Origin of the sequence: Nocardioides limicola (assembly GCF_016827675.1) — a bacterium.
Classification (GTDB): domain Bacteria; phylum Actinomycetota; class Actinomycetes; order Propionibacteriales; family Nocardioidaceae; genus Nocardioides; species Nocardioides limicola.
This window is the reverse complement of record NZ_JAERJA010000013.1, coordinates 1-56200: the sequence shown is the minus strand read 5'-3', so window position 1 is coordinate 56200 and position 56200 is coordinate 1. Positions and strand designations below refer to the sequence as shown.

Annotated in this window: 52 protein-coding genes, 1 tRNA gene, 1 pseudogene and 1 riboswitch (1 of these 55 cut by a window edge); of the genes and pseudogenes, 23 read left to right on the top strand and 31 right to left on the bottom strand. The window is 70.3% G+C overall.

Going from position 1 to position 56200, the window contains the following annotated elements:
* Nucleotides 1–176, bottom strand: the start of a protein-coding gene (locus JKG67_RS16845; protein WP_238998615.1) for a helix-turn-helix domain-containing protein. It extends 1198 nt beyond the left edge of the window; only the first 176 of its 1374 coding nucleotides appear in the window; it begins with the start codon at nucleotides 174–176; its stop codon lies off the left edge, out of view.
* Between the two features lie 82 nt (nucleotides 177–258).
* Here JKG67_RS16845 and JKG67_RS16840 point away from each other — a divergent pair, with 82 nt between their 5' ends.
* On the top strand, nucleotides 259–825 hold the full coding sequence (locus tag JKG67_RS16840; RefSeq protein WP_203338511.1) for a hypothetical protein: 567 nt from the start codon (nucleotides 259–261) through the stop codon (nucleotides 823–825).
* 61 nt (nucleotides 826–886) lie between these two features.
* Here JKG67_RS16840 and JKG67_RS16835 read toward each other — a convergent pair whose 3' ends face one another.
* The 4 genes from JKG67_RS16835 to JKG67_RS16820 are packed head-to-tail and all read right to left on the bottom strand — an operon-like array spanning nucleotide 887 to nucleotide 4577.
* Nucleotides 887–2029 carry an XdhC family protein gene (locus JKG67_RS16835; RefSeq protein WP_203338510.1) on the bottom strand — a complete coding sequence of 381 codons (1143 nt, stop codon included), beginning with the start codon at nucleotides 2027–2029 and terminating at the stop codon, nucleotides 887–889.
* On the bottom strand, nucleotides 2022–3113 hold the full coding sequence (locus tag JKG67_RS16830; RefSeq protein ID WP_203338509.1) for a vWA domain-containing protein: 1092 nt from the start codon (nucleotides 3111–3113) through the stop codon (nucleotides 2022–2024). The genes JKG67_RS16835 and JKG67_RS16830 overlap by 8 nt, the downstream gene beginning before the upstream one ends.
* Nucleotides 3110–3979, bottom strand: coding sequence for an AAA family ATPase (locus tag JKG67_RS16825; RefSeq protein ID WP_203338508.1), 870 nt, complete (start codon nucleotides 3977–3979; stop codon nucleotides 3110–3112). Before JKG67_RS16825 ends, JKG67_RS16830 begins: the two co-directional genes overlap by 4 nt.
* Before the next feature lie 40 nt (nucleotides 3980–4019).
* Nucleotides 4020–4577: a nucleotidyltransferase family protein gene (locus JKG67_RS16820; protein ID WP_203338507.1), complete on the bottom strand. Its 558-nt coding sequence runs from the start codon at nucleotides 4575–4577 to the stop codon at nucleotides 4020–4022.
* A gap of 170 nt (nucleotides 4578–4747) precedes the next feature.
* On the opposite strand from JKG67_RS16820, the gene JKG67_RS16815 reads away from it, so the two are divergent.
* Nucleotides 4748–6346, top strand: coding sequence for a S8 family serine peptidase (locus JKG67_RS16815; protein ID WP_203338506.1), 1599 nt, complete (start codon nucleotides 4748–4750; stop codon nucleotides 6344–6346).
* A gap of 103 nt (nucleotides 6347–6449) precedes the next feature.
* Here JKG67_RS16815 and groL read toward each other — a convergent pair whose 3' ends face one another.
* Nucleotides 6450–8072, bottom strand: coding sequence for a chaperonin GroEL (gene groL, locus JKG67_RS16810; RefSeq protein WP_203338505.1), 1623 nt, complete (start codon nucleotides 8070–8072; stop codon nucleotides 6450–6452).
* A 233-nt stretch (nucleotides 8073–8305) separates the two neighbouring features.
* Complete coding sequence (locus JKG67_RS19140) at nucleotides 8306–9127, bottom strand: ATP-grasp domain-containing protein (protein WP_203338504.1); 822 nt, start codon at nucleotides 9125–9127, stop codon at nucleotides 8306–8308.
* Between the two features lie 141 nt (nucleotides 9128–9268).
* Here JKG67_RS19140 and JKG67_RS16800 point away from each other — a divergent pair, with 141 nt between their 5' ends.
* Together JKG67_RS16800 and JKG67_RS16795 are read left to right on the top strand one after the other, a co-directional pair.
* Nucleotides 9269–10795, top strand: coding sequence for an HD domain-containing phosphohydrolase (locus tag JKG67_RS16800; protein WP_203338503.1), 1527 nt, complete (start codon nucleotides 9269–9271; stop codon nucleotides 10793–10795).
* Nucleotides 10796–10839: 44 nt separating this feature from the next.
* A complete protein-coding gene (locus tag JKG67_RS16795) occupies nucleotides 10840–12000 on the top strand; it encodes an MFS transporter (protein WP_203338502.1) in 1161 nt (386 codons plus the stop codon).
* A gap of 3 nt (nucleotides 12001–12003) precedes the next feature.
* On the opposite strand, the gene JKG67_RS16790 is transcribed toward JKG67_RS16795, so the two are convergent.
* A complete protein-coding gene (locus tag JKG67_RS16790; RefSeq protein ID WP_203338501.1) occupies nucleotides 12004–12834 on the bottom strand; it encodes an SGNH/GDSL hydrolase family protein in 831 nt (276 codons plus the stop codon).
* Between the two features lie 149 nt (nucleotides 12835–12983).
* Between JKG67_RS16790 and JKG67_RS16785 the strand changes: the two genes are divergently transcribed.
* Together JKG67_RS16785 and JKG67_RS16780 are read left to right on the top strand one after the other, a co-directional pair.
* A complete protein-coding gene (locus JKG67_RS16785) occupies nucleotides 12984–14168 on the top strand; it encodes a DUF2157 domain-containing protein (protein WP_203338500.1) in 1185 nt (394 codons plus the stop codon).
* On the top strand, nucleotides 14165–14665 hold the full coding sequence (locus JKG67_RS16780; protein WP_203338499.1) for a GDYXXLXY domain-containing protein: 501 nt from the start codon (nucleotides 14165–14167) through the stop codon (nucleotides 14663–14665). The genes JKG67_RS16785 and JKG67_RS16780 overlap by 4 nt, the downstream gene beginning before the upstream one ends.
* Before the next feature lie 36 nt (nucleotides 14666–14701).
* Here JKG67_RS16780 and JKG67_RS18670 read toward each other — a convergent pair whose 3' ends face one another.
* Genes JKG67_RS18670 through thrC form a run of 3 tightly spaced genes read right to left on the bottom strand, consistent with a single transcriptional unit; the run spans nucleotide 14702 to nucleotide 16744 of the window.
* Nucleotides 14702–15163, bottom strand: a complete 462-nt coding sequence (locus JKG67_RS18670) for an OsmC family protein (RefSeq protein WP_203338498.1) — start codon at nucleotides 15161–15163, stop codon at nucleotides 14702–14704.
* Between the two features lie 7 nt (nucleotides 15164–15170).
* Entirely contained in the window at nucleotides 15171–15449 is a 279-nt protein-coding gene (locus JKG67_RS16770; RefSeq protein WP_203338497.1) for a MoaD/ThiS family protein, read from the bottom strand.
* A 26-nt stretch (nucleotides 15450–15475) separates the two neighbouring features.
* Nucleotides 15476–16744, bottom strand: coding sequence for a threonine synthase (thrC, locus tag JKG67_RS16765; protein ID WP_203338496.1), 1269 nt, complete (start codon nucleotides 16742–16744; stop codon nucleotides 15476–15478).
* Nucleotides 16745–16754: 10 nt separating this feature from the next.
* A riboswitch (SAM riboswitch) is annotated at nucleotides 16755–16885 on the bottom strand.
* A gap of 73 nt (nucleotides 16886–16958) precedes the next feature.
* Between thrC and JKG67_RS16760 the strand changes: the two genes are divergently transcribed.
* Entirely contained in the window at nucleotides 16959–17516 is a 558-nt protein-coding gene (locus JKG67_RS16760) for an LOG family protein (protein WP_203338495.1), read from the top strand.
* Here JKG67_RS16760 and otsB read toward each other — a convergent pair.
* Genes otsB through JKG67_RS16745 form a run of 3 tightly spaced genes read right to left on the bottom strand, consistent with a single transcriptional unit; the run spans nucleotide 17497 to nucleotide 19204 of the window.
* On the bottom strand, nucleotides 17497–18330 hold the full coding sequence (gene otsB, locus JKG67_RS16755; RefSeq protein WP_203338494.1) for a trehalose-phosphatase: 834 nt from the start codon (nucleotides 18328–18330) through the stop codon (nucleotides 17497–17499). The genes JKG67_RS16760 and otsB overlap by 20 nt on opposite strands.
* 28 nt (nucleotides 18331–18358) lie before the next feature.
* Nucleotides 18359–18895 carry a LytR C-terminal domain-containing protein gene (locus JKG67_RS16750; protein WP_203338493.1) on the bottom strand — a complete coding sequence of 179 codons (537 nt, stop codon included), beginning with the start codon at nucleotides 18893–18895 and terminating at the stop codon, nucleotides 18359–18361.
* Nucleotides 18896–18910: 15 nt separating this feature from the next.
* On the bottom strand, nucleotides 18911–19204 hold the full coding sequence (locus tag JKG67_RS16745) for a DUF3263 domain-containing protein (RefSeq protein WP_203338492.1): 294 nt from the start codon (nucleotides 19202–19204) through the stop codon (nucleotides 18911–18913).
* A gap of 134 nt (nucleotides 19205–19338) precedes the next feature.
* On the opposite strand from JKG67_RS16745, the gene JKG67_RS16740 reads away from it, so the two are divergent.
* The 3 genes from JKG67_RS16740 to JKG67_RS16730 all read left to right on the top strand — a co-directional run bounded on the left by JKG67_RS16740 (nucleotide 19339) and on the right by JKG67_RS16730 (nucleotide 23500).
* Entirely contained in the window at nucleotides 19339–20751 is a 1413-nt protein-coding gene (locus tag JKG67_RS16740; RefSeq protein WP_203338585.1) for an alpha,alpha-trehalose-phosphate synthase (UDP-forming), read from the top strand.
* Nucleotides 20752–20838: 87 nt separating this feature from the next.
* Nucleotides 20839–22278 (top strand): CAP domain-containing protein, encoded by a 1440-nt coding sequence (locus tag JKG67_RS19135; RefSeq protein WP_203338491.1) that lies wholly within the window; start codon nucleotides 20839–20841, stop codon nucleotides 22276–22278.
* Nucleotides 22279–22312: 34 nt separating this feature from the next.
* Nucleotides 22313–23500 (top strand): polyhydroxyalkanoate synthase family protein, encoded by a 1188-nt coding sequence (locus JKG67_RS16730; RefSeq protein WP_238998614.1) that lies wholly within the window; start codon nucleotides 22313–22315, stop codon nucleotides 23498–23500.
* 10 nt (nucleotides 23501–23510) lie between these two features.
* Here JKG67_RS16730 and JKG67_RS16725 read toward each other — a convergent pair whose 3' ends face one another.
* Nucleotides 23511–24197: a uracil-DNA glycosylase gene (locus JKG67_RS16725; protein WP_203338490.1), complete on the bottom strand. Its 687-nt coding sequence runs from the start codon at nucleotides 24195–24197 to the stop codon at nucleotides 23511–23513.
* A 74-nt stretch (nucleotides 24198–24271) separates the two neighbouring features.
* Here JKG67_RS16725 and JKG67_RS16720 point away from each other — a divergent pair, with 74 nt between their 5' ends.
* On the top strand, nucleotides 24272–25057 hold the full coding sequence (locus JKG67_RS16720) for a dioxygenase family protein (protein ID WP_203338489.1): 786 nt from the start codon (nucleotides 24272–24274) through the stop codon (nucleotides 25055–25057).
* 8 nt (nucleotides 25058–25065) lie between these two features.
* Here the strand turns inward: JKG67_RS16720 and JKG67_RS16715 are convergent, their stop codons facing one another.
* Nucleotides 25066–26688 carry a GMC family oxidoreductase gene (locus JKG67_RS16715; protein WP_203338488.1) on the bottom strand — a complete coding sequence of 541 codons (1623 nt, stop codon included), beginning with the start codon at nucleotides 26686–26688 and terminating at the stop codon, nucleotides 25066–25068.
* A 122-nt stretch (nucleotides 26689–26810) separates the two neighbouring features.
* Between JKG67_RS16715 and pdxY the strand changes: the two genes are divergently transcribed.
* The 4 genes from pdxY to JKG67_RS16695 all read left to right on the top strand — a co-directional run bounded on the left by pdxY (nucleotide 26811) and on the right by JKG67_RS16695 (nucleotide 31153).
* Entirely contained in the window at nucleotides 26811–27671 is an 861-nt protein-coding gene (gene pdxY / locus JKG67_RS16710; protein WP_203338487.1) for a pyridoxal kinase, read from the top strand.
* 98 nt (nucleotides 27672–27769) lie between these two features.
* Nucleotides 27770–28744, top strand: coding sequence for an AurF N-oxygenase family protein (locus JKG67_RS16705; RefSeq protein WP_203338486.1), 975 nt, complete (start codon nucleotides 27770–27772; stop codon nucleotides 28742–28744).
* 1 nt (nucleotide 28745) lies between these two features.
* Nucleotides 28746–30410 (top strand): FAD-dependent oxidoreductase, encoded by a 1665-nt coding sequence (locus JKG67_RS16700; protein ID WP_203338485.1) that lies wholly within the window; start codon nucleotides 28746–28748, stop codon nucleotides 30408–30410.
* Entirely contained in the window at nucleotides 30407–31153 is a 747-nt protein-coding gene (locus JKG67_RS16695; protein ID WP_203338484.1) for a TetR/AcrR family transcriptional regulator, read from the top strand. The genes JKG67_RS16700 and JKG67_RS16695 overlap by 4 nt, the downstream gene beginning before the upstream one ends.
* A gap of 12 nt (nucleotides 31154–31165) precedes the next feature.
* Here JKG67_RS16695 and JKG67_RS16690 read toward each other — a convergent pair whose 3' ends face one another.
* Entirely contained in the window at nucleotides 31166–31600 is a 435-nt protein-coding gene (locus tag JKG67_RS16690; protein ID WP_203338483.1) for a VOC family protein, read from the bottom strand.
* 403 nt (nucleotides 31601–32003) lie between these two features.
* Here JKG67_RS16690 and JKG67_RS16685 point away from each other — a divergent pair, with 403 nt between their 5' ends.
* The 3 genes from JKG67_RS16685 (at nucleotide 32004) to JKG67_RS16675 (ending at nucleotide 35688) form a co-directional block, all read left to right on the top strand.
* Nucleotides 32004–33089 (top strand): Fic family protein, encoded by a 1086-nt coding sequence (locus tag JKG67_RS16685; protein ID WP_203338482.1) that lies wholly within the window; start codon nucleotides 32004–32006, stop codon nucleotides 33087–33089.
* A 119-nt stretch (nucleotides 33090–33208) separates the two neighbouring features.
* Nucleotides 33209–34852 (top strand): LuxR family transcriptional regulator, encoded by a 1644-nt coding sequence (locus tag JKG67_RS16680; protein WP_203338481.1) that lies wholly within the window; start codon nucleotides 33209–33211, stop codon nucleotides 34850–34852.
* A gap of 200 nt (nucleotides 34853–35052) precedes the next feature.
* On the top strand, nucleotides 35053–35688 hold the full coding sequence (locus JKG67_RS16675) for a class I SAM-dependent methyltransferase (protein WP_203338480.1): 636 nt from the start codon (nucleotides 35053–35055) through the stop codon (nucleotides 35686–35688).
* Nucleotides 35689–35862: 174 nt separating this feature from the next.
* On the opposite strand, the gene JKG67_RS16670 is transcribed toward JKG67_RS16675, so the two are convergent.
* Together JKG67_RS16670 and JKG67_RS16665 are read right to left on the bottom strand one after the other, a co-directional pair.
* Nucleotides 35863–36270, bottom strand: coding sequence for a VOC family protein (locus JKG67_RS16670; protein WP_203338479.1), 408 nt, complete (start codon nucleotides 36268–36270; stop codon nucleotides 35863–35865).
* An 81-nt stretch (nucleotides 36271–36351) separates the two neighbouring features.
* Nucleotides 36352–36424 (bottom strand) — tRNA-Thr (locus tag JKG67_RS16665).
* Between the two features lie 50 nt (nucleotides 36425–36474).
* Between JKG67_RS16665 and JKG67_RS16660 the strand changes: the two genes are divergently transcribed.
* A complete protein-coding gene (locus JKG67_RS16660; RefSeq protein ID WP_203338478.1) occupies nucleotides 36475–37674 on the top strand; it encodes a DUF4032 domain-containing protein in 1200 nt (399 codons plus the stop codon).
* Between the two features lie 7 nt (nucleotides 37675–37681).
* On the opposite strand, the gene JKG67_RS16655 is transcribed toward JKG67_RS16660, so the two are convergent.
* The 11 genes from JKG67_RS16655 to cysS all read right to left on the bottom strand — a co-directional run bounded on the left by JKG67_RS16655 (nucleotide 37682) and on the right by cysS (nucleotide 50811).
* Entirely contained in the window at nucleotides 37682–38236 is a 555-nt protein-coding gene (locus JKG67_RS16655) for a hypothetical protein (protein WP_203338477.1), read from the bottom strand.
* Between the two features lie 12 nt (nucleotides 38237–38248).
* On the bottom strand, nucleotides 38249–39907 hold the full coding sequence (locus JKG67_RS16650; RefSeq protein ID WP_203338476.1) for a choice-of-anchor P family protein: 1659 nt from the start codon (nucleotides 39905–39907) through the stop codon (nucleotides 38249–38251).
* Nucleotides 39904–40611 (bottom strand): ABC transporter ATP-binding protein, encoded by a 708-nt coding sequence (locus JKG67_RS16645; protein ID WP_203338475.1) that lies wholly within the window; start codon nucleotides 40609–40611, stop codon nucleotides 39904–39906. The genes JKG67_RS16650 and JKG67_RS16645 overlap by 4 nt, the downstream gene beginning before the upstream one ends.
* A gap of 2 nt (nucleotides 40612–40613) precedes the next feature.
* Entirely contained in the window at nucleotides 40614–41468 is an 855-nt protein-coding gene (locus JKG67_RS16640) for an ABC transporter ATP-binding protein (RefSeq protein ID WP_203338474.1), read from the bottom strand.
* Entirely contained in the window at nucleotides 41465–43411 is a 1947-nt protein-coding gene (locus JKG67_RS16635) for an ABC transporter permease (RefSeq protein ID WP_203338473.1), read from the bottom strand. Before JKG67_RS16635 ends, JKG67_RS16640 begins: the two co-directional genes overlap by 4 nt.
* A complete protein-coding gene (locus JKG67_RS16630; protein ID WP_203338472.1) occupies nucleotides 43411–44949 on the bottom strand; it encodes an ABC transporter substrate-binding protein in 1539 nt (512 codons plus the stop codon). The genes JKG67_RS16635 and JKG67_RS16630 overlap by 1 nt, the downstream gene beginning before the upstream one ends.
* Nucleotides 44950–45193: 244 nt before the next feature.
* The gene (locus tag JKG67_RS16625) at nucleotides 45194–46042 is read right to left on the bottom strand and encodes an LLM class F420-dependent oxidoreductase (RefSeq protein ID WP_203338471.1); all 849 of its coding nucleotides are present in this window, start codon (nucleotides 46040–46042) and stop codon (nucleotides 45194–45196) included.
* A gap of 40 nt (nucleotides 46043–46082) precedes the next feature.
* A complete protein-coding gene (locus tag JKG67_RS16620) occupies nucleotides 46083–46616 on the bottom strand; it encodes a DinB family protein (protein WP_238998613.1) in 534 nt (177 codons plus the stop codon).
* A gap of 83 nt (nucleotides 46617–46699) precedes the next feature.
* Nucleotides 46700–48385, bottom strand: coding sequence for a metallophosphoesterase (locus JKG67_RS16615; RefSeq protein WP_238998612.1), 1686 nt, complete (start codon nucleotides 48383–48385; stop codon nucleotides 46700–46702).
* An 81-nt stretch (nucleotides 48386–48466) separates the two neighbouring features.
* A complete protein-coding gene (gene rlmB / locus JKG67_RS16610) occupies nucleotides 48467–49408 on the bottom strand; it encodes a 23S rRNA (guanosine(2251)-2'-O)-methyltransferase RlmB (RefSeq protein ID WP_203338469.1) in 942 nt (313 codons plus the stop codon).
* Nucleotides 49408–50811: a cysteine--tRNA ligase gene (gene cysS / locus JKG67_RS16605; protein WP_203338468.1), complete on the bottom strand. Its 1404-nt coding sequence runs from the start codon at nucleotides 50809–50811 to the stop codon at nucleotides 49408–49410. The genes rlmB and cysS overlap by 1 nt, the downstream gene beginning before the upstream one ends.
* Nucleotides 50812–50933: 122 nt before the next feature.
* Here cysS and JKG67_RS16600 point away from each other — a divergent pair, with 122 nt between their 5' ends.
* Nucleotides 50934–52208, top strand: a complete 1275-nt coding sequence (locus JKG67_RS16600; protein ID WP_203338467.1) for a C39 family peptidase — start codon at nucleotides 50934–50936, stop codon at nucleotides 52206–52208.
* Here JKG67_RS16600 and JKG67_RS16595 read toward each other — a convergent pair whose 3' ends face one another.
* A complete protein-coding gene (locus JKG67_RS16595; RefSeq protein WP_307816613.1) occupies nucleotides 52209–53789 on the bottom strand; it encodes a molybdopterin-dependent oxidoreductase in 1581 nt (526 codons plus the stop codon). It abuts the gene before it with no gap.
* Between the two features lie 56 nt (nucleotides 53790–53845).
* Between JKG67_RS16595 and ispF the strand changes: the two genes are divergently transcribed.
* The 3 genes and pseudogenes from ispF to JKG67_RS16580 all read left to right on the top strand — a co-directional run.
* The gene (ispF, locus tag JKG67_RS16590) at nucleotides 53846–54322 is read left to right on the top strand and encodes a 2-C-methyl-D-erythritol 2,4-cyclodiphosphate synthase (RefSeq protein WP_307816612.1); all 477 of its coding nucleotides are present in this window, start codon (nucleotides 53846–53848) and stop codon (nucleotides 54320–54322) included.
* Nucleotides 54323–54381: 59 nt separating this feature from the next.
* Complete coding sequence (locus JKG67_RS16585) at nucleotides 54382–55275, top strand: alpha/beta fold hydrolase (protein ID WP_203338464.1); 894 nt, start codon at nucleotides 54382–54384, stop codon at nucleotides 55273–55275.
* Between the two features lie 523 nt (nucleotides 55276–55798).
* Nucleotides 55799–56200, top strand: a pseudogene (locus JKG67_RS16580) (hypothetical protein); the annotation flags it as partial.

The following is a 56200-nucleotide window of genomic DNA, read 5'->3' as shown; positions in this document are numbered from 1 at the left end:
ACGGTCTCCCCCCGGCGCGCATCGAGATCGTGGGCCACCGCAGTGCTCCTTGGTCCGTCCCCGGCCACGGTAGCAAAGCCCGGGGAGCAGGTCACTGCTCGCCGCTCGGGACTAAAGTCCCGACGACTGATTACGTCCTCCCCGGGCACTGCCTTGGTGGCGTGGTGCAGACTCATGGCTGAACGTGAGCGCTGTTCACGTTGTCGCCAGGGCCGGGGGGCTCTGGCGGCAATCACAACATCATGGGGAGACCTCTGCATGAGGACACGGGGAAGAATCGCACAATGGGGGGCGGCCGGAGCGCTGACGATCGCAGTGGCGATCGTCGCGTCTCCCGCGCCTGCCGCCGCGCCGGTCGAGACGATCGAGTTCAGCGTGGACAGCCTCCACGACTGGGAGTCCGACGGCCTGCCGCAGTTCGACCCGACCCGAGGCACCCTGTTGGGCGCCGAGGTCACCGTCGAGGTGGAGATGGTCGCCGAGGGCGAGACGGACCCGGACGACGGGCTGCTCGCCGGGGGCCTCTACATCGAACGCTGGTCGGAGTCGATCACCGACCCGGCGGGGTTGGCCGACTTCGTGGGCACCGGTTCGGTCACCTTCGACCTGGCCGGGCCCGACGCCGTGGCCGGTTTCGTGCCCAGCGGGCAGGGCCTCGCCACGGTGGTGTACTCCTACGTCCCCGCGGCGGTGGCCGGTCAGGTGAACGCGCAGGCAGCGGTGCTGCCCAGCACCGGCGGCCCGGGGGTGGGCCTGTTGGTGGCGGCCCTCCTGCTGCTGGTCGCCGGGACGGCGATCGTGGGACGGGTCCGCCCGGTCGACTGAGGCGGTCGACTGCGCCCGATCACTGCGCCCGATCACTGCGTCGGATCACTGCGCCCGATCACTATGCCGGATCACCATGCCGGGGCGCGGCCGCGTCGCGGTGGATCCGGCCCTCGGTGACCGCCAACGGCTCCCCGCTGCCGCCCCACCGTGCCGCGATGATCTCGGCGGCAATGCTGACCGCCGTCTCCTCCGGGGTACGGGCGCCGAGGTCGAGGCCGATCGGGCTGTGCAGCCTGGCCAGTTCGGTGCCGTCGAGGCCCGCCTCGCGCAGTCGCGCCAACCGGTCCAGATGGGTACGCCGTGACCCCATCGCGCCGACGTAGGCCAGTTCGGGCATCCGCAGCGCCAACTCGAGCACGGGTACGTCGAACTTCGGGTCGTGGGTGAGCACCGTGACCACGGTCCGGGAGTCGATCCGCCCGGCCTCGTGTTCGGCCGCCAAGTAGCGATGCGGCCAGTCCACGACCACCTCGTCGGCGTCGGGGAACCGGCTCGCGGTGGCGAACACGGGACGGGCGTCGCAGACCGTGACCCGGTGGCCGAGGAAGCCTCCCACCCGGGCCACCGCAGCCGCGAAGTCGATGGCACCGAAGACGAGCAGCCGGGGACGGGGCTGGTGCGCCCAGACGAACACTCGCATCCCCTCGCCCCGCCGCTGCCCGTCCACACCGTATTCAAGGGTGGCGTGGTGACCGGCCTCGAGGAGTCCCCGCGCATCGTCACCGACGGCGGCATCGATCCGGGGCGACCCGAGCGACCCGCTGCTGCCCTGAGGCCGGATGATCATCCGCCGCCCCAGGTGGTCGGGGTGTTCCACGACGACGGCGACCGCCACCGGTCGGCCGGCCTCGATGTCTGCGGCGATGTCGCCCAACTCGGGGAAGGTCTCGGCGTTCACCGGCTCCACGAAGACGTCGAGGATCCCGCCACAGGTCAGCCCGACGGCGAACGCGGACTCGTCGGAGACGCCGTACCGCTGCAGCACCGGAGTGCTGCTGGCCACGACGTCGCGGGCGAGTTCATAGACGGCGCCCTCGACGCAGCCACCCGAGACCGAGCCGACCACCGAGCCGTCGGGGCCGACCAGCATCGAGGCGCCGGCGGGCCGAGGAGCAGACTCGAAGGTGGCCACGACGGTGCCGACCCCGACGGTCTCCCCCGCCTCCCACCAGGTCAGCAGGTCGGCAAGCACCTCACGCATCCGCGATCACCCCCAGCAGGTCGGTGTAGGTGGCCAGCGTATGTCCGGCCAGGAAGTCGTCCACGTGCGGCAGCACCGCCCGGATGCCGCCCTGGACAGGTTCGTATCCGGGCTTGCCGCGGTGCGGGTTCACCCAGATCACTCGGTGGGCGAGCCGATGCAGCCGGGCCATCTGCTCACGCAGCTGCGCCGGGTCACCTCGCTCCCACCCGTCGCTGACGATCAGCACCACCGCCCCGCGCGCCATCCCCCGCCGGCCCCACCGGTCCATGAAGGCACGCAGCGTCTCACCCAACCGGGTGCCGCCGGACCAGTCCGGGACGGTGTCGCCGGCGGCCAGCAGCGCCTGCTCGGGGTCCCGGGTCCGCATCGCCCGGGTGAGGTGGGTGACCCGGGTGCCCAGCGTGAAGGTCTCCACCCCGGTGGTCGAGCCGGTCGCGGCCGTCAGCCGGTGCGCGAGCCGGAGCAGCGCATCGGCGTACCCGCTCATCGACCCGGAGACGTCCAGCAGCAGCACCACCCGCCGTGGCCGGGTGCCGGCTCGGCGTCGATGGATCCGGGCCGGCTCGCCCAGGTGCCGCAGCGAGGCGCGCAACGTCCGGGAGGCGTCGATCTGGCCGCGGCGGTGCGAGACGTGCCGGGCGGTGGATCGGCGCGGCAGCCTGACCGGGAGTCCGCCGAAGAGTCGGGCCAGGCGCTGGCGCTCGGCGGGGGTCAGGTCGGCGATGTCGCGATGCCGGAGCACCTCGGTGGCACTCGCCGACGCACGCAGGGCGGCCGCCTCACCCGGCTCCCCCGCCTCGGTGTCCTCGGCCAGATCCAGCGGCGTACGCCGAGTGGCCGGGCGAGTGGCCCGGCGCCCCGGTTCGTCGGCGGCGAACCAGGCGTCGAAGACCAGGTCGTGGCGGGCCAGGTCCTCCGGTGAGGAACAGAGAGTGGCCCGTCCCGCGGCCCTCGTCCCGGCCGACGTGCCGGCGCCGAGACAGGCGACCGCGGCCAGGTAGGACTGGGCACGGTCCTGGGTCACCGGCACACCGGCCGCCCGCAGCGCCCGGGTGAAGCCCAGCAGCACGTCGACGCTCATCCCAGCATCCGTCGGATCGCCTCGTCGACCTTGTCGGTGTCCTCGCGGTACTTGACCAGGGCCCCGAGGGTGACCGCGGCGGTGTCCAGGTCGAGTTCGACTGCGCCGAGGCGGTGCAGGGCCCGGGCCCAGTCGAGGGTCTCTGCGACTCCGGGGGGCTTCTGCAGGTCGTCGATGGTCCGCAGTTGTTGCACCACCTCGACCACCTGCCGGGCCAGGGTCTCGGCCACCTCGGGGGCACGGGAGGCGACGATGGCGACCTCGCGGGCCAGGTCCGGGTGGTCGATCCAGTGGTAGAGGCAGCGACGCTTCAGCGCGTCGTGGAGTTCTCGGGTGCGGTTCGAGGTGAGCACCACCACAGGGGGCTCGGCCGCTTTCACGGTGCCGAACTCGGGGATGGTGACGCCCCAGGTGGAGAGCACCTCGAGCAGGAACGCCTCGAACTCGTCGTCGGCCCGGTCGATCTCGTCGACCAGCAGCACTGCGGGGCTCTGCTGCAGGGCGGCGAGCACCGGTCGGGCGAGCAGGAACCGTTCGTCGTAGAGCCCCTTCTCGGCCTCCTCGACGCTCTGCTCGGCGCTGACCGCCTCCAGGGCGCGCAGGTGCAGGATCTGCCGTGGGAAGTCCCAGTCGTAGAGCGCCTGGGTGGCGTCGATGCCCTCGTAGCACTGCAGCCGGATCAGCGGCAGGTCAAGCGCCTCGGCGACCGCCTCGGCGAGCGCGGTCTTGCCGGTGCCGGGCTCACCCTCGAGGAGCAGCGGCCGGCCCATCTCGAGGGCCAGGAAGAGCACCGTGGCCAGGTCGTCGTCGGCCAGGTAGCCGGTCGCCCGCAGTCGTCGGGTCAACTCCCCCACGCGGTCATCCATGACCCCACGGTAGGGGCGGAGGCGTTGGCTTGTGGTTGGTTCAGCGGCTGTCCACGTCACGGCCGGTGGCCAGGTCCGCGCAGTCCACCTCTTCGACCAGCCGCTCATCCAGCCAGTCCCGCGCACCGCGGTCACCGGACAGGGACTCGGCCAGGTCCCCCCAGTGCGCCCGGCCGATGAGCACCGGGTGACCTGGCTCGCTGCCGAAGACGGCCCGGCGGACGGTCTGCTCGTCGGTGACGCCGTCGGTGAGCACCCGGCGTACCACCGCGGCTGTGACGTCGGGCAGGTCGACCAGGTGGATGGCCACCACCTCGGCGTCGGTATCGCCCAGCGCGGCCAACCCCCAGGACAGCGAGGCCGACATCCCTCGGCGCCAATCGGTGCACTCCACCACCTGGACGTTCTCGGGGACCAATGCGCGGGCTGCCACCGCACCGGCTCCGAGTACGACGGTCACCTCGGCGCAGCCACCGTCGGCCAACGCGGCGACGGCCCGCGGCAACCAGGGGCCGGCCTCGTCGGCGACCAGCGCCTTCGGGGTGCCCATCCGGGCACCACGGCCGGCCGCGAGCAGCAGGCCGGCGACACGGGACATGGGGCCAGCATGACCGATCCCGGACGGCTGCCCGGCACCGCCTCGCCCAGGTCAGCACGGTGGCACCGAGACCGAACGCAAAGGCTCCGCCGATCCGGCTGACAGGCCGGTGTCACCGGCGTACCGTGAATCGGGGGCAAGCGACCGTTTGTGAGAGCAGGGGAACGGGCATGCGACACACATTCTCCCTCACCGCACTGGTGGTGCTGATCGCCGGACTGCTGGCCGGTCCTGCCGGGGCGGCGTCGCCGCCCGGGGACCCGGAGGTGGTGCCGGGGAGCTGGATCGTCACCCTGGCGCCGTCCGAGGATCCACGTCGGGCCGCGCCGGAGCTGGCCCGCCGGCACGGAGGCCAGGTCGGGCACGTCTACAGCAACGTGCTCAACGGCTTCTCCTTCCGCGGCAATGCCCGCGCCGCGCAGGCGCTGGCCCGCAACCCTCGGGTGCAGGCCGTGGCCGCCGACCGACCGGTGCACGCGACCGCCCAGACCGACCCGACCGGCATCCGCCGGATCGGCACCCTCGCCGCGCTGGCCGAGGGCCACGACGGTGCGGGTGTCCGGGTCGCGATCCTGGACACCGGGATCGCCGACCATCCCGACCTGCGTATCGATCGCGCCGCCGGGAAGTCGTGCATCAGCGGCGAGACCACGCAGGACGGGAACAGCCATGGCACCCATGTGGCGGGCTCGGTGGCGGCCGTCGACAATGACCTCGGGGTCCGCGGCGTGGCCTCCGGGGCGACCGTGGTGCCGGTCAAGGTGCTCAGCAACAGCGGCAGCGGCAGTTGGGCCTCAGTGATCTGCGGTGTGGACCATGTCACCGCCCAGGGCTTCGGTGTCGCCAACATGAGTCTGGGTGGCTCGGGCAGCGCCGGGCCGGCCTGCGGCCGACCGGACACCGACCCGCTGCGCCAGGCCATCTGTGACTCGGTGGCGGCCGGCAGTGCCTACACGGTGGCCGCGGGCAACGAGGGTGCCAACGCCGGCAGCAGTGTCCCTGCAGCCTTCCCGGAGGTGATCACGGTCTCCGCGCTGGCGGACTTCGACGGCGCTTCGGGTGGCACCGGCGGCTGCGCCAGCTTCCCGGGTCTGGGCCGGATGTGCGACGACACCTTCGCGAAGTTCAGCAACTACGGGGCGGCGGTCGACGTGATCGCGCCCGGCGTCTCGATCAACTCCACGGTGCTCAACAACGGCTACGGCACCAAGTCGGGCACCAGCATGGCCGCCCCGCATGTGGCCGGGGTGGTGGCCTTGATGATCGCCGCGGATCCGACGCTCACCCCGGCCCAGATCCGGAGCCTGCTGCAGGTCACCGGCGAGTGCCCCGACACCACGGTGAACAGCAGCGGCGGCACCTGCGCCGGCCAGGGAGCCTGGTCGGGCGACCGCGACGGCATCCCCGAGCCGCTGGTGAACGCGGCCCGTGCCGCCGCGGCGGCCGCCGGCAACGGCGGTGGCGGCGGCGGTGGTGGTGGCACCGACCCGGAGCCCGAGCCCGACCCGGACCCGGAGCCGGACCCGCTCAACCTGGGCGTGACGGCGTACAAGGTCAAGGGCGTCAAACACGCCGACCTGACCTGGAGCGGCGCCGGCACGGCTCAGGTGCAGGTCCTGCGTGACGGAGCGCCGATCGCCACCGTGCCGAACACGGGCTCCTACACCCACGATTCCGGAGGTCGTGGCGGGGGCAGCCACAGCTATCAGATCTGCGAAGTGGGCAGCGACCCGCCGGTCTGTTCAGCCGTGGTCACGGTCAGCCACTGACGCGGTGTCGCCCGCCGGGTGCGGGCGGGGACGCAGAAGGGCCCCGCACGAGGCGGGGCCCTTCCGTGGTTCAGCGGTGGCTGGACTCAGTCGCTGCGTGCGATCAGAAGTCCATGCCGCCCATGTCGCCGCCACCGGGCATGGCCGGAGCGGCCTCCGGCTTGTCGGCCACGACGACCTCGGTGGTGAGGAACAGCGCAGCGATCGACGCGGCGTTCTGCAGCGCCGAGCGCGTCACCTTGGCCGGGTCGATGATGCCCTCGGCCACCATGTCGACGTACTCGCCGGTGGCCGCGTTGAGGCCGTGGCCCGGGGTCAGGTTGCGCACCTTCTCCGCGACGACGCCGCCCTCGAGGCCGGCGTTGATGGCGATCTGCTTCAGTGGAGCCGAGGTGGCCAGCTGCACGATCGCCGCACCGGTGGCCTCGTCGCCCTCCAGGTCGAGCTTGGCGAACGCCCCGGCCGCAGCCTGGACCAGCGCCACGCCGCCACCGGCGACGATGCCCTCCTCAACGGCAGCCTTCGCGTTGCGGACGGCGTCCTCGATGCGGTGCTTGCGCTCCTTGAGCTCGACCTCGGTGGCCGCGCCGACCTTGATCACTGCCACGCCGCCGGCCAGCTTGGCCAGGCGCTCCTGCAGCTTCTCGCGGTCGTAGTCGGAGTCGCTCTTCTCGATCTCGGCACGGATCTGGTTCACCCGGCCGTCGATCTGGCCCTGGTCACCGGCACCCTCGACGATGGTGGTCTCGTCCTTGGTGATGACGACCTTGCGGGCCTGGCCGAGCAGCTCCAGTCCAGCGGTCTCCAGCTTGAGGCCGACCTCTTCGGAGATGACCTGGCCACCGGTCAGGATCGCGATGTCCTGCAACATGGCCTTGCGGCGGTCACCGAAGCCGGGGGCCTTGACGGCGACCGACTTGAAGGTGCCCTTGATCTTGTTGACGACCAGGGTGGACAGCGCCTCACCGTCGACGTCCTCGGCGATGATGACCAGCGGCTTGCCGGACTGGATGACCTTCTCCAGCAGCGGCAGCAGGTCCTTGACTCCGGAGATCTTGGAGTTGGCGATCAGGATGTAGGGGTCCTCCAGGACCGTCTCCATCCGCTCGGGGTCGGTGACGAAGTAGGCCGAGATGTAGCCCTTGTCGAACCGCATACCCTCGGTCAGCTCGAGGTCCAGCCCGAAGGTGTTGGACTCCTCGACGGTGATGACGCCTTCCTTGCCGACCTTGTCCATCGCCTCGGCGATGATCTCGCCGACGGTGGAGTCGGCCGCGGAGATGCTCGCGGTGGACGCGATCTGCTCCTTGGTCTCGACGTCCTTGGCCATGCCGAGCAGCTGCTCGGAGACGGCCTCGACGGCCGCCTCGATGCCCCGCTTGAGGCCCATCGGGTTGGCACCGGCGGCCACGTTGCGCAGGCCCTCACGGACCATCGCCTGGGCCAGCACGGTGGCGGTGGTGGTGCCGTCGCCGGCGACGTCGTCGGTCTTCTTGGCGACCTCCTTGACGAGCTCGGCGCCGATCTTCTCGAACGGCTCCTCCAGCTCGATCTCCTTGGCGATGCTCACACCATCGTTGGTGATGGTGGGGGCTCCCCACTTCTTCTCAAGGACGACGTTGCGTCCCTTGGGACCGAGCGTGACCTTCACGGCGTCGGCGAGGGTGTTCATCCCTCGCTCGAGGCCGCGGCGCGCTTCCTCGTTGAATGCAATCAGCTTTGACATGACTTGAGTGCGAATCCCATCCGACTAAACGATTCGTGGTCGGCTCGGAGTGTTGCCCGCGACGGACGACCCGGCTGGCCCGACGGTCCCTTCCCGCCGGCGCTGAGGGCCTCAACCCACCGATCCGCGTTGTCACTCTCATGGCGAGAGTGCCAACACATGTTTAGCACTCGGACCCCGAGAGTGCAAGCACGGGGGCCGGTTTCCCGCTGTGCGGGCGGGCCTCAGGGCGGTCAGCGACCGAGGCGAGCGGCGACCAGATCGACGTACGGCTCCGCGTTGCCGGGCATCGCGTCGAGATAGAGACCCGGTTCGGTCGCCTCGATCTCGCTGACGACCCAGGCTCCGTCGTGGTGCAGCATGTCGATCCGGGCGTAGTCCAACGGCTCCCCGGTGAGCGACCCGGCGGCCTGCCAGGCCTGCCTCGCCAACGCGTGTTGCGCCTCGTCGACGGAGTGGATGGTGACGGTGGCGCCCCGCTCCTCGTGGGCCCGGATCTCACCGGCCGCAGGCACCTTGCGGACCGCGCTGACCACCGCGCCGTCGATCACGAAGACCGAGACCTCACCGAGGGTCCGGATCGACTCGACCAGCGGTTGGGCGAGCGTGGGGACGACCACCGGGTCACCGTCGGCCCGATCCGCGATCAGCACCCCTCGCCCACCGGCGCCGACCCGCGGCTTGAGCACCGCTGTGCCGAAGGCGGTGACCGCTGCTGCCACGTCGTCGACCAGCAGGGTCGGCACCACCGGCAGGTCACCGAGCCGAGTCAGGTAGGCCTTGTCGACGTTCCACGCGAAGACGCCCGACCCGTTCAGGATCGGGGTGGCTCGCTCGACGTCCCTCGCCCAGGCGAGGAACTCCTCCGGCCGTTCGGTGTAGTCCCAGGTGGACCGGACCGCGACCAGGTCCGCCGCCGCCCAGTCGACGGCGGCATCGTCCCAGGCCACCCAGGCGGCCTCGATGCCGCGCTCCTTGAGCGTCACGTCGAGGGCGGCGGCACCGGGCTCACCGGCAGGCAGGTCACGGCAGGTCACCAGGAGTACGTCGGGCACCGGACCAGCCTAGGCGGGCGCTGCCGCGGCCTCGATGTGGGTTCGTAGTCACCTGCTGACTGCGATCCCACATCTAGCCTCATGCCAGGCACCTGCACGGAAGGGATGACGCGACCGCAGCAGCCGTGTCAGGCTCAGAGGATGATGCGGCTGCTGGGCCTCCTCGGCGGACTCTCCACCGCCCTCGATCTGGGCACCGGGGCACCGATGGAGGAGTCGCTGCGCCGCTGCGTGATGGCGACACGGCTGGGCCGGGCCGCCGGCCTCCCCGACGAGGTGGTCGCAGACGCTCTCTACGCGGCACTGCTCGAGCACCTCGGCTGCACGGCGTACACGCATGAGTTGGCGGCCGCCCTCGGTGACGACATCAGCGCGGTGCGCGCCAGCTTCCTCAGCGATCCGTCGTCACCGGTGGCGATGCTGCGCACCATGATCCCGATGGTCGCCGAGGCCAGCGGACACAGCCGGACCAGGGTCCTGGCCGCCGCCCTCAGATCCGGCAACCGCATCGACGCGGAGGGGCCGGCCGCCACCTGCGAGGTCGCCCGGAACGCAGCGGCCCGACTCGGGCTCCCCGCCTCGGTCCAGGAGGCACTCGGGCACACCACGGCGATGTGGGACGGCTCCTCGCACCCCCCGGTGTCCGGTGACGCGATCCCGCTGCTGGCCCGGCTCGGACAGGTCGCGTCGGTGGCGACCATGTTCACCCTGGCCGCCGGCCCGGCGTACGCCGTGGCGGAGGTACGCCGACGCGAGGGCACGCAGCTCGACCCCGCCCTGGCGTTGCTGGTGACCGAGGAACTACTCACCGACATCGCCGACCTGGACCCCTGCGAGGAGGTGCTGGCCCTGGAGCCGGACCCGGTCCGGCGGGTCAGCCACGACGAACTCCCCGACGTGGCCCGCACCTTCGGGGACCTGGTCGACCTGAAGAGCCCCTGGCTGCACGGCCACTCGACCGCAGTCGGGGACCTCGCGGCGTCCGCCGGCGCGTGCCTGGCGATGGCGCCGGAGGAGCAGCAGGCGCTGCGGGTGGCCGGCTACCTGCACGACCTCGGCCGGATCGGGGTGTCCAGCCGGATCTGGGACCAGTCCCGGGCACTGACCACCAGTGAACGTGCCCAAGTGGAACTGCACCCCTGGCACACCGAGCAGATCCTGGGCCGGGTGCCGGAACTGCGTGACATCGCCGCACTGGCGGTGGCCCACCACGAACGGCTCGACGGGAGCGGCTACCACCGGCGGGCGGTCGCCGCCCAGTTGCCGACCGGGGCCCGGGTGCTGGCGGCCGCGGACCGCTACCGCTGTCTGGTCGAGGAGCGTCCACACCGCCCGGCGGTGACCGCGGAGCGGGCTGCGGCGGCGGTCACCGCCGAGGCCCGGGCTGGGGCACTGGACGCCGATGCGGTGGCCGCAGTGCTCGAGGCGGCCGGTCACCTGCGCCGCTCCCGGCGACCCCGCCCCGGGGGGCTGACCGAGCGCCAGGTCGACGTGCTCCGGCTGCTGGCCGCCGGCCGCTCCAACCGTCAGATCGCCGCCGACCTGGTGATCTCGCCGCGCACCGCGGAGCACCATGTGCAGGACCTGTACGCCCGGATCGGGGTCTCCACCCGGGCCGGGGCGGCCGTCTTCGCGATGGAGCACGGTCTGCTGCTCAAATCTGGGTAGATCTGCCCATTCGCGCACCCCTCCGGCCGGCGCACGCTGGCCCCATGGCGACCACGACGACTCCTGACAGCCGGGACAGGCTCTTCACCCGGGGATTCATTCTGCTCACCCTCGGTGAGCTGGCCTACCTGACCACGGACGGGATGGCGATCTTCTTGATTCCGGTGTACGCCGCCGGGCCACTGGAGGCGGGCCAGGCGGGCGCCGGACTGGCCTTCGGCGCCTTCGCGCTCTCCGCGTTGGCCCTGCGTCCCTGGGTGGGGCGCTTCGCCGACACCCGAGGGCGGCGGCCGCTGCTGATCGGTGGGGCGCTGGTGGCAGCACTGGCACTGGCATTGACCGCGCAGGCGACCGACCTCGCCTCCCTGGTCGCACTGCGGCTGCTGGCCGGGGTGGGTGAGGCGGCTGTCTTCACCGCGATCTTCGCCGCCATCGCCGACCTGGCGCCGCCGAGCCGGATGGGCGAGGCGTTGAGCTACAACTCCCTGGCCCTCTACCTGGGCCTGGCTGCCGGCCCGCCGATCGCCGAACTGATGGTCAGCCACGCCGGCTTCGCGGCGGCGTGGTACCTGGCCGCCGGTCTCGCCGTCGCGGCCGCCGCCACCTTCGTGTTCGTGCCGGAGAGCCGCGTCCTGGACGAGTCCGTGGAGCGGCACCCGCTGATCCACCGGCCCTCACTCCCGGTCGCGCTGGGCTTCCTGGCCTCGATCGTCGCGATGGGCGGCTTCCTGGCCTTCGTGGCCCTGCACGCCGACGACCTGGGCATGACGCGGACCAGCCTGCCGTTGTTCCTCTACGGCATCACGGTCGTGGTCGGCCGGGTGACGATGGCGAAGCTGGTCGACCGGGTGCCGCCGTTGCGGCTGGCGGCCGTGGCCCTGGTGGCGATGGCCGTCGGGCTCACCGTCGCCGCCACTGCGCCGTCACCGGGGTGGTTGCTGCTCGGCGTACTCGTCCTCGCCATCGGTGTCACCTTCAGCACCCCGGCGTTCTTCGCCGCGATCTTCGCCACCGCCGGCCCGTCCGAGCGGGGCGCAGCCTCGGCGATGGCCAGCGCCGCCCTGGACCTGGGCCTCGGAGCCGGCCCGATCCTGCTGGGCTACGTCGCCGGCGCAGCGGGGATCGGGTGGGCGTTCGGGGTCGCTGCCGGGGTGGCGCTGGCCGGGGCCGGCTGGACGCTCACCCGACGGCTCTCCCCCCGGTGAGTCTCACGGGGCGTGGTGACCGAAGGGCAGCCGCTCGGCCAACCCCAGTGCCGCCAGCACCGACGGCGCCATCGCCTTGGCGATCCGTTTGTAGCCCATCCCCGAGGGATGGAACCGGTCCAGGCTGAACATCTCGTCCGGGTTGGTGATGAAGAACGGTCCGGCCACCTGAGCCAGTGACACTGCTCGGGCGCCCATCGCCAGCACCGCCTCACGCTGGGCGCTCGCCAACTGACGCGAGGCCCGAGCCCCCAGCGCGCGCAGCGGCTGCGGCACCGGTCGCAACGCACCGAGGTCGGGGCAGGTGCCCACCACCACCTCGACGCCACGCTCCTGCAGCCACCTCACCGCCTCCTGCAGGTGCAGCACCGACTCGGCGACCGGCACCCGATGGGTGACGTCGTTGCCGCCGACCACGATGACGGCCACATCGGGCCGGTACGACGCGGGCAGAGACGCCAGTTGCTCGGCCACCATGCTGGACTCCGCACCCACCCGGGCCACGGTCCGCAGCCGCACCGGTCGCTGGGCGGCCTTGGCCACCTCCCGGGCCAGCCGGACCCCGAGGGTGTCCTTGGGTCGGTCGGCACCGAGCCCGGCGGCCACCGAGTCGCCGACCATCAGCAGATCGATCCGGGTGCCGGCGTACCGCTTCCGGACGGTGCCGTCGGCGTCCGGCGCCTGCTCACCCAGCGGCTTGCCGATCGCCCGTCGGGTGATCGCCGCCTGCCGCTGCAGCAGGCCCTGGGCGCCGAGCGTCATCCCGAGCCCCAACCCCACCGCGATCCCGACAGCCAGGCTGCCGGCCCGCATCCGCTTCGTGATCCGTCCCATCGACCCCGTTCAACCAGATCAACTCGAACGTCACCACAACACCAGGGAGGCGCCGGCTGAACACCTCCGGTCCGTTCCGGCGAGACTCGCCGACGAAATGAGTACCCAAGACCATGCCGGCACCGGGCCCGATGCCCCACTCTGGTCCCATGACCACACCTGTGATCGACGTACCGCCGGGCCGGCTGGCCTGGCTGGACGCACAACTGACCGCCTGGCAGGCGTCCGGACTGGTGGAGGCAAGCCAGGCCCAAGCGATCCGCGCGCAGTACACCGCCTCCCGGCGGTTCTCGCTCGGTCGCCTCGCCCTCTACCTCGGGGGCACGTTCATCGGGATCGGGGTGCTGTGGCTGATCGCCGCCAACCTCGACCAGATCCCGCCGGGTGTCCGGTTCACCGCCATCACCCTCATCTGGCTGACCACGATGGTCGGCGCCGAGGCACTGGCGGCCCGCCACCACGACGAACCCTCACCCCTGGTCGGCGCCATCCGCGGCCTGGCCGCGATCGCCTTCGGTGGTGTGATCATGCAGGCCGCGCAGTCGCTGCAGGTGCCGGCCTGGGAGCCGCTGCTGGTCGGACTGTGGGGGCTCGGCGCGCTGATCCACGCCTACGCGATGCGGGCGGTGGCGCCACTGGTTATCGGCCTCGTTCTGTCCTCGGTGTGGATGATCTGGCAGTACGGCGAGGAGTCCGAGGTCGCCGGCGTGGTGACGGCCCTGATCACGATCGGCGTCGCCGGCTCGGCGTTGGCGCTGTTGCACCGGTTCTGGGACCGGCTGACTCCCGGCTTCGTCACCTCGTGGCGTCTCCTCGGCGCCCTCGGCCTGCTGGCCGGGGTGTTCATCGCGGCGCTGCCGATCGACGGGTCGCTGAGTCTGCCGTGGACCGGTTGGCTGCTGCCGGTCGCTGCCGCGGCGCTGCTGGTCGCCGCGATCGCGGTCGCTGGCAGGGCACATCCATGGGAGGCCCCGGTGCCGGCAGCGGCAGCGGTGCTGGCCGGCGTACTGCTCGCCTGGGAGACCACCCGGGACCCGTGGTCGGGGGTGACGGCCGGCGACTGGCTGCACGCGCTGGTCGCGGTCGGCGGCTACCTGCTGCTGGCCACCGGGATCGCCGCCTGGGGTGTGTTGCATGACCACCCGGCGCTGACCTGGGTGGCCGTCGCCGGTCTGGTGGTGTTCACGATCGTGCAGAGCTTCACGGTCTTCGCGGCCGTCATCGAGGGCGCCTGGCTCTTCGTGGTGCTCGGGCTGATCCTGCTCGGCACCGGCTGGTTGGTCGATCGGGGTCGGCGACGACTCGTCGCAGTGATGGAAGGGGATGCGGCATGAGTACGACAGTGATCGCCGGACGCAGGCTGGTGGTGTTGGCGGTGGTGCTCTTCGTCCAGTTCGCGCTGGTGGGGGTCGCCGTGCAGGATCGGCTCTCGGCGCGGGTGCTCGGGGATGAGTACCTGCTCCGGGTCGAGCCGGTCGATCCGTGGGATCCCTTCCGGGGCGCCTACGTCGACCTCGGGTACCCGGACCTGAGCAGCGACCAGGGGGCCTCGCGGGTGCCCGGCGACCGGGGTGCCGTCTTCATCCCGCTGACGGCGCAGGGCTCCGTGCTGGTCGGCGGCCCCGGCACCCGGACCCGGCCCAGCGAGGGGCTCTACCTGCGCTGTGACGACCGGGACTGGCGACTGCGGTGCGGCATCGAGAGCCTCTTCCTGCCGCCCGACAAGGCCCTGGCCACCGAGCGAGCGGTCTGGGAGAGCGACCAGGTGGCGCGGATCAAGCTCGACAGCCGCGGCAATGCCGCGCTGCTGGGGGTCGAGCCGGCGCCGTGAGCCTGGCATGGTGAAGCCGGTCACCGAGGTCGGGGGCTACCCGACCTCGGTGACCGGCTCGACGTGCACCTCGAAGTTGACCGACGCGGCGATGAAGCAGTTGTGGTGGGCCTCGGCGTGGATCCGGGTGGCCACCTCGATCTGATCGGGGTCGGTGATCCGCACCCGGGGCCGCAGCAGCACCGAGGTGAAGTGGCCACCCTGACCGGCCTGGGCCATCGTGCCCACCGGTGAGTCGGCGTACGCCGTGACGACCACGCCGTGGTTGACCGCCGAGTGCAGGTAGGAGAGCAGGTGGCACTGCGCCAGCGCACCCACCAGCAGCTCCTCGGGGTTCCACCGGTCCGCGTCGCCCCGGAAAGTGGGGTCGGCCGAGCCGGCCAGGTCGGCCTTGCCGGCGGCACTGAGCAGCACCTGGCGACCGTAGTCGCGGTAGCCGGTGGTCCCGGAGCCGCGGTTGCCCTGCCAGGTGAGGTCGAGGGTGTAGCGGTGGTCCACCGTCGGTTCAGGCGCCGCCGGCGACCGCGGGGATCACCGAGATCTGGGTGCCGGCCGGGGTCGGCGTGTCCAGGTTCTGCAGGAAGCGGACATCGTCGTTGCCGACGTACACGTTGACGAAGCGCCGCAGGTCGCCGTTGTCGTCGAGGATCCGGCCCTTGATCCCGGCGAAGCTGGCGTCCAGGTCGTCCAGCACCGCTGCCAGGGTGTCACCGGTCGCGGTGACCTCGGACTCCCCGCCGGTGTACGTGCGCAAGATGGTGGGGATGCGGACGGAAACGCTCACTGCTCTGCTCCTAGGTTCGTGGTTGCTCAGATGATGCCGGACGACCGGAAGGAGTCGTACGTCGGCTCGATGGTGGCGGCGGCGCCGACCCGGTCGGAGATGGCGTCCAGGGTCTTCAGTCCGTGGCCGGTGTTGATCACCACGGTCTCCAGGTTCGGGTCCAGTTGGCCGGTCTCGACGAGCTTCTTCAGGACGCCGACGGTGGTGCCGCCAGCGGTCTCGGTGAAGATGCCTTCGGTGCGGGCCAGCAGCACGATCGCCTCGCGCACCTGCTCGTCGCTGATGTCTTCGACGGTGCCGCCGGTACGCCGGCAGATGTCGAGCACATAGATCCCGTCGGCGGGGTTGCCGATCGCCAGGCTCTTGGCGATGGTGTCCGGCTTCACCGGCCGGATCACCTGGTGGCCCTCCTTGAACGCGACCGAGACCGGCGAGCAGCCGGTCGCCTGGGCGCCGAACACCGTGTAGGGCTTCTCCTCGACGAGGCCGAGCTTGATCAGTTCCTGGAAGGCCTTGTCGACCTTGGTCAGCTGGGAGCCGGAGGCCACCGGGATCACGATCTGGTCGGGCAACCGCCAGCCCAGCTGCTCGGCGATCTCGTAGCCGAGCGTCTTGGAGCCCTCGGCGTAGTAGGGCCGGACGTTGACGTTGACGAAGGCCCAGCCGTCCTCCTCGCCGGCGATCTCGGAGGCGAGCTTGTTGACGTCGTCGTAGTTGCCGTTCACGGCCACCAGCGAGTCGGTGTAGATGGCGGAGTTGACCTGCTTGGGCTGCTCGAGGTTGGCGGGGATGAAGACCACGGTCTTGATGCCGGCCCGGGCGCCGGCGGCGGCGACGGCGTTGGCCAGGTTGCCGGTGGAGGGGCAGGCGAAGACCTTGGCATCGAACTCGCGGGCCGCGCTCAGCGCGCAGGCCACCACCCGGTCCTTGAACGAGTTGGTCGGGTTGGTGGAGTCGTCCTTGACCCAGAGGTTGGTGATGCCCAACTCGGCGCCGAGGTTGTGGGCCTTGAGCAGCCGGGTGAAGCCGGGCTCCATGTTCGGCGAGTCCACGATGTCGGAGGGCACCGGCAGCAGCGTCTTGTAGCGCCAGATGTTGGCCGGACCGGCCTCGATCTCCTCGCGGGTGATGGCCGGGAAGTCGTAGGCGATCTCCAGCGGCCCGAAGCACTCCGTACAGGCGTAGTGGGGGCCCAGCGGGATCTGGTGGCCGCATTCGCGACAGGCGAGTCCGGTGGCGTGCCCGAAAGCACCCTCGCGGAGCCCGGACGTTGGTTCGGTGATCACAGCGCTCATGAAGTCCTCCTTCTCATCTACCCCGCGGCTGCGGGACGGAATTAGCACCGTTTCCACGACTGTGACTCGGGTGAGCACAGGAGGATCGTGGCGGTTGCCGGGACTTCGTCGGGCCGTTCCCTCAGTCCCTCTCGATGAGCTGCGCTCAGCCTACGCGGGTGTCTCACGATGCGCACATCGCGTCCGCCGATTGAGATCGACTAGCCTGCCGCAGGTGATCTCCCGCCTTGCCGTCTTCCTGGGATCCCGCGACGGCGCCCACCCCCGTTGGCGCCAGCTCGCCTATGACACCGGAGCCGGGCTTGCCCGTCGCGACATCGAGCTCGTGTACGGCGGCGGGGGCAGTGGTCTGATGGGCGCACTGTCCCAGGGGGTGATCGACCACGGTGGCCGGGTGATCGGGGTGATCCCGGCGTTCATGGTCGATCGTGAATGGGGTCGGGTCGGCGACGAGCCCGGAGTGACCACGCACGTGGTCGAGACCATGCACGAGCGCAAGGCGCTGATGACCGAGCTGGCGGATGCGTTCCTGGTGCTGCCGGGCGGCCTCGGCACCCTGGAGGAGCTCTTCGAGGTGTGGACCTGGCACACCCTCGACCTGCACGCCAAGGCGTTGGGGCTGCTCGATCCTGCCGGCTTCTGGGACCACCTGGTGACCCTGCTCGGGCAGTTGGCCGGACATGGATTCATGAACGCCGAGACGGTCGAGGCGCTGGTGGTCGAGCGCGATCTGGACGCGGCGTTGGCCGGCCTCACGACGCGTCTGCGGTGAGCTGACGCAGCAGCTCCAGCACTCCCTCGGGGCCGGGCACCACCACGTCGGCCCGCTCGGCGAGCGCGCTCTCCTCCTCCGAGGCCGAGCAGACCAGCAGCGTGGCGAGCCCCGAGTCGGCCAACTCCTCGACCGCATCGAAGGCCTCGACATCACCCAGGTCGTCGCCGGCGAAGAGGAAGCCGCCGGCCTGGATCCGCGCGGCCAACTGGTGCACCGCGATGCCCTTGTGCATCCCGGCCGAGCGGACCTCGATCACGTTCCGGCCCGGCTCCAGCATCAGGTCGTGCCGGGTGGCCAGCGCCCGGAGTCGCGGCAACAGCGCCCGGAAGGCGGTCTCCGGGTCGTCCAGTCGACGGGTGTGCACCGCCACCGCCAGTCCCTTCTCCTCCACGAACGCATCCTGGACACCGGCCGCACGCAACTCCCGGGGCAGGTCGCGCTGGAAGGAGGCGAGCCCGTGCGGGGGGAGCGGGGTGCGCACGTAGGGCTGCGACGACGACCACCGCTCGTTGCCGTACTGGCCGAAGACGTGGAGTTCGTGCCCCCGGGCCGCGATCTCCTCGCCGACCTCGTCCAGGCCCCCCAGTGCCACCGCCTGTCGGGCGGGGCGACCGGTGATCACCGCAACGGCGCCGACCACGTCGGCGAGGTCGACCAGCACTCGGTGCGCCTCGGGGTGGATGTGCGCGGCTTCGGGGTCGGCCACGATGGGGGCCAGGGTGCCGTCGAAGTCGAGTCCGACCACCGTCCGGGCGGCGACGGCGACGACCTCGTCGTACCTGCTGCGCGCCTCAGCCGAGGTGAACTCCATGGGTCCACCCCATCACACCGTGCCTGACTCAGGCGAAGTCGGCCGTGAGGATGACTGTGAGCCGATCCATCCGCATCGGGTCCACTGCCGGCATCACCCGGGAGATACCGAGGTCGTTGGCGAGCGCCTCGGCCTCCTTGGCCATCCCCTGGGGGTGGTAGACGGTGGCCGCGGGGATGGTGCCGTACCAGTTGTCGGAGCCGACCACCTGCCAGCCGATCCCGGTCAGCGTGTCGGAGGTGCGACCGGCCAGCCCGGCGATGCCGGAGTTGTTGTAGACCTCCACCAGCACCTCACCGCGCTGCACCGCCTGCGCGGCCTCACGCTGCTGCCGGCGACGCTCCTGGCGACGCTCGCGCCTGGCCTCGGCTTCGGCCTCCGCTTCCGCGGCGGCATCCTCGGTGGACTCAGGCGCGGCGGCCTGGACGATCTGCTCGGGTTCACCGGTGTCCCAGGTGACCCCGAAGGCGAGGGCGGCCATCGCCACCGCGATGATGCTGAGCATCACCACGGGTGAGTTGAGGGCCACTCCTTGTTGGTCTCGCCGCCGGCGGGGGAAGTGCATGGCAGCGGGCTCCTCTCAGGCGTCGAAGCCGAGTCGGCGGGCAGAGCGTTGCCGCTGGCGGGCGGCACGCAGGCGGCGCAGGCGGCGCACCAGCAGCGGGTCCGCTGCCAATGACTCCGGCTTGTCGATGAGCGCGTTGAGCACCTGGTAATAGCGGGTCGAGGACATGTCGAACTGGTCCCGGATCGCTTGCTCCTTGGCCCCGGCGTACTTCCACCACTGGCGCTCGAAGGCGAGGATCTCGGTGTCCCTCTCGGACAGTTCGCGGCATTCGCCGATCTCGTGCGTGCTGCTCAGGGCGACGTCCATCGCTTCCCTCGTTCCCATGACAACTACCTGGACCCCCATCCTAGGCACTGAACCACACCGTTGTCATTCGCCCCGCCGGATCGAACCGAACTGCCCGGTCAGGGACCCTCCCCGGGTGGGCGGCTACCGCTAGGCTGCCTGATGTGATCAGCGCCGACCTCGTCGTCCTGGCCAACCGGCTGCCGGTTGACCAGGTCACCGAGGCGGACGGCAGCACCACCTGGCGGACCTCACCGGGCGGTCTGGTCGCCGCGCTGGAGCCGGTGATCCGGGAGCAGCGTGGGGCCTGGATCGGCTGGCCCGGGAACGCCGACGCCGACATCGACCCGTTCATGCTCAACGGGATGCAACTGGTCCCGATCACTCTCACCGCCTGTGAGGTGGAGGAGTTCTACGAGGGCTTCTCCAACGCCAGCCTGTGGCCGCTCTACCACGACCTGGTCGCCAAACCGGAGTTCCACCGGGAGTGGTGGGACGCCTACGTGCGGGTGAACCGCCGGTTCGCGGAGCGGGCGGCGATGATCGCCAGCGAGGGCGCCACCGTCTGGGTGCACGACTACCAGTTGCAGTTGGTCCCGCAGATGCTGCGGGAGATGCGTCCCGACCTCCGGATCGGGTTCTTCCTGCACATCCCCTTCCCCCCTGCCGAACTCTTCCAGCAACTGCCGTGGCGTCGGCAGATCCTCGAGGGGCTGCTCGGTGCCGACCTGGTCGGCTTCCAACTCTCGGGGGCCGCCGCCAACTTCGTCCGGCTGGTCCGGCAGCGGGTCGGGCACCGGACCCAGCGGGACATGGTCCACCTTCCCGACGGTCGCGCGGTCAGAGCGGCAGCCTTCCCGATCTCGATCGACACCGCCGGCTTCACCGAACTGGCGGCCTCACCACCGGTCGCGGCCCGGGCCACCGAGATCCGCCGGATGCTCGGCCACCCGGCCAAGATCTTCCTGGGCATCGACCGGCTCGACTACACCAAGGGCATCTACCCGCGACTGCGGGCGTTCGCAGAGTTGATCACCGACGGGCACCTGTCCACCGAGGACGCCGTCTTCGTCCAGGTGGCCACGCCGTCGCGGGAGCGGGTCGAGCAGTACCGACTGCTCCGCGATGAGGTCGACCGGCTGGTCGGCCGGATCAACGGCGATCTGGGCCGGATCGGCCGTCCGGCCATCTCCTACCTGCACTCCTCCTACCCCCGGGAGGAGATGGCGGCCCTCTACCGAGTGGCGGACGTGATGGTGGTGACCCCGTTCACCGACGGGATGAACCTGGTGGCCAAGGAGTACGTCGCCTGCCGCCTCGACGACGACGGCGCCCTGGTGCTGTCGGAGTTCGCCGGCGCAGCCCAGGAGCTGCGTCAGGCCTGGCAGGTCAACCCCTACGACATCGACGGCATCAAGGCCGCACTGCTGGACGCCTACCACGCCGATCCCAAGGAGATCACCCGGCGGATGCGGGCGATGCGCCGGACCGTCCGGGAGAAGGACGTGGACGCGTGGGCCGCCCGCTTCCTCGACGAGTTGATGGGTCGGCCGGCACCGCGTCCATAGCGCGACGTGACCTCTCTCGTTGAGCCTGTGTGGCGCCTGGTCGCGGGGCGGCGCCACGACCGCAGCCGTGAAGTGAAGGGATCTCCCGTGCAGACTGCCTCTGCCACGTCCACCTCCTACCGACGACCGGGGGGTCGCGCCAGACGCGCAGCGCTCCGGATGGCCCTGGTCGCCCTGGTGGCCGGCCTGGCGACGGTGGTGGCCACACCGGCACAGGCGGCGACGGTGACCAGCGTTGCCTGGGACCGCGCTGCCGCCGACTACAACGGCAGTGCCACGCTGACCGTCGACACGAGTTCGCCCACCGCCACCGTGGTGCTGTTCTGGCAGTACCCCGACGGCACCACCGGCAACGCCTGCAAAGACGCCCTGGGCGGCCAGGCGAGCCACACGTTCACCAACATCACCGAAGTGCTTGACGTCCGCGTCGGCGCCGCGGCCAGTTGTGTACCCACCCACGAGCAACAGCGCACCCGACTCAAGATCCGACCCAAGGTCACCCTGAACACCGCCACCCGGATCTCCCGGCAACTGCTCGCCAGTCCAGCGAACACGTCGGTGCTGCCGAGCCGCAACTACGTGCTGGAGCGGCGGCTCACCGCCACCGGCGCCTGGCAGGTGGTCCCGGCCGACCAGCACGTCTTCCGCAACACGCCCGGGACGATGTGGGTGCGGGCCCGGGTCGACGGCAACCGGGACACGGTGACGGCGTACTCCAACATCGTGAAGGTCACCGTGGACCGCAACAACGTGCCGGCCTGGCTGAAGCGGTTGAACAGGTTCCGCAAGCAGTACGGAGCGCCGCGGGCAGCGGAGAACCCCGACCTGACCTCCTGGGTGCAACGGCACGTCACCTACATGGTCCGCAACAACGAGCTCACCCATGCCGAGAACCCCAACAACCGTTGGTACACCGTCGAGGGCGCCACCGCCGGCCGCGCGTCGGCCATCAACCACGGCGGCCGTCCGGCTGCGACGCTGGCTCGGTGGATGACCCAGCCGTTCAAAGCGATGGCCCTGCTCAACCCGGAGGCCACACTGGCCAGCTGGGCCTCGGCCAGCCGGTACTCGGCACTGTGGCCACAGCGGCAGAACGTCAACGTCGACCGCTTCGGCAGCCCGTCGCGCCCCTACACGTTCCCCGGGCGCGGCGCGAAAGCCCCTCGGCGGATCTCCCAGGGCGACTGGCCGAGCCCCTACACCTCCTGCCCGGCCCGCTATCGGCAGCGTCTCGCTGCCGGCGGCACCGGTGCGCCGGTGCTCTTCTCGTTCGGCAGCGACGGTGTCGCGCCGCGGAACGTGAGCGCTCGGTTGCGGGTCGGCGGCAAGCGGGTGCCCGTCTGCGTGATCACCTCGCGCACCTACAAGAACCCGAAGACCCACGAGCGCAGGCTGGCCCGCAAGATGATGCGGGTCAACCAGCACACCGTGGTGCTGCTGCCACTGCACCCGCTGGCGAGAGGACGGCACACCGCCGTGGTGTGGGCGGACGGCAAGCGTCACGTCTCGCGTTTCCGCGTCGGATGAGCCCACACAACGCTGGGGTGGGTACGGTGCCCCCATGGATCTGATCCCCAAGCCCGATCAGGTCGCCGCCGCGGCCAGCAACGTGGCCCACAAGCTGCTCTACGGCGGCGTGGCCGACCTCCGGCCGATGGCGCGCACCCTGATCGACGAGGGGCAGTTGCGCGAGCTCTACCACTACCGGCCGGTGGCCGGCGTACCGTCACGGGGCGGGCCGGTGCTGCTGGTGACCCCGCTGGCGGCACCGTCGCTCTGCTTCGATCTTCGCCGCGGCTGCTCGCTGGTCGAGCACCTGGTGAACGAGGGCCGCCCCACCTACCTGGTGGAGTACGGCCGGGTGTCGTTCTCGGACCGGAACCTGGGCATGGAGCACTGGATCGACGAGGTGGTGCCTACCGCCATCCTGGAGGCGTCCAAGCACGCAGGAGGCCAACCGGTGCATGTGGTGGGCTGGAGCCTGGGGGGAATCTTCTCGGTGCTCACCGCGGCCGACCGCCCCGACCTGCCGATCGCCTCGGTCACGGTGGTGGGGTCACCGTTCGACGTGAAGCAGGTGCCGCTGGTGGCGCCGATCCGGCCACTGCTCAACATCAGTGACGGGAAGCTGGTCACCCGTGGCTATCGGATGCTGGGCGGGGCGCCGCAGCCGCTGGTGCGGTGGGCGTTCCAACTCTCGGCCTTCCAGAAGCTGGTGACCAAGCCGCTGGCGCTGGCCAGCCATCTCGATGACGCCGACTTCCTGGCTCAGATCGAGGCCGTGGACCGGTTCACCGCCAACATGATCGCCTACCCAGGTCGGACCTTCGGCCAGCTGTACCACCGCTTCGTGCGCGGCAACGCGCTGGTGGCCGGGGTGATCTCCTTCGGCGACCGGACGATCGAGGTGGCACGCCTGGACAAGCCCACGCTGGTGTTCGCCGGTGCCGGCGACGGGATCGCCCCGATCCGGGCGGTGCAGGCGCTGATGCCGCTGCTGACCGGGGCGCCGGAGGCGCGGTTCGAGGTGGTCCCCGGCGGGCACCTGGGCATGCTCACCGGCCGGGCCGCCCGGGGCAGCACCTGGCGGGTGCTGGACGAGTGGATCGACCAGTGGAGCTCGCCGGCACCGCGGCAGTCGAAGCCGCGTCGCAAGGGGCCGGCGCAGACCACTGCCCAGCGCGACGGGATCGGTTCGAACCCGGCGCGCCGCTACGGCTCGAAGTCGTCCCGCTCCCTGGCGCCCTGACTCGACCGGATCAGCGCACCGACCAGTCGACCGGTTGACCGCCCTGCTCGACCAGGAGACGGTTCACCCGGGAGAACGGCCGCGAGCCGAAGAACCCCCGTGAGGCCGACAGCGGCGACGGGTGGGCCGACGCCACCGTGGGCACCTGACCCAGCATCGGCGCCAGCGACTGGGCGTCCCGGCCCCACAGGATCGCGGACAGTGGACCACCCCGGCGAACCAGTGCGTCGATCGCCTGGTCGGTGACCTGCTCCCAGCCCCGGCCACGGTGCGACGCGGAGTGGCCCGGCTGCACGGTGAGCACCCTGTTGAGCAGCATCACTCCCTGGTCGGCCCAACTGCTCAGGTCACCGTGGCTGGCCGCCGGCAGGCCCAGGTCGGTGCCGAGTTCGGTGTAGATGTTGGCCAGGCTGCGCGGGATCGGGGACACCTCGCGGGCCACCGAGAAGCTCAACCCGACCGGGTGGCCCGGGGTCGGATACGGGTCCTGCCCGACGATCAGCACCCGCACCTGGGCCAGCGGCCGCGCGAACGCCCGGAGCACCTGCTCCCCCGCCGGCAGATAGCCGCGACCGGCTGCGACCTCCTCCCGGAGGAACTGCCCGAGCCGGGCGATCTGCTCCTCCACCGGCGCCAGCGCCTCGGCCCAGTCGCCCGCCATCAGACCCTTGTCAACCAGCCCTGCCAGCGTTCCCATGCCCGCGAGGGTAGCGGTGCGCCCCGAGGGGACCGATACCCGTATAGTTGAAGCATAAATTACCTTCGGCTACGATGACTGACATGACCGAGTCCCGGATGCCGGCCCTGTATATCGGCCACGGCGCGCCCCCGCTGCTGGACGACCCGGTGTGGTCGGGGCAGTTGGCCGGCCTGGCCGCAGGGTTGCCCCGACCCCGCGCGATCCTGATCGTCAGTGCACACTGGGAGGCAGCGCCGATCAGCCTCTCAGCCAGCGGCGCGCCACTGGTCTATGACTTCGGGGGGTTCGCCGAGAAGTTCTACCGGATGACCTATCCGACTCCGGACGCCGCGTGGCTGGCGCAGCGGGTCACCGCACTGCTCCCGGACGGACAGCCGGTGCACCAGCATGCGTCCCGCGGCCTCGACCACGGCGCCTGGGTGCCCCTGAAGATCATGTACCCCGAGGCCGACATCCCGGTCCTGCAGATGTCACTGCCGACCCAGGACCCGTACCGACTGCTCGGCATCGGCCAGCGACTCCGGGAACTGCGCGACGAAGGGGTACTGGTGATCGGCTCGGGCTTCCTCACCCACGGACTGCCGTTCCTCACCTCCTGGCGCATCGATGCCGAGGCGCCCGGATGGTCGTCGGAGTTCGACTCCTGGGCCGGCGAGGCGCTGGCCCGCGGCGACGTCGACGAGTTGGCGGCGTACCAGACCCGAGCCCCTGGGATGCCGTACGCGCACCCCACCGTTGAGCACTACACGCCCCTGTTCATCACGCTGGGTGCCGCGACCCGCGCCGACCAGCCCGGGGAGCAACTCTTCGACGGCTTCTGGATGGGTCTGTCGAAGCGCTCCCTGCTGGTCGCCTGAAACGGCCGTCAGCCGCGCAACGCCAACTCGGCGGCCCGGTCACCGATCATGATCGACGGCGCGTTGGTGTTGCCGCCGATGATGCTCGGCATGATCGAGGCGTCCGCGACCCGGAGCCCTTCGACCCCGCGCACCCGCAGTTGCGGGTCCACCACGGCCCGCTCGTCCACACCCATCCGGCAGGAGCCGACACCGTGATAGACGGTGGTCGCCCGGTTGGTCAGCTCCTCCTCGAGCGACTCGCCGGTGATCGCCGGCCCGGGGTGCAGCTCGCCCTTCACGTTGCCACCGAAGGCCGCGGACCACATGATCTCGCGGATGATCTCGACGCCCTCGATCAGCGTCTTGCGGTCCGCCGGGTCGGCCAGGTAGTTGAAGTCGATCAGCGGCGCGGCCGTGGGGTCGGCGCTGGCCAGCCGGAGCGTGCCGCGGCTCTTGGGATAGATCAGCGTCGACATCACCGTCAACGCGGAGCGGCGGTCCACCGTGTGCCGGATCGGCGCGTCCTGGTTCGGGGACGGGTAGGCCCACGGGAGCACGTGGATCTGCAGGTCCGGAACGTCGGTGGCCTGCGAGGTGCGGACGAACCCGGTGACCTCGAAGACCCCGTTGGCCAGGAACGAGGTCCCGGGCTTGAGGACCTCCTTGGCCAGGCCGCGGGCGAAGTACGTCGGGATGCCGCGGTGCTTGGCATTGGGCATGATCCAGGTGGTGGGCACGAACATGTGGTCGTGCAGGTTGTCGCCGACCGGCAGATCGGCGACCATCTCGATCCCGTGCTGGGCCAGGTGGGCGGCCGGGCCGATTCCCGACAGCATCAGGATCTGGGCCGACCCGAAGACCCCCGCGGAGAGGATCACCTCACGGCCGGCCCGGATGGTCCGCCGCTGGCCGCCGGCGTCGATCACCTCGACACCGGTGGCGCGGCCGGCCTCGATCACCACCCGGGCGACGTGCACCCGGGTCTGGACGTGCAGGTTCTCCCGCTCCTTCCCGAACAGGTAGCTGCGTGAGGAGCTGTAGCGGGTCGCGTCGGCCACACTCTGCTGGAACCAGCCGACCCCCTCCTGCGAGGCGCCGTTGTAGTCGTCGAGGACCTTCACACCCAGGGTGTCCGAGGTGGCCTGGATGAACTGGGCCGAGGCCTCGGTGGGTGCCCCGTGACGGGTCACCTTGACCGGGCCGCCGGCGCCACGGTAGTCGTTGGCGCCGTCCTCGAAGTCCTCGATCCGGCGGTAGACGTCGTTGACGCTGTCGGCGTCCCACCCCTCGCAGCCCTCGGCCGCCCAGGCGTCGTAGTTGGCCCGGTTGCCGCGCACCCAGAGCATGCCGTTGATCGAGCTGGACCCGCCGAGCACCTTGCCGCGGGGCTGCGGCAGCTTGCGGTTGCGCGCGTGCGGCTGGGGCACGGTGTAGTAGTCCCAGGAGACGGACTTCTTGAACTGCGGGACCTGGTGCATCGGTCCGACCATGCCGGGCTTGCGGACCAGGTAGCGGTCATCGTTCCCACCGGCCTCGAGGAGGATCACCGAGGCTCCGGACTCCGCCAGTCGCCCTGCGGCGGCCGCTCCGGCACTGCCTGCACCGACGACCACGTAGTCGGCCTCGTTGATCTGCGGCTTCTTCGCCATGGAACCTCTCCCTGTCGTGACCTGGCACACACTGCTGAGATACTGTAACGCGTTCTAGTTTCCCATACCAGAGGTACGCCGCAGCAATTCCCCACCAGCCCTCCCGCTGCCACGATAGGGCCATGCGAGTGCTGTCGATCCAGTCCCAGGTGAGCTACGGGTACGTCGGCAACACGGTGGCGACCTTCGTCCTGCAGCGACTGGGCCACCAGGTGTGCGCCGTCCCGACCGTCTGCTACTCCAACCACACCGGCTACCCCGGCTGGCGGGGACACGCCCTCACCCCCGCCCAGGTCCGGGATCTCATCGACGGTCTCGACGACCTGGACGCGCTCGCCGAGATCGACCTGGTGCTCACCGGCTACCTCGGCGACCCGTCCATGGTCGCAGTGGTCGCCGAGACCGTCGATCGGGTCAGGGCGGCGAATCCGGCCGCGCGATACGCATGCGACCCGGTGCTCGGCGACACCGACAGCGGGCTCTACGTGCCCGCACAGGTGCCCGATCAGGTCGCCACCCTGCTGATCCCGGCGGCAGACCTGGTCATCCCGAACCGGTTCGAGCTCGGCGTACTCACCGGACACCCGACCGACAGTCTGGCCGCCACCCTGGTAGCGGCCGACCTGCTCCGCGACGCCGGACCCACGGCGGCGCTGGTGACCAGCGTGGTCCCCGAGCCCGACCCGGGCCTGGACGACGGCACCGTGATCGGGATGCTGGCGGTCACCGGGTCGGGTGCCTGGCTGGTGGAGACCCCCCAACTCCCGGGCGCCTTCCCGGGCGCCGGCGATCTGACGGCCGCGTTGGCGGTGGCCCGGTGGTACGTCGAGGAGCCGGCGTCCGTGCTGGCCAGCACCGCCTCCGGGATCCACGCGGTGGTTGCCGCCTCGCACGCGGCTGGCTCCAGCGAGCTGTGGGTGGTGGAGGCCCAACAGGCCTTCGTGGAGCCGGGGCGCGAGTTCGCGGTGCACCGGGTCCGCTGACCGACCTACCTGCAACACCATGTGACATCTACCTATTGCGCGCGACACGGTGTTGCAGTAACTTCGGGGCTACGCATCCACCGAAGAGGGGACCTGAGATGACCATGACCGTGGGCGAGCACCCGCAGAGCTACGAAGAGACCCTGCAGACCCTGTCGGAGGCGTCGGTGCACCAGCACTTCGATGCCTTCCTGGACGTCCCCTGGGACGATCCCGAGTACGCCGTGGACGTGAACGACCCACGGTGGGTGCTGCCGAAGGTCGACACCCTGGGCGCCACTGAGTGGTACCAGTCGCTCCCCCGCGAGCGACAGATCGCCATCGGCATCTACCGGCAGGCCAACGTCGTGAAGGTCGGGCTGCAGTTCGAGCAGATCCTGATCGCCGGGCTGATGCATCACGCGTTCAAGTTGCCCAACAACCGGCCCGAGTTCCGGTACTCCACCCATGAGGCGACCGAGGAGTGCCACCACACCCAGATGTTCCAGGAGTTCGTGAACCGGAGCGGCCAGAACGTCCCGGGCGGTCCACGTTGGTTCCTGCGAGTGGCCCCGCTGATGCCGCTGGCGGCGGGCGCCTGGCCGTTCATCTTCTTCATCGGGGTCCTCGGCGGCGAGGAACCCATCGACCACGTGCAGAAGAACATGCTGCGCAGCGACGCACAGCTGCACCCGCTGCTGCAGCGGATCATGCAGATCCACATCGCCGAGGAGGCGCGCCACATCGGCTTCGCCCATCAGTACATCGAGCACCGGGCGCCGCGACTCAACCGCCGCCAGCGGGCGGTGGTCTCGGTGGTCAGCCCGATCGTGCTGCGACTGCTCGTCGATGCCATCGCTGTGCCCAACCGGCAGGCACTGCGGGAGATGGGCGTGCCCCGCAAGGTGGCCCGCCAGGTCTGGTGGCGCAGCGAGGAGTCGCAGAAGCTGCTGCGCGACATGCTCGGCGACGTCCGGATGCTGATGGAGAACGCCGACCTGATGAACCCGGTCGCGCGCCGGGTCTGGCGGCTGATGGGCATCGACGGCCGCCCCAGTCGCTTCCGCAGCGAACCCACCCCGGCGGCTGCCTGAGATGTCCTACGTCGTCACCCAGTCCTGCTGCGCCGACGCCTCCTGCGTCGTCGCCTGCCCGGTCAACTGCATCCATCCGACTCCGGGCGAGCCAGGATTCGCCGAGGCCGAGATGCTCTATATCGACCCGGCGTCGTGTGTCGGGTGCGGCGCCTGCACCACGGCCTGCCCGGTGGGCGCGATCCTCCCCACCAGTGCGCTCAGCCCGGGACAGGAGCCGTTCCGGCTGCTGAACGCGGAGTACTACGACACGTTCGAGCTCCCCGACCGCACTCCGCTGGCCCTGGTGCCCACGCAGCGCCGGCTGGCCCGGCCGGGGCCGTTCCGGGTGGCGATCGTCGGGGCCGGGCCTGCGGGTCTCTACACCGCCGATGAACTGTTGAAGCACCCCGAGATCGAACGCGTCGATGTCTACGATCGGTTGCTGACGCCGTACGGACTGGTCCGGCACGGCGTCGCCCCCGACCATGCCGCGACCAAGAAGGTGACCCGCCTCTTCGAGGCGATCGAGCGAGACCCCCGGTTCGGCTACGTCCTCGGCATCGAGATCGGCCGGGACCTCACCGTGGCCGAGCTGCGGGAGCGCTATCACGCGGTGGTGTTCGCCGTCGGCGCGACCACGGATCGCCGGCTGGACATTCCCGGCGAGCAGTTGCCCGGATCACTGTCGGCCACCGACGTGGTGCGTTGGTACAACGGCCACCCCGACCTGGCCGGCCTCGAGGTGCCGCTGGACAGTGAGCGGGCCGTGGTGATCGGCAACGGCAACGTGGCCCTCGACGTGGCCCGGATCCTCACCCTGCCCCCGGCCGCGCTCACCGCGACCGACATGGCTCCCGCTCCCCTTGAGGCGCTGCGCCGCAGCCAGGTCCGGGAAGTGGTGGTCATCGGTCGCCGTGGCCCGGCCGAGGCTGCGTTCACGATGCCCGAGCTGATCGGCCTGGCCGGCCTGGACGACATCGACGTGCGGGTGGATCTTGCACCCGAGTCGATCACCGGGAACGACCAGCGCAGTCGACTGGTCCGCGAACTGGCCACCCGCGCTCCCCGACCCGACAGACGCCGGATCGTGCTGCGGTTCGCCGCATCCCCGGTGGAGGTGCTCGGCGGCGACCGGGTGAGCGGCGTACGCCTGGTCGAGAACCGGCTGGTGACCGACGCCGACGGCGTACTGCGCGCCGAACCCACCACCACGACCAGCGACCTCGACGCCGGGCTGGTGATCCGGTCGATCGGCCACCGCGGCCTGCGCGTGGCCGGGCTGCCGTGGGACGAGAAGAGTGGCACGGTCCCCCACCGCCGTGGCCGGGTCGAGGCGGGGGCGTACGTCGTCGGGTGGATCAAGCGCGGCCCCACCGGCTCGATCGGCACGAACAAGTCCTGCGCTCAGGAGACGGTGGCCAGCATCCTCGACGACCTCGACCGCGGCGTACCGGCCCTGGTGGAGGGCGACGCTGCCGATCTGGTCCGCTCCCGACAGCGCGAGGTGGTCGGACTCGCCGAGTGGCGGCGGCTGGATCGGGAGGAGCTCGCCCGCGGGATGGCGGTGGACCGACCACGGCTGAAGATCACCGACGTCGCCGAGCAGCGGCGGGTGGCCGCTGCTCCCACCACGAGACTTCAGCGAGCCCGCACCCCCCGTCCGGCTACCCTCATAGCTACATGATGGTGAAGGGAGCCGGGATGAATGCGGTGCGGCCCAAGGGCGAGGACGGCCGTCGGGTGCGTTGGGAGCAGCACAACCAACAGCGCCGACAGGCCGTCATCGATGCTGCCGTGGCCGTGATCGAAGCCCATCCCCCGGGGCACGAGATCCACGTCCAGCAGATCGCCGACCGGGCGGGCATCAACCGCAGCGTCGTCTACCGGCATTTCACCGACCGGTCCGACCTCGACCTGGCCGTGCAGGACGAGGTCTGCCTCCGGGCCGCCACCGTGGTGCTGGAGGCGATCACCCTCGACGGCACGCCCCGGGAGATCACCCACCGGGTGGTGGACGCCTACATCCGGTGGGCGGTGGCCCACGCGGCGCTGGTCCAGTTCGCCGAGCGACACATTCCCGGCGCGGATCGTCGACCGCTCGACGACACGTTGCAGCAGATCGTCGAGCAGGTGGAGGTCGTCATCGGTGCCTTCGTGCCGATCGTGGGTGGCCGACTCTCCCAGTTCGACCGGGACGCCCTGGATCCCTGGGTGTTCGGGCTGATCGGCGGCTGCTTCGGGGCGGTGCGTCGGTGGAGTTCGCGTGAGGAGTTGTCGCCGGACGTGGACAGTTTCGTCGACCTGGTCACCGACATGGCCTGGTTCCAGATCGAGGGTATGGCCCGCAGCCGCGGGCTGGTGTTGCCCGAGGGCCCGGTGCAGGAGTGGATCGGAGACGTCGGGGCCCTCGCCGGCGAGACGGGCTGAGCGGAGTCGTCGTCAGTCGAGACAGAACTCGTTGCCCTCGACGTCCTGCATCACCAAGCACGACTCCTCGCCGCCCTCGGCCACCAGCAGTCGCACCCTGGTCGCGCCGATCGCGACCAAACGGGTGCATTCGGCTTCCAGGGCCGCCAGCCGCTCCTCGCCCACCAGGCCGGTGCCGACCCGCACGTCGAGGTGGAGCCGGTTCTTGACGACCTTGGCTTCGGGCACGCGCTGGAAGTACAACCGTGGGCCGACACCCGTGGGGTCCATGCCCACGAACCACGACCCCCGGTCCTCCGGCGGCAGCGTGAGCTCGTAGGCCTCCCAGCTCGCGAACCCCTCCGGGGGCGGCGGCGGGACGTACCCCAACGCCTCGCACCAGAAGCGACCCACGCGCTCGGGGTCTGCACAGTCGAAGGTGACCTGGATCTGCTTGACCGACGCCATCGTCCCACCCTAGAGACGGGACCCAGCCGGTCGACACAGGTTTTCCGGCGCAGTGCCGGGAGAAGGCAACCGTGAACGAGTCCGCAGCACACATGGAGAACGGGCTCGACCGTTTGCGGGAATTGCTCGAGGCCGGAGATCCTCCGGGGCGGTCCGTCTGGGCGATGCGGATCCGGAGGGTGACGGTCCTGATTCACATTCGCCTTTAGATAAGGATAGTGAGTTACCCTTATCTATAGGCGTCGGCAAGACAAGGATCGATGTGACACAGACGGACCGGCTCAGGCTCTCCTGGGAAGACGTGGCCTGGGAGCCAACGACGCCTGTCCAGGCGATGGATCGCTCGCGATTGTCGACCGTCGGAAGGCCCTACCGGGCGGCGGTGCCCGCGACCATAGCGCGCATGCGGTTCGCGATCGAGTCGGATGTTGCAGCGAGGGCGGAAGACGCACGGGCGGCGATCACGCGGTTCGACGCTGAACTCTCCGCCATGTTCGACGGGGAGTTCGCTCCCCTCTCCGCAGTCCTGCTTCGGACCGAGTCCGCCTCGTCCTCACAGATCGAGAACATCACTGTCGGCGCGAGGGCCCTGTCGCTGGCCGACATCGGACTGGCCAAGGTCGGGTCGAACGCCAGCCTTGTCCAGGCGAATGTCGCGGCGATGAACCGCGCCCTCGAACTCACCGGCCCCCTCACCCGCCGCCACATCTTGGCCGTCCACGAAGCTCTCATGCACGGCCAGGGCCAAGCCAAGCCGGGGCAGTTTCGCGACCAGCAGGTCTGGATCGGCGGGACCGACTACTCACCACATCGGGCGGACTTCGTCCCGCCGCTGGCTTCGAGGATCGACGGGGCGATCAAGGACCTTTGCGCGTTCTCCGAGCGGACCGACCTCCCCCTGCTGGCACAGGCGGCCCTCGCACACGCCCAGTTCGAAACCATTCACCCGTTCAACGATGGCAACGGCCGCGCGGGTCGAGCCCTCGTCCACCTCATGCTCCGCAACGGTGGAGCGACCACCCGCACCACTGTTCCCGTGTCTGCCGGACTGCTGTCCGACACCGACGCCTACTACGACGCACTGACCGCCTACCGCAGCGGCAACCCGAACCCGATCATCGAAGAGTTCAACCGGGCGACACTCGCCGCCGTTCGCAACGGCCGGCAACTCGCCACCGACCTCACGACGCTGCACGGCGGCTGGGCGAACAACCTCCGAGCCCGCCGGGACGCGGCCGCGTGGCGGGTGCTGCCGTTCCTGCTCCGCCAGCCGTCAGTGACCTCCAAGCTGATCCAGGACACGTTCAAGGTCACCCAGCCGGCAGCCGACAACGCGCTTCGCCAACTCCAGGAGGCCGGAGCCCTCTCCAAGCCCAAGACCGTCCACGGCGAAGCTCAGAAGAGGAACGTCGTCTGGCAGGCGACCGACGTCTTCGACGCTCTCGACCGGTTCGCCGAGCGTGCGCACCGAATCTCGAGGACAGGCTGACCCTTTGCGGCACCGGTTCTGCGCGGCGCCGGTGACAGTGTGCTGGTCCAGTGTGCTGGTTCAGGAGTTGAACCCGCGACATCCTCAGGTCAGGGTGGACGACTTGCTCTAATAGCGCTATGGAGGCCGCTCTCGCCCTGGCACGCACCGCGTATGAGCGTCACGCCTGGCGTGAGGCGTACGACGGCTTCCTGGCGCTGCTTGAGAGCCTGGACGTCGACGACCTCGAGCGTCTTGGCGTCAGCGCCTACCTGGTGGGGATCAACCCCGTCGGCGACGACGCGTGGACGCGCGCCCACCAGGCTCGGCTCGGCTCCGGTGACGTTCCCGGAGCGATGCGCTGCGCCTTCTGGTTGGCCTTCCGGCTCGTCAACGCTTTCGACCAGCCTGAGGGCAACGGCTGGATCGCACGCATCGAACGTCTCGTCGAGCCGGCTGCGCCGGACTCGATCGAGGCGGGTCGGGTGGCCTACCTGACGGGACTCCGGGCGGCCTTCGAGGGTGACCTCGACACCGCCGCGACGGACTTGGCAAGGTCCGCAGAGATAGCCTCGCTGTGGCTCGACGACGAGCTCGCGGCTCTGGCCCGACTCTCGCTCGGTCGGGTGCAGATCTTCCTGGGCGAGATCACGCCCGGCGTCCGACTGCTCGATGAGGCAATGCTGGTCGTGCGGTCGGCGGCGATGTCGCCCATCGCGGTCGGCGACAGCTACTGCACTGCGATCGACGCGTGTTACGACCTCTTCGACGTACAGCGTGGACGGGCGTGGACCAAGGGACTCACGGACTGGTGCGCCCCACAACCCGACCTCGTGCCCTTCGCGGGCGTCTGCCAGGTCCATCGATCGGAGTTCCTCCAACTCGAAGGTGCCTGGGTTGAGGCGATGGCCCAGGCCGGTGTGGCGAGGGCCCGCTTGGCGAAGCCGTTCCGGCAGCTGCCGTACGGCGCTGCGGTCTACCAGCAAGGCGAGCTGCACCGCCTGCTCGGCGAGTTCGACCATGCGGAGGCTTGCTATCGGGAGGCGAGCAGTGCCGGGCGAGATCCACAACCTGGGTTGGCGCTGCTGCGCCTGCGCCAGCGCCGTCGTGAGGACGCGGCTCAGGCCATCGACCGCGCGCTGGCCGAGGCTGAGGACCCCATCGGCCGCTCCTGGCTGTTGGACGCGTTCGTCGAGATCATGCTGGCCAATGACCGTGTGGTCGACGCGAAGTCAGGCGCAGCCGAGCTCGCGGCGGTCGCGTCCGGTCTCTCCTCACCGATGCTCGACGCGGTAGCCCGACGAGCCAGTGGGGCCGTGCGCCTGGCCGAGGATGACCCGAGAGGCGCGTTGGGCGACCTGCGGAAGGCGAGCGACGGCTTCCGCGAGTTGGCTGCGCCGTACGAGGTAGCCAGATGTGCGGTGCTGATCGGTCGCGCTCGCCGGTCCCTGGGCGACGACGAGGGCGCCCGGCTGGAGACCGATGAAGCGCGGGCGACGTTCGAACGGCTCGGAGCCCGCCCGGATCTGGCAGCGCTCGGGGGCGATCGGCCGGCGCAGCTCACGGCGCGGGAGCAACAGGTGCTGCGGCTGGTGGCCGCCGGTCACACCAACCGGTCCATCGGTGCCGAGCTCGGCCTGAGCGAGCGCACAGTCGACCGGCACATGAGCAACATCTTCACCAAACTTGGCGTCTCGTCGCGCGCGGCGGCGACCGCGGCGGCCTACGAGTCCGACCTGCTCTCACGGCGGTACCCACATCAGGGCCCAAACGATCGTGGGTAACTTCGCCGATGCCGCGATCCGCGCGTTCTTCTATCGTCGCAACATCGGGGGAAGGAGGAATCGATGCCCAGCCTGTCGCGGCAGACGGCCGGCGAGTCGATGAGGGTGTTCGGTCCGCGTCGGGGGCGGCGAGGCGAGCGTCCTCATCGCCAACATCCAGCCGGCCGTCGTCCAGTGATCGTCTGCGAAGGAGATCAGTGATGAACGTTTTCTACAAGATGTCCTACCGAGTCGGCTTCCACCCGTGGGAGGACCTGGCCCATCACAAGCCCTTCGCCGACGCGCTCATGGGGCTGTTCGAGCGTGAGGAGCGAGGCAAGGAGCCGCCGTACGGCAAGGCGCTGGACCTCGGCTGCGGCCAGGCGACCTGGGGTGTTCCCCTGGCAAGGCGGGGTTGGCAGGTGACCGGTGTCGACAACGTCCCGAAGGCTGTGGCACGCGCGCAAGAGCACATCCGCGAGGCCGGAGTCGACATTCGGGCGGTGGTCGGCGATGTCACCCACGACCTCGAGTCCGCCGTCGGCTCGGGCTACGACCTGGTGGTCGACACCGGAACGTTCCACGGGCTCAACCCGGAGCAGCGGCTGGCGATGGGGCGCGAGGTCACGGCCATCACGTCGAGGAACGCCACCCTGATCCTCGACTGCTTCGCACCCCGCAACCGTGGCCCGCTGCCCCGCGGGTGCACCCGGGGTGACGTCGAGGAAGCGTTCCCCGACTGGGTGATCACGGACGTCGTCGACGCGGACACCGACCCGGACCCCGTCGCGAAGGCCTTCAAGTTCAGCGAGGTGTTCTACCGGCTCAGCCGAGCACCACAGCCGGCTGACCGCTGATGACGACGGCATAGCTTCCACGAGAACTCGACCTCAGATCCGGCCGAGGCCACGTGGGCATGGGGCGACGGACAGGACCAGGTGTCGGCAGCGTGGCACGAGATCCTCCAGAAGAGCTCCGCGATCCGCGTGTTCGCTACCCCGTCTGCGGCCAAGAGCACGATCCGCGCCCGCTCAGCCGGGAGGTGCGGGCAGACCGCGTTGGTCCCGCCGAAGCGGGTGGTCGTCCGGGACCTCGACGAGGACGATCCGGACACCGTCTGGATCCGCCACCCACATTTCGACGAGTCCCCACGGCTCGACTCGCGGCGGCTGAAGGATCGTGACACCGGCCTCCACCAGACGGCGATGCTCGGCGTGCACGTCTCGGACCTGTATCCACAGCGCGATCCCCTGGCCGTGAGCTTCCGTCGCCCGACCGCTGATCTCGAGGAGACCGTTGCCCAGGTAGAACACCAGCCCGGGCGCGTCCGGGTCGCCGAACTCGCGGTGCACCGCGAGACCCAGGGTGTCGCGATAGAAGCGCCGGCTGCGCTCGGGGTCCGAGGGGCGCAGCAGGATCCGACTGCTGAGGACGTCCATCCGCCCCATCCTCCCCGATGGGGCCCCGCCGTGGGGAGTGATGTGGCACGGGCAGGGCTTCGCACGGAGCCGGTGACCTTGAGCCGGTGACAGGAGTCGAACCCGCGACATCCTCATTACAAGTGAGGCGCTCTACCAACTGAGCTACACCGGCAGTGCCGCAACACGCGCGGCGGAGCACATCGTAGTCGTAGGGTTGGCACCGTGGCTCTGCGGATCGTGGCGCATCGCCCGGATCCGTCGATCGTGCGGCTTCCGTGGTCGACGCCCCTGGCGGATTGGGACGAGAAGCATCTCGTCCCGCTGCCCCGCGGGCTCTCCCGGCATGTGGTCCGGATCGTCCGGGTCAAGGACCGGATCTATGCGGTCAAGGAGACCGAGGAGCAGGTCGCGCTCACCGAGTACCGACTCCTGCGGGACCTGCATCGGATGGGGCTGCCCGCGGTGGTCCCCCAAGGCGTCGTCGCTGGCCGCACCGCGGCGGACGGCAGCCCGCTGCCGGCCGCGTTGCTCACCCAGCATCTGCGGTTCTCGCTGCCCTACCGCAGTCTCTTCGCGCATGGTCTGCGCCCGGAGAACCTCCCCTCACTGGTCGACGCGCTGGTGGTGTTGCTGGTCCGGCTGCACCTGGCCGACTTCTACTGGGGGGACGTGTCGCTGTCCAACGTGCTGTTCCGGCGCAACGCCGGCGAGTTCGCGGCGTACCTGGTGGATGCCGAGACCGGCGAACTCAACAAGACCCTCTCCCCCCGGCTTCGTCAGCACGACCTGGAGGTGGCCTGCGAGAACGTCTTCGCGGAGCTGCTGGACCTGCAGGCCAGCCAGGACCTGGACGCCGAGGTGGCGGCCCACGAGGTGGTGGACCTGATCGGGGTCCGGTACGACGAGTTGTGGCGCGAGCTCACCGGCGCCGAGGAGTTCACCACCGACGAGATGTGGCGCATCGAGCAGCGGATCGAGCGGCTCGGCAGCCTCGGCTTCGACGTCGACGAACTGGACATCGTCACCGACTTCGACGGTGAGACCGTGCGGATCCAGCCGCGAGTGGTCGAGTTGGGCCACCACTGCCGGCAACTGCGGGCGCTCACGGGCATGGACGTGGAGGAGAACCAGGCCCGACGACTGCTCGGCGACCTGGCGGCCTACGCCGCTGCCCATGGACTCGACGACGTGGACCGCCCGGTGGTGGCCCAACGGTGGTTGACCGAGGTCTACCGGCCGGTGACTGCGCTGGTCCCGGCCGAGTCACGCGGCAAGCTCGAACCCGCCGAGGTGTTCCACGAGGTGCTGGAGCACCGGTGGCGGCTCTCGGAGAACGCCGGCACCGAGGTGGACATCTTCGCCGCCGCCCGGGACTGGGTCGATCACGTGCTCCCGCATCGGCCGGAGGAGGCCTTCGGCTGACCTGGTCTCAGGGGTTGCAGAGGCGGCAGGCGGTGAGGTGACCCGCCTCGTCCTCGGGCACCGGCGTCAGGTCCTCACGGTGCGCGATCAGGGAGCAGTCCCGACGGTGCATGGTGGTGCCGTTGCCGGCGATCACCGGGATCCCGGCGACCTCCTTGGGTCCACTCACCGACGCCACCCGCGAGGTCACCTCGGCCAGCATCAACAACGTGTCCGACAGTCGCTTGGCCGACTCACGCTGGTCGGCGGCGATCCGGGCCAGCCAGGCGCCGAAGTAGAGGAACCCGCCGCAGAAGGTCAGCCCGACACCGAGCAGTCCCCCGGAGACCAGGTAGGACAGCTGGTCGTACTGGTACGGGGTGTGTGCGGCGCCGTACCAGCCCAGGATGATCACCACCAGGCCGGTGGGCAGCAGCACTGCCCCGGCCCAGAACAGGACCACCTGCACCAGCCGGTACCCGTTGTCGCGCAGCGGAGCCACTCCGTCGCCGCGATCCCGGCCCTGCGCTCGCGGCAGCAGGGCCAACCGGGCCTCGGCCTGGGTCTGGGTCGTAGTCGTCATCGTCTGCTCCACTCAGATCGCACGAAGGTCGGGTAGTCCGGTCTCACAGCCATGGGCGCAGGCTGCCCCGCCGCCCAGGACCAGTAGCCCCATCCGGCGCAGCCAGGCACCGGCGAGACCGCCGAACACCAGGCCACCCCAGAAGAGCAGACCGGGGATGGTCGTCAGCGGCGGCAGGCCGGGACCGGCCACCATCTGGTTGTCGGGCAGCGCGCCGGGTGGCACGCCACCGACCGCGTCGCCGCCGGCGCCACCGAAGTCACCGAGGTCGACCTCGGTAGGCACGCCGCCGTCACCGGTACCGGCGTCGCCGCCGCCGGTGTCACCGGAGTCGACCGGGTCGGGGACCTCGGGGATCGGGTTGTTGTCGAAGTCGAACTCGAACCGCTCCACGGTCTCGGTGGTGGCGGCCGCGTTGCCGAGCCGGATGACCACCTTGGGTCCCAGGTTGATGATGGTGTCCAGCAGGGTCCGCAACTCGCCCAGCTCCGGGGGCAGCAGACCGAGCACGTCGGCCAGCGGCAACAGGCCCAGCAGGCTCTTGACGGTGACCGTGTCGATCTCGATCCGCACCGCCTCGCTGGCCGCAGTGCCGCGCATCCCGTCCACCTGCCGCGTGGCGGTGGGCAGAGTGATGGAGATGCCGAGTTGCCTCAGCGCATCGCTGGCCTCGACCGGCAGGCCGGGGAAGACGAACTTCTGGCCGCCCGCGACCGCGCCCTCGTCGTCGAAGGCCAACTTCTGGCCGGCCAGATAGATGGCACCGACCTCGGCGTTGCTGCTGGCGCGGGCGTCACCCTCGGTGCCGATGGCCCGCGCAACCGTGGTGATCCCTTCCAGCTTGATCAGTCCGCCGAGCAGCGAGACGTCGCCCAGGGCACTGCGAGCAACGCTGGTCACGTCCTCGTCACCGAGCGTGATCCGGCTGGTCGAACTCATCCCGCCCAGTTCGATCAGCAGGTCGAGTCCGTCAGGCAGCCCGGGCATCGAGTCCTCTGCGGTGGCCAGACCGGCCACGCGCTGGCTCAGCCCGGCACCGAGGCCGGCAGAGTTCCCTCCGCCGAGCAGCGGCAGGTCGAGCAGCGTGCCGAGCTGGCCGGGGTCGAGCAGCCCGCCCAGATTGTCCAGGATGTCGCCCAGGCCACCAGGGCCGCCGGGAGCATCGCCGCCACCACCATTGCCCTCGCCGATCTCGCCGGCCGTGGACCAGCCGGCCTGGGCGCGGGCCTCGGAGTCACTGGCCTGAGCACGCATCACGGCGCCGGGGAACGGCTCCTGACGCTCGTTGCCGTTCCCGCCTGGCTGCAGCGCGTTGACCTGGATCGGGTAGCCGTCGGCAGTCAACGCCTCCGGGAGCCCCAGCTCGGCGCCGAAGGTCGCGAAGCCCTGACCCACTCCGTCGCCGGGCCACATCCAGCTGCCCAGGCTGGAGAGCTGACCGGTCTGCCCACGCGTGCGGGTGAAGGAGAGGTTGAAGTCGAGCTCCGGCTTGCCCGGGTCGACCGGAATCGGGATCGTCGGTTCATAGAGCTCGATGCGCACCGGCGTGGCCCAGGCCTCGGCCTGGAATCCGCCGTACGTCGGCTCTGCCGAGGCCGGTCCGGCAGCGAGCAGCGGGACGGCGAGCACCGTCATCCCCCCGGCAGCCAGCGTGGCAAGAATCCGTCTCATGCGGCACCTCCCAGCATGACGTCGGCCATGCTCTCATTGATCTCATCGGGCTCGCCGGAGGCGATCACCCGTCCCCCGACCATCACGGCCGCGTAGTCGGAGACGGCCAGGGCCGTCTTGGCGAACTGTTCGATGCACAGGATCGACACCCCGGACTGGGCGATCTGTCCGACGGTCTCGTAGAGCTCCTCCACGATCAACGGCGCCAGTCCCATGGAGAGCTCGTCCAGCAGCAGCAGCGCCGGGTCCGAGGCCAGCGCCCGCGACATCGCCAGCATCTGCTGCTCGCCGCCGGACATCGTGCCGGCAAGCTGATCGCGTCGCTGCTCGAGCCGCGGGAAGTAGCCGAAGGCGGTCTCGAGGACCTGCTCCGCGGGGACACCGGCATACGACATCAGCAGCAGGTTCTCCTCGACGGTGAGGTTCGGGAAGACGCTGCGACCCTCGGGGATGGTGCACAGGCCCAGGCGCGCCAGCTCGGCCGGCTTGGCCCCACTGACGTTGACGCCACCGAGGTGGACGTCGCCGGAGGTGACCTCCATCTGACCGCTGATCACCTTCAGCAGCGTGCTCTTGCCGCCGCCGTTGGGGCCCAGCAACGCCATCACGCTGCCCCGGGGCACCCGCAGGTCGACGCCCCGCAGCACCTCGATGCGCCCGTACGCCGCGTGGACGTCGACGACCTCCAGGATCGGCACGCTCATGGTTAGCCCCTCACCCCTTGGTCGTTGACTGCCGGCACCACGGTGGTCTGCTCGGCCGCCGGGATGTCGACCAGCGTCTGCTCGGTCAGGTCCTCGGCGACATGTCGGCCGGCGCCTGAGGCGTCATGGTCCTCGACACTGGCGCCCAGGTAGGCCTCTTGCACCTTGGGGTTGCTGCGCACCTCGGCAGGATCACCGGTGGCGATGATGGTGCCGAAGTCCAGGACGTGGATCTCGTCGCAGACGCTCATCACCAGATCCATGTCGTGTTCGACCATCAAGATCGCACGCCCCTCGGCGGCCAGGTCCTTCAGCAACTCACCGAACTCGTCGGTCTCGCTCTCGTCGAGGCCCGAGGAGGGCTCGTCGAGGAGCAGCAGCTTCGGGTCGCCGACCAGGCAGCGGGCCAGCTCGAGCAGGCGGGCGACCCCGGTCGGCACGTTGTCGGCGCGCTCGTCGGCGTACTGAATGATGCCGACGCGTTCCAGCACTCCGTCGACGTCGCTGCGGCCGGATCGGAAGATGCCCCGCAACCCGGCATGGATGTCCCGGGCGACCTGGACGTTCTCCCGGACGCTCAGCGACCCGAAGGCCTCCAGTCGCTGGAAGGTGCGACCCATGCCCATCCGAGCGCGCCGGTGCACCGGCAGTCCGGTGATGTCCTTGCCCTGGAACCGGACCCGGCCCTCGGTGGGCTTCTGCAGTCCGGTGATCACATTGAAGGAGGTGGTCTTGCCGGCGCCGTTGGGGCCGATGAGACCGGTGATCTGCTGCTCGGCGACGGCATAGTTGGCGTTGTTGACGGCCACCACGCCGCCGAACCTGACCACGACAGAGTCGACCTCGAGGATGCTCATCGGGTGGTCACCTCCTCGGGTCGGGCCTGCGGCGGATCGGTCTGGGACGGGCCGGTCTGGGCCGGCGGCACGTCCTCTGCGGTCCAGATCGGCAACCGATCGCCGTACCTGCCCCACACCTTGCGCCCGGCCAGGAAGCCGAGGCTGGCCAGACCGTTGGGGTTCCGGCCCAGCGCCACCGCTCCGAAGCCGACGACCGCGAAGACGAGGCCGGCTAGGCCCGGGTTGCTGGAGCTCACCACCGGCATCAGCATCAACAGGATGCCACCGAACGCCGCCCCGGTCACGGAGGTGACGCCACAGACGACCGCGATCAGCAGCAGCGGCAGGCTGGCCAGGACGTTGAACTCGGCGGCAGCGATGGTGCCACGCATGCTGGCGAACAGGGCGCCGGCCAGGCCGGCGATGCCGGCCGAGGCACCGAAGAGCGCCACGCGGAACCAACGCTGGTCCAGCCCCAGGGTGCCGCAGGCTGCGGGGCTGTCGCGCATCGCGATCAGGATCCGGCCCACCGGGCCGCGGCGCACGGCGAGCACCGTGATGCCGACAGCGAGGAAGGCCAGGATCATCAGCATCACGTACGACGTGTCGTTGGTGATGACGACGCCGAGCACCGAGAGCCGTTCGGCCTCCAGGAACCCGTCGGTGGAGAAGGCGAAGTCGGCCTGGAACACCAACTTGTCCATCACCACCGCGAAGGCCAGAGTGCTCAGCGCCAGGTAGAGACCGGTCAGCCGGAGCACCGGCAGCGCCACCAGGGCACCGACCAGCGCGGCGATGACCGCGGCCATGAAGACACCGAAGAGGTTCGCGCTGCCCAACTGGATGTAGGCGACGGCACCGACGCCGGCGAAGGTGAACTGGGACAGCGACAGGTGGCCGCCGTAGCCGGTCAGCAGCACCAGCGAGAGCATCACGATCGCGTACGTCGCCGCAGTGCCGGCCAGCAGCAGGTTGGCGTCGGAGAGACCCACGGTGACGGCGAGCGCCAGGAAGACGGCCCCGACCGCGGTGAGCAACGACCGGCGCAGCGACGGCACCGGGACCGACACCAATCCCTTGACCTGGCCGATCCGCAGTTGCGCCTGGGGCAGCGCGATGATGATGACCATCAAGAAGATCGCGGGCACCACCGCACGCAGGCCGGCGAGTTGGCCGGAGCTGGGCAGGTAGGCCACCGCATAGGACTGGAGCACGCCCAGCGACATGGCGCCGACGAAGGTCATCGGCAGGCTCTTGAGCCGGCCGAGCATCGCGGCGGCGTAGGCGTTGATGACCAGCAGGGTGAGCTCGAAGTAGTCGAGGCCGATCACCGGGGTCAGCAGGATGCCGGCCAACGCGGCGAGCGAGGCTCCGATCGCCCAGGAGAGCGCGGCCACTCGTTCGGGGTTGCCGCCGTAGAGCTGCAACAACTGGTGGTTGTCCACGGAGGCCCGCATCGCGGTGCCGATCCGGGTCCGGTTCAGCAGCAGGTAGAGCATCCCGGCCACCACCGCGGCCAGGCCGATGGTGATCAGCTGGTGCGCGGTGACGACCACGCCGAAGATCGAGATCGAGGCCTCGCCGAAGAACGGCTGCACCGTCCGCGCGGCCGGCGGCCACACCTGCTGGGCGAGTCCGATGAGTCCGACGAACAGACCGACCGAGACCACCAGCGAGACGCTGACCGGGGCCTCGCCGAGGCCGCGCATCATCACCCGCTGCACGAACCAGCCCATCGCCGGGGCGATCACGAAGAGCACCAGGAACAGCGCCACCGGGGTGGGGATGCCCTGCCGGTAGGCGAGGTCCCAGAAGGTGAAGGCCATCACCATGCCCATCGCGCCGTGCGCGATGTTGAAGACCCGGGTGGTGGCGTAGGTGAGCACCAGGCCGCTGGCCGCGATCGAGTAGGCGGCTCCGGTGAACAGGCCCAGCACCGTGAAGGCGAGCAGGGAGGTCATCAGCCGATCCTCGTCACTCCGTTGCACTGGTACTGACGACCACCGTCAGCCACGAACTTGCCGCCCTTGACCCTCACGAACCGATAGCAGTCGCCGGTGTTCTTGGCACCCACAGGCTGCGGTGCGTGGAGGCCGTTGGCGGTCCACTTGTCCACCTTCTTGAGCTCGGCGATCATCGACGCCCGGTTGAGCTTCCCACCCAACGCACGGGCCCGCTCGGTGAAGAGCTTGGCGGCCGACCAGGCGAAGACACCGGTGAAGTCCGACGTCGCGCCCGGCTTCACCTGACGCAGCCACTGCAGGTAGAGCTGCATCTCCTGGCTCGAGGAGGCCTCCTCGAACGGGACGAACGGGATGAACAGCACGGTGTTCTCACCGCCGGCTCCCGCGGCCTGGATGTACTTCTGGTCGTAGGCGGCCGGGTCGAGGACGTAGACGTCGGGCTTGTAGCCCTGCTGGTGCATCGCCTGAGCGAGTCGAGCAGCCTGCTGGTAGGCGCCGATGAACTGCACCACACCGACGTTCTTGCTCTTCAGCTCCTGCACGTACGGCGAGTAGTTGAACTCGGCCACGTCGATGCTCTGGAAGACGGTGAACTTCATCCCGCGCTTGGTCATCGCCTCGTGCTGGACCCGCGCGTTCTCCGCGGCGGCGCCGGCGTTGAGGTAGAGGAAGCCGGCATTCTGGGAGCCCTGGGGGGAGAGCTTCTTCATGTAGTCCGGCAAGGTGTTGTGGAACTGGTTCGGGTTGACCGGCAACATGCCGTAGCAGGTGGCACAGGTGGCCCTGGCCTTGGTGACGATCGAGGCCCGGATGTCGGGCAGCCCGCAGTTGGTGGTGGTCGAGGCGCCACCGGAGTCGAAGGCGGACATGGAGCCGACGCCCGCGAAGGCCTTGCTGCAGGCGTTGGCGTAGCCCTGCTGGTCGGCACCGGCGTCGGTGCGGCTGTCGTAGGTCTCCAGAGCCAGCTTGCGGCCGCAGATGTCGCTGGTGGCGTTGAAGTAGGCCACGTAGGCGCGGACCGCGTCCTGGGCGGCCTCGAAGAGGCCGGGCACCGGGCCGGAGATGTCGCTCACATTGGCGATGGTGATCGTGGAGTCGGTGATCCCGGGGCCGTTCTTGAAGCCGTCGCAGCTGCCCGCGGCACCGCCGCCACCGCCACCGCCGCCGCCACCGCCGCCGCCGCCGCCGCCGGTGTTCCCGCCGCCGCCACCGCCGCCGCCGGTGTTCCCGCCGCCGGCTCCGGGGGCACCGCCACCGGAGACACCACCGTCGCCGCCGCTGGGCTGGTCGTCGCCACCGGCGCCGCCCTCGTCACCGGGGTCACCCGGGGTGCCGGGGTCTACGGGCGCACCGGGGTCGACGGGCGCCTCACCCGGCTGGCCGACGCCGGGGTTCGCACCCGGTTGACCGTGCACCGCAGCCACGTCGTTGGGGTCGAGTCGAGAGCCGCAGGCAGCCAGCACCAGCGCACAACTCAACACGGCAACGCCAGCGGCGTACCGACGGCGACGAGCCGCCTTGGACAGATGGTTCATCCGGCCCTCCGGAACCTAGAACACGTACTAGCAGGACAACGATCGAGGCACCGAGGAGTGACGGCGTTCACAGGGCCCGATCGCGGAGCGATCTTCAGTTGTGGTGCGGGGTTTCGGCGGTCCGAGAGTCCGAACTGCATTCCTGACGAGCGTCCAGACAGGCCGTGTCCAGCGTGACCCACATCACCAAGAATGGAACAGGTTCTACTTTTTGTAAAGTGGGGCGTCTCGACAGGTGGCCACGTCACCCCAGACCCATCCGGCCGGCCAACTTGTCCAGGTAGGTCAACACCCCGGCCTCGTCGGCGTCCGGCACACCCCAGATCAGCTCCGAGGCCCCGGCCGCCTCCCAGGAGACGAAGTCCTCGGCTGTGGGCTTGGCGGCGATCAGCACCCGAATGTCCGGCTGGCCGCTGCGCCCCTCCTCGGCCCATGCCTCCTTGAGTCGAGCAGCCTTGTCGCCGATCCCCTCCTCGCGCGGGGTGGTCATCCAGCCGTCGGCGTGCCGGGCGATCCACTGGAACGTCTTCGGTCCGCCGCCGGCGCCGATCACCAGCGGGATGTGCGCCTGCACCGGCTTCGGCCACGCCCAGGAAGCGCCGAAGGAGACGAACTCCCCAGCGTACGACGCCTCCTCCTGCGTCCACAGCGCCCGCATCGCTTCGACGTACTCCTTGAGCACGGTGCGCCTCTTGGCGGCCGGGACGTGGTGGTCGGCAAGCTCGTCGGTGTTCCACCCGAAGCCGGCGCCGATGGTCACCCGGCCACCGGAGAGGTGGTCCAGGGTGGCGATCGACTTGGCCAGCGTGATCGGGTCGGACTCCACCGGCAGGCAGACCGCGGTGGAGAGCCGGATCGTCGAGGTCACCTGGGCCGCACTGGCCAGCGAGATCCACGGGTCCAGGGTCCGCATGTAGCGGTCGTCGGGGAGGGTCTCATCGCCGGTGCCCGGATGGGCGGCCTCACGCTTGACCGGGATATGCGTGTGCTCGGGGACATAGAAGGTGTCGAAGCCACGCTCCTCGGCCGCCTTGGCCAGAGTGGCCGGCCGAATCCCGCGGTCGCTGGTGAACAGGACGATTCCATTGCGCATGCCAGCGATGGTAGAACACGTTTCAGTTTCTTGGTAGGGGTCACCTCTCGCTGACGTCCCACAGGTGATGGACCACGTCATGCAGGTGATAGCGGGCCAGGCTCGCGATCGTGAACCCGCTGCCGTTGCTGCGGGTGCCGCCGCGCTGCCACGCCTCACCGCGGACGCCGTCGTACTGCCTGGCCACCTGCTCGGCGGCCTCGACCAACTCGGCCGCCACCTGCGCCGGCCGCTGACGGTCGTAGCGCTCCTCCAGCGCAGTGGCGTCCTGGTCCCAGTTCTCGAACACCGGGTCATCCTGAGCCAGCATCAGCCCCACCCGGACGCCGAAGACCCGGTGCACGTCGCGCACGTGGGCGGCGTACTCCGTCGGCGACCAGATGGTCGGTGCCGGTCGCCGAGTCGCGTTCGCCCCGGCCAGCGGTGGCCCCCAGGCCGCCGCGTTGGCTCGGATGGCCCCGGCGACCTCCGTCGGAGCGACGGTCGCCGCGGCGTATCCGCACTCGGGACAGGGCTGGTCCAGGACCCAGGTCCAGTCCTTGGCGTCGCGTTCCCAGTCAGGCATCTCGCTCATGGCTGCCATGGTGAGTGAGGATCCCCGCCGGCACGGCGGGCGATCCGGCCAACTGTCGTTGATGCCGCGCCAATGTCGGCGCGTCAGTTCGAGCCGTCCGGGTCCTCGACGTCGGTCTCGGTCTCCTCCGGCCGGCCGTCGCCGTCGCCGTCGGGCTCAGCGTCGTCCTCGCCGCCGTCCTCAACGTCGGAATCGTGAAGGTCAGACTCCTCGACGTCGGTCTCGTCGACGAGCGGCGACAGCCGCAGCGGCACCCAGTCGGAGACCACGAACACGCCGTTCGTCTGCAGCATCACGCCCTGCAGCCCCACCGGCCGGCCGTCGGCGTAGGTGATCAGCGCCATGTCCGCGGGGCGGCGTGGCTTGCTGCCCACGGCGACGGCGTACGCCGCACCGCCGGTGGTGCCGACAGTGAACCGGTGCCCGACCATCCCGTTCTCGCCCACCACCTCGTGCGGGCCGTCCCGAGTGTGCAGGTGGCCGCCGAGCACCAGGTCGACACAGCCGCGGGAGAGCGCGATCCGTCCCATCGCGGCGTCGTGGACGAGCAGCGTGCCGATCCGCTCGGGATGCGCGCAGGCCGCCTCGGCCAACTCCTCGGCCCGCTCGGCGAGGGTGACCGTGCTGACGTCGCGCCAGTTGCCCAACCCGCTGGCGCGGGGGTCGTGATGGCCGAGGATCAGCCCACCGTCCGGCCCGTCGACGACCTCACCGGACAGCACCTGCCAGCCACGATCGGCGAGGTATCTCGGCACGAACTCGCCATGGTCGTGGTTGCCCGGGGCGACCCAGCGATCCACATCAGCGAAGGCCGCCTGCACCGAGTCGAGGCTGAACGCCTCCCACGGCTGACCGGTGGAGGTGTCATCACCGGCATTGAGTACGCCGGTCGCTCCGGCCGCGTCGCCGACGGCTCGGGCGACCTTGTCCATGCCGATGTTGTCGTGCCGGTCGGCGACCAGCACCACCACCGTCTCGCCGTCCTCGGGCTGGCGGAGCTCGAGCCCGCCCGCCTCGACGGCCGCCTCCCGATAGAAGGCCTGGCCGGTGTCGAAGGTGTCGACCAGGCTGAGCAGCAGCCGGCGGGTCTGAGCGGTGGTGGCGTCGGAACGCAGTTCCACCCAGCTGATCGCCTCGGCCGCCTCCGCCGACATCGGCACGCTGTCGAGGTAGTCCGTCAACGGCACCCAGATCGCCGCGTCCTCCTGACGCGGCTCCTCACCGCGCCAGGGCTGCAGCACGATCACCGCCAGCAGGGCCACCACCAGCACATCCACCAGGCCCGACGGACCGCGGGCATGAGCCACCAGCATCCGGCGACGCTGCGGGCCGAGGAGCCACCACAGCACCAACGGCACCACCGCGATGGCCAGGCCACGCAAGGTGGCAGCCACGGCCATCTCCTGGACGATCGAGCGCAGGCGTTCCACCTGACCCTCGGGGTTGGCGGCCATCAACGCGTACCGGTTGATCAACTCGTCCACGGTCCGGGCCTCGGTCTTGCCCAGTCGCACGTCCGCCCCGACCCGGCCACCGGCGGCCACCCGAATGTCGGGCAGGAACGGTCCGGACCGCAACGTGACCAGCCCGTCCATGGTGGGGGTCACCACGGCGTCATGGCTGGCGATCACCGCGGTCCGGGAACTGTTCGTGAAGATGGTCAGTGCGAGCGCACCGGTGACCACCAACCAGACCGCCACCAGCCCGAGCAGCGCGGCGTAGCGCAGGGCACTCCGCCTGCTCCGGGGCTGCTCGCTGGTGGTATCCATCTCGACCTCGGGGGACCGCCCTTCAGGGGAGTGCTTCCTGCTGGCACTGCCCATCGTGGCAGAGCCCCCAAGCAGGCTGGCTCAGTCCCGCAGCCGGGCGATCTGATAGAGGGCGACCGAGGCGGCGACCGAGGCGTTCAGGCTCTCCACCGCGTTGGACATCGGCACCGAGACGAGCTGGTCACAGGTCTCCGAGACCAGCCGGGAGAGCCCCGCGCCCTCGGAGCCGACCACCACCACCAGCGGCCCGTCGGCCAGCGCCAGGTCCGGAAGCTCGACGTCCCCGTCGGCAGCCAGCCCGATCACCATGCAGCCGGCCTCCTGATAGGCCTTGAGCTGGCGGACCAGGTTGACCACCCGAGCGACGGGCACCCGGGTGGCGGCACCGGCCGAGGTCTTCCACGCGGCCGCGGTGAGCTGGGCGGCCCGGCGCTCGGGGATCACCACACCGTGGGCGCCGAAGGCGGCCGCGGAGCGGATCACCGCACCCAGGTTGCGCGGGTCGGTGACGTGGTCGAGAGCGACGATCAGCGCGGGTTCGCCGGCCTCCGCTGCGTCGTCGAGCAGGCCGTCGGGGTCGACGTACTCGTACGCCGGGATGCGCACCGCCAGTCCTTGGTGGACCGCATCGCTGGTCAGTCGGTCCAACTCCCGGCGGGGCACCTCGAGCAGCGAGATGCCACGCTCGGAGGCCAACTGGAAGGCCTCCCGCAGGCGCGCGTCCCGCTCGGCGCCCTCGGCGACATGCACCCCGGTGACCGGCACTCCGGCCCGGAGCACCTCGACGACGGCGTTGCGGCCGACCACCCATTCGGCGTCGTCGCTGCGACGCCGGGGCTTGGTGCCGCTCCGCTTGGCCGCAGCCTGCTTGGCCTTGTGTGCCTTGTGATAGGGCCGGTCCTCGGCGCGGGGGGTCGGCCCCTTGCCCTCGAGGCCGCGGCGAACCCGGCCGCCCGACCCTGCGGTCGGGTTGCCCTTCCCGGTCTTGCGGATCGCGCCTCGGCGCTGTGAGTTCCCGGCCATTACGACACGCTCCACTTCGGTCCGTCGGCGGTGTCGGTGACGTCGACACCTGCCGCGCTCAGTTGGTCTCTGATCAGGTCCGCGGTGGCGAAGTCCTTCTCGGCCCGGGCCTGGTTGCGCTGGGCGAGCAGGCCACGGACCAGGGCGTCGACGGCCGCTGCCAGTTTCTCGTCGTCGGCGCCGCCGCGCTGCCAGGCCGGGTCCCAGGGGTCCAGGCCGAGGATGTCGAGCATGGTCCGCACCGACCCGGCGGCGCCGGCCAGGGCGACAGGGTCGTCGAGCACCTTGTTGCCCTCCCGCATCACCTCGAAGATCGCGGCCACGGCTGCCGGCGTACCCAGGTCGTCGTCCATCGCCGCGACGAAGTCGGCGCAGGCGACACCGTGGTCCGGTGGCGCTCCCAACGTGTCCGCCGCCCGTTGCAGGAACGCCTCGATCCGGCGGTAGCCGGCGGCGGCCTCGCCGAGTGCCTCGAAGCTGAACTCGACGTGACTGCGGTAGTGGGCGGCCACCAGGTAGTAGCGCAACTCGACACCGCGCACCCGTTGCAGTACGGCGGGGATGGTGAGGGAGTTGCCCAGCGACTTGCTCATCTTCTCGCCGGCGGTGGTGATCCAGGCGTTGTGCATCCAGTAGGAGGCGAACGCGTGGCCGGCGGCGCGGGACTGGGCCTGCTCGTTCTCGTGGTGCGGGAACCGCAGGTCGACGCCGCCGCCGTGGATGTCGAAGGCGCCCCCGAGGTACTTGCCGGCCATCGCCGAGCACTCGATGTGCCAGCCGGGACGGCCCCGGCCCCACGGGCTGGGCCAGGAGGCGGTCTCCGGCTCGGTGGCCTTGCGCCCCTTCCAGAGAGCGAAGTCCCGGGGGTCACGCTTGCCGCGCGGATCGGCGTCAGCGGCGGACTCCATGTCGTCGACGCCCTGGTGGGTGAGTTCGCCGTACGCCGCCCAGGAGCGGACGTCGAAGTAGACGTCACCGGAGCCGTCGGCGGCCGGGTAGGCGTGGCCCCGCTCGATCAGGGTCGCGATCATTTCGACCATCTCGGGGATGTGCCCGGTGGCCAAAGGTTCGTAGGTGGGGGGTGCCACGTTGAGGTCGGCGTACGCCTGGGTGAGCTGACGGCTCATCTCATAGGCGAGGTTGTACCAGGCCCGGCCCTGGTCGGCCGACTTGATCAGGATCTTGTCGTCGATGTCGGTGATGTTGCGGATGAAGGTGACGTCGAAGCCGGACGCCCGGAGCCATCGCTGCAGCACGTCGAAGTTCACCCCGGAGCGGACGTGACCCACGTGCGGCTCCGACTGGACGGTCAACCCGCACACATACAGTCCCACCCGTCCGGGGACGAGTGGGACGAAGTCTCGGACCTCGCGGGTCGCGGAGTCGTAGAGGCGCAGTGTCACCGGGACAGTCTAGGTGTCACCCCGCCTGCACCCACCAACCGTCGCGAGGTCGTCACCCACCTCGCCGCAGAGCCGTCTGTGACTGGTGGTGCTGATGGGGCTGTTGCGGTTAGCATCTGTGGATGTCCGTGAGCCGGCACACCCCTTCAGCGCGAGCCCGCATCGGGTCCCGCACCACTGCCTTCGGCAGCGCCCTGCTGCTGGCGGTGGGCCTGCTGGCTGCCGCGCCCGCGGCCCCGGCCGTCGCCAGCAGTGATCGGCTGATCCACCACTACTCGTGGACCGCCAACTCGCTGACCCGGGGCCTGCACCGTGGCACGGTCGCCTCCCACGGCCGATTGACAATGGCCGAGGTTCCGCAGGCACGCCGTACCACCAAGGACGGCACCACCTGGGCGATCTCCCGGTGGACCTCGCCCTGGGTGCGGCCCGGCTTCGACCTGACCGAGCTCATCCCGAGTTGGAACGCCCGCACTCCGGGCCGATCACGGATCAAGATCCTGGTCAGGGCGCGATCCGGCGCCCGGGTCGGCTCCTGGGACACCGTCGCCCACTGGGCCGCCGGCGACGCCCACCTCACCCGACGATCGGGGGCCAGCCAACCCGACGACCTGGGCCGCCTCGACGTGGACACCTGGCTCGCCCACGACACCGTGGATGCCTGGCGGGTCAGGGTCGTCTTCCGCAAGGTGGCCCGCGCCAAGAACGGCCCGTCGGTGACGCGGATCGGGGCGACCGCCTCCCGCCTCCCCGACTCCGTCCCGGCCACATCGGCGCCCTTGACCAAACGGCAGGTCGAGCTCACGGTGCCGCGCTTCTCCCAGATGGCGCATCAGGGCAGCTACCAGCAGTGGGGTGGCGGCGGGCAGGCCTGGTGCTCCCCCACGTCCACGGCGATGGTGCTGGCCTTCCACGGCCGACTGCCCGGCAAGAAGGCCTACTCATGGGTCGCCGACGGGCATCCGGACCCGTGGGTGGTGCATGCGGCCCGCGGCACCTACGACCACCGTTACCGGGGCACCGGCAACTGGCCGTTCAACACGGCGTACGCCGGGCTCCGCGCCGGGGGCGCCTTCGTCACCCGACTGCGCAGCCTCCGGGAGGCCGAGGAGTTCATCGCCGCCGGCATCCCGCTGATCGTGTCGATCTCGTTCGGTGCCGGACAGCTCTCCGGCGCCCCGATCACCGCCACCAACGGGCACCTGGTGGTGATCGTCGGGTTCACCTCGACCGGCGACGTGATCGTCAACGACCCGGCCGCAGCCCACGCGTCGGGCGTCCGGCGGGTCTACTCAAGGAGCCAGTTCGAGCGTGCCTGGATGTCGCGGTCGAAGGGACTCAGCTACGTGATCCATGCCGCCGGCCAGTCGCTGCCACCGAGCCGCGGCAACTGGTAGTCAGACTTCCTCGCGTGCGGAGAACTGGATGACGTGGTGCCCGGTGGCTCCGTCGGGCGCCACCTCGGCCGCCACCGACGTCTGCACCTCACCGCTCTCGGCGATGGCGCGCACCCGCAGCAGGTGGTCGCCCGGCTCCAGGTCGAGCGTGGTGGCCCACTGCACCCAGGTGTCGGCACTGGGCACCTCAGCCAACTCGGTGCGGGTCCACGCTCCGGAGTCGAGTTGCACCTCGACCGCGGCCAGTCCGGTGTGCTGGAACCAGGCCATCCCGCCCACCCGGACCCGGCCGGCCGCCACCGCCTGGCCGTCCCGCGGCGCGTCGATGCGAGAGGCCATCTTGACCGGCCCACGCTCCGCCCATCCCCGGTGTGTCCAGTAGGCGGTGAAGTCGGCGAACCGGGTCACCTCCCAGTCCACCACCCACTTGCACGCAGACACGTAGCCGTAGAGCCCTGGGGTGATGGTGCGCACCGGGTAGCCGTGGTCGATGGGCAGCGGCTGGCCGTTCATCCCGAACGCGAGCAGTGAGTTCCGTTCGTCGGTGAGCACCCGCAGCGGGGTGCCGCAGTTCCAGCCCTCGTGGGAGGTCTGCAGTACTGCGTCCGCGTCGGGGTGTACGCCGGCCAGGGCGAGCACGTCCGCGGTGCGGACTCCGGTCCATCGGGCGTTGCCGATCAGCGGACCGCCGATGGGGTTGGAGACGCAGTTCAGGGTGATCCACTCCTCGACCACGTCGAGCGCCAGCAGGTCGTTCAGGGAGAGCTCCACCTCCTGATCGACCAGGCCATGGATCCGCAGTCGCCACTCGGCAGCGTCCACCGTGGGAGCCACGACGGCGGTGTGGATCCGGTAGAAGTCGTTGTTGGGGGTGAGCCAGCCGGTGGCCCCCTCGGGCGGGTCCTCGACCCGCCAGCGCGGGTCGACGACCGGCTGGGTGAGAGGCAGCCGCAGGAGTCGGCGCGCCTCCTCGACGCGGCGGCGACCGCGACTGACCACGTTGGCCAACAACGTTCCCGAGGTGGCGACCAGCGCCACCATGCCGGCCCGGAACAGGAAGGCCCGGCGAGCATGGCCCGCCCGCGGCCCGTCGACCACCCCTGTCCCGACATCGCCCTCGGTGGGCGCGACGGCCTCGACGGGGGCGGGGAGGTCCACCAGCGGGCCGGTGAGAACGGCCACTCCTACCAGCCAGGTCATCAACGCGAGCGCCACCGGGACCAGGTCGAACGGGCCACCTCCGGGCTGCGCGAGCACCGCCGCCGCTGCCACCGCAGCCAGCACGGAGAAGACCAGCACGCTGCGCAGCCAGTGCCTTCTGGCCTGCGCCCCAGCGACCAGGAACAGGATCATCAGGACCACCACGATCCCGGTCAGCAGCAGCGGCTTGTTCCGGGTGCCGAGCTGGTCGATCGCGAACCGGACGATAGGTCCGGGGGTGAGCCGGATGATGCCGTCAGCCACGGCGTACAAGGGCGCTTCGCGGTTCGTCAGCCACATCGCCGCGACGTGGCTGACCGCCAGGCCTGCCAGGCCTGCGAGAAGGCCGCTGAGCGCCCAGAGGCCCCGTGAAGTCCGCACCGATCCATTCTTGCGCATTGCACCGAACCGCGGGCGGGTGCGGCATGATCGGGCACGTGATCCCACGTGTAGGCATCGGCACCGACGTACACCGACTGGCCGACGGCGAGCCCATGCACTTGGCCGGGCTGGCGTGGCCGGAGGAGTCCCAGGGCCTGGTCGGTCACTCCGACGCCGACGTGGCCGCGCACGCCGCCTGCGACGCCCTGCTGTCGGCCGCTGGGCTCGGCGACCTGGGCAGCCAGGTCGGCACCGGCGACCCGGCCTGGGCGGGCGCCTCGGGCGCAGCGCTGCTGGGTGAGATCTGCAGACGGGTGCGCGACGGCGGCTTCGAGATCGGCAACGTCGCGGTCCAGGTGATCGGGAACCGGCCCCGGCTGGGTCCGCGCCGCCGGGAGGCCGAGGTGACCCTCAGCGAGGTCGTCGGCGCCCCGGTCTCCGTCTCGGCCACCACCACCGACGGCCTGGGCCTGACCGGTCGCGGCGAAGGCGTGGCCGCGATCGCCACAGCGGTGGTCTGGGCCACGCCCTGATTTCTGTCTGCGACACGGCGTTACATCGGGGCCCCTGATATGTCAGACTCAGCCCCCTGATGAGCATTCACTCCTTCCGCACCTTCGACGGGTTGAACCTGTCAGTACGCCGCTACGGCCCGCCCGAGCCCGACGTCACCGTCGTGCTCGCGCACTGCTGGACGGCCGACCACGAGGACTGGCACTACCAGGTCCGGGACCTGCAGCATCACTTCGGCCATCGGATCGGCATCCTCAGTTGGGACCATCGCGGCCACGGCCAGTCGGACCCTGCTCCGTTGGCCGACTGCACCATCGACAACCTGGCCAGGGACATGGCCGACCTCATCGACGCCCACGCCCCCGGCGGGAGCCCGTTGGTGCTGGCCGGCCACTCGATCGGCGGCATGACGATGATGGCGATCGGTGAGAACCACCCCGAAGTGATGGACCGCGTGCGTGGCGCGATGTTCTGCTCCACCTCGGCCGGCAACCTCAAGTCGGTCACCCTGGGATTGCCGGACATGGGCGAGCGGGCCAAGTTCCAACTGCCGAGCGTGCTCGCACAACGGGCCCGGATCCTCGGCCGGAGTGCGCGCCGCAAGCAGCCCCGCATCGAGCGGATGGTGGTACGCCGCTTCCTGTTCGGCCAGCCGATGCGGCTGCGCGACCACGGCCTGGTGGTCGATCAGCTCATCAACTGCCCACCCGCGACGATGGAGGGCTTCTTCGCTGCGGCGCTGCGCCACGACCGATTCGACGCCCTCAAGGCCTTCGACGGGATCCCCACGCGGGTGCTCGTCGGCGAGAAGGACCTGCTCACTCCCGCCGACCATGCCCGTCGCATCACCGGCGCTATCCGCACCTCGACGCTGGTGCTGGCGCCGGGTGCGGGGCACATGCTGCCGTTGGAGCGCGACAAACTCGTCAGCTCACACCTGATCCAGTTGATCGAAGGCGCGCTCCCCCGCTAGCCCCCTAGCCCGGGGTCTCGATACGCTCGCTGCCGCTCGCTACTCGACCGCCGAACCGAGCCTCGTTTCGGTGGTCGAGTGCCGCCTGCGTTCGGTGGTCGAGTGCCGCCGAGGAACGAGGCGGTGTATCGAGACCACCCCCGACCGGCAAACCACGCCTGCCCTCGGTGGTCGAGTGCCGCCCGCCTTCGGTGGTCGAGTGCCGCCCGCCTTCGGTGGTCGAGTGCCGCCGCCCGGTCGGTGGTCGAGTGCCGCCGAGGAACGAGGCGGTGTATCGAGACCACCCCCCAGCCCGCCCGGGGTCTCGATTCGCTCGCTGGCGCTCGCTACTCGACCGCCGAACCACGCCTGCCCTCGGTGGTCGAGTGCCGCCGAGGAACGAGGCGGTGTATCGAGGCCACCCCCGACCGGCAAACCACGCCTGCGTTCGGTGGTCGAGTGCCGCCGAGGAACGAGGCGGTGTATCGAGACCACGCCCCCCAGTCGCCCGGAAATGTCGGAGGCTGCTGGTTGGCTTGTTCTCATGAAGGCGGAGCAGCTCGAAGATCTCGACACCTCGGGTGAGGTGCTGGACTTCATGCGCGCCCGCCGGGCAGCGGCCGCGGAGGCCGACCGGGACGAGATGGTGGCGGCGGTGAAGTACTGCGGGATCAACACCCCGACCACTGACACCGACGCAGCCGGGCACTGGTTCGGGGACCGGTCCTGCGCCCTGGCGGGTGAGGGTGCCCCTCAGGTGTCAGAATCCGCGGTCATCGAGTACGCCGCCGCCCTCGGCCGCTCCACCGAATCGGCAAAGCGGTATCTGGGTGAATGTCTGGAACTGGCCCACCGACTCCGGAAGACCTGGACCCGGGTCCGTGCTGGTGAGGTCCCCGGCTGGGCAGCACGCCGGATCGCGTCCCAGACGATGAAGCTCCCCCAG

Coding starts and splice junctions, on each gene's coding strand:
- JKG67_RS16840 (WP_203338511.1), top strand. CDS start 259: ATGAGGACACGGGGAAGAATCGCACAATGGGGGGCGGCCGGAGCGCTG.
- JKG67_RS16835 (WP_203338510.1), bottom strand. CDS start 2,029: ATGCGTGAGGTGCTTGCCGACCTGCTGACCTGGTGGGAGGCGGGGGAG.
- JKG67_RS16830 (WP_203338509.1), bottom strand. CDS start 3,113: ATGAGCGTCGACGTGCTGCTGGGCTTCACCCGGGCGCTGCGGGCGGCC.
- JKG67_RS16825 (WP_203338508.1), bottom strand. CDS start 3,979: ATGGATGACCGCGTGGGGGAGTTGACCCGACGACTGCGGGCGACCGGC.
- JKG67_RS16820 (WP_203338507.1), bottom strand. CDS start 4,577: ATGTCCCGTGTCGCCGGCCTGCTGCTCGCGGCCGGCCGTGGTGCCCGG.
- JKG67_RS16815 (WP_203338506.1), top strand. CDS start 4,748: ATGCGACACACATTCTCCCTCACCGCACTGGTGGTGCTGATCGCCGGA.
- groL (WP_203338505.1), bottom strand. CDS start 8,072: ATGTCAAAGCTGATTGCATTCAACGAGGAAGCGCGCCGCGGCCTCGAG.
- JKG67_RS16800 (WP_203338503.1), top strand. CDS start 9,269: ATGATGCGGCTGCTGGGCCTCCTCGGCGGACTCTCCACCGCCCTCGAT.
- JKG67_RS16795 (WP_203338502.1), top strand. CDS start 10,840: ATGGCGACCACGACGACTCCTGACAGCCGGGACAGGCTCTTCACCCGG.
- JKG67_RS16790 (WP_203338501.1), bottom strand. CDS start 12,834: ATGGGACGGATCACGAAGCGGATGCGGGCCGGCAGCCTGGCTGTCGGG.
- JKG67_RS16785 (WP_203338500.1), top strand. CDS start 12,984: ATGACCACACCTGTGATCGACGTACCGCCGGGCCGGCTGGCCTGGCTG.
- JKG67_RS16780 (WP_203338499.1), top strand. CDS start 14,165: ATGAGTACGACAGTGATCGCCGGACGCAGGCTGGTGGTGTTGGCGGTG.
- thrC (WP_203338496.1), bottom strand. CDS start 16,744: ATGAGCGCTGTGATCACCGAACCAACGTCCGGGCTCCGCGAGGGTGCT.
- otsB (WP_203338494.1), bottom strand. CDS start 18,330: ATGGAGTTCACCTCGGCTGAGGCGCGCAGCAGGTACGACGAGGTCGTC.
- JKG67_RS16750 (WP_203338493.1), bottom strand. CDS start 18,895: ATGCACTTCCCCCGCCGGCGGCGAGACCAACAAGGAGTGGCCCTCAAC.
- JKG67_RS16745 (WP_203338492.1), bottom strand. CDS start 19,204: ATGGACGTCGCCCTGAGCAGCACGCACGAGATCGGCGAATGCCGCGAA.
- JKG67_RS16730 (WP_238998614.1), top strand. CDS start 22,313: ATGGATCTGATCCCCAAGCCCGATCAGGTCGCCGCCGCGGCCAGCAAC.
- JKG67_RS16725 (WP_203338490.1), bottom strand. CDS start 24,197: ATGGGAACGCTGGCAGGGCTGGTTGACAAGGGTCTGATGGCGGGCGAC.
- JKG67_RS16720 (WP_203338489.1), top strand. CDS start 24,272: ATGACTGACATGACCGAGTCCCGGATGCCGGCCCTGTATATCGGCCAC.
- JKG67_RS16715 (WP_203338488.1), bottom strand. CDS start 26,688: ATGGCGAAGAAGCCGCAGATCAACGAGGCCGACTACGTGGTCGTCGGT.
- pdxY (WP_203338487.1), top strand. CDS start 26,811: ATGCGAGTGCTGTCGATCCAGTCCCAGGTGAGCTACGGGTACGTCGGC.
- JKG67_RS16705 (WP_203338486.1), top strand. CDS start 27,770: ATGACCATGACCGTGGGCGAGCACCCGCAGAGCTACGAAGAGACCCTG.
- JKG67_RS16700 (WP_203338485.1), top strand. CDS start 28,746: ATGTCCTACGTCGTCACCCAGTCCTGCTGCGCCGACGCCTCCTGCGTC.
- JKG67_RS16695 (WP_203338484.1), top strand. CDS start 30,407: ATGATGGTGAAGGGAGCCGGGATGAATGCGGTGCGGCCCAAGGGCGAG.
- JKG67_RS16690 (WP_203338483.1), bottom strand. CDS start 31,600: ATGGCGTCGGTCAAGCAGATCCAGGTCACCTTCGACTGTGCAGACCCC.
- JKG67_RS16685 (WP_203338482.1), top strand. CDS start 32,004: ATGCGGTTCGCGATCGAGTCGGATGTTGCAGCGAGGGCGGAAGACGCA.
- JKG67_RS16680 (WP_203338481.1), top strand. CDS start 33,209: ATGGAGGCCGCTCTCGCCCTGGCACGCACCGCGTATGAGCGTCACGCC.
- JKG67_RS16675 (WP_203338480.1), top strand. CDS start 35,053: ATGAACGTTTTCTACAAGATGTCCTACCGAGTCGGCTTCCACCCGTGG.
- JKG67_RS16670 (WP_203338479.1), bottom strand. CDS start 36,270: ATGGACGTCCTCAGCAGTCGGATCCTGCTGCGCCCCTCGGACCCCGAG.
- JKG67_RS16655 (WP_203338477.1), bottom strand. CDS start 38,236: ATGACGACTACGACCCAGACCCAGGCCGAGGCCCGGTTGGCCCTGCTG.
- JKG67_RS16650 (WP_203338476.1), bottom strand. CDS start 39,907: ATGAGACGGATTCTTGCCACGCTGGCTGCCGGGGGGATGACGGTGCTC.
- JKG67_RS16645 (WP_203338475.1), bottom strand. CDS start 40,611: ATGAGCGTGCCGATCCTGGAGGTCGTCGACGTCCACGCGGCGTACGGG.
- JKG67_RS16640 (WP_203338474.1), bottom strand. CDS start 41,468: ATGAGCATCCTCGAGGTCGACTCTGTCGTGGTCAGGTTCGGCGGCGTG.
- JKG67_RS16635 (WP_203338473.1), bottom strand. CDS start 43,411: ATGACCTCCCTGCTCGCCTTCACGGTGCTGGGCCTGTTCACCGGAGCC.
- JKG67_RS16630 (WP_203338472.1), bottom strand. CDS start 44,949: ATGAACCATCTGTCCAAGGCGGCTCGTCGCCGTCGGTACGCCGCTGGC.
- JKG67_RS16625 (WP_203338471.1), bottom strand. CDS start 46,042: ATGCGCAATGGAATCGTCCTGTTCACCAGCGACCGCGGGATTCGGCCG.
- JKG67_RS16620 (WP_238998613.1), bottom strand. CDS start 46,616: ATGAGCGAGATGCCTGACTGGGAACGCGACGCCAAGGACTGGACCTGG.
- JKG67_RS16615 (WP_238998612.1), bottom strand. CDS start 48,385: ATGGATACCACCAGCGAGCAGCCCCGGAGCAGGCGGAGTGCCCTGCGC.
- rlmB (WP_203338469.1), bottom strand. CDS start 49,408: ATGGCCGGGAACTCACAGCGCCGAGGCGCGATCCGCAAGACCGGGAAG.
- JKG67_RS16600 (WP_203338467.1), top strand. CDS start 50,934: ATGTCCGTGAGCCGGCACACCCCTTCAGCGCGAGCCCGCATCGGGTCC.
- JKG67_RS16585 (WP_203338464.1), top strand. CDS start 54,382: ATGAGCATTCACTCCTTCCGCACCTTCGACGGGTTGAACCTGTCAGTA.